The organism is Aeoliella fuhlenseeensis (genome assembly GCF_052161615.1).
Taxonomy (GTDB): domain Bacteria; phylum Planctomycetota; class Planctomycetia; order Pirellulales; family Lacipirellulaceae; genus Aeoliella.
The window spans coordinates 2825469-2883139 of the sequence record NZ_CP197417.1 but is presented as its reverse complement, the minus strand read 5'-3'; the positions used below and the strand labels follow the sequence as shown (position 1 = coordinate 2883139).

Annotated in this window: 45 protein-coding genes (2 of these 45 cut by a window edge); 14 read left to right on the top strand and 31 right to left on the bottom strand. The window is 59.7% G+C overall.

Going from position 1 to position 57671, the window contains the following annotated elements; genetic code table 11:
- Nucleotides 1–370, bottom strand: the start of a protein-coding gene (locus SH292x_RS11270; protein ID WP_442485713.1) for an EamA family transporter. It extends 524 nt beyond the left edge of the window; only the first 370 of its 894 coding nucleotides appear in the window; the start codon lies at nucleotides 368–370; the stop codon falls past the left edge of the window.
- Nucleotides 371–408: 38 nt separating this feature from the next.
- The gene (locus SH292x_RS11265) at nucleotides 409–1626 is read right to left on the bottom strand and encodes a GNAT family N-acetyltransferase (protein ID WP_442485712.1); all 1218 of its coding nucleotides are present in this window, start codon (nucleotides 1624–1626) and stop codon (nucleotides 409–411) included.
- A gap of 244 nt (nucleotides 1627–1870) precedes the next feature.
- Here SH292x_RS11265 and SH292x_RS11260 point away from each other — a divergent pair, with 244 nt between their 5' ends.
- Entirely contained in the window at nucleotides 1871–3946 is a 2076-nt protein-coding gene (locus SH292x_RS11260; RefSeq protein ID WP_442485711.1) for a DUF2961 domain-containing protein, read from the top strand.
- Nucleotides 3947–4041: 95 nt separating this feature from the next.
- On the opposite strand, the gene SH292x_RS11255 is transcribed toward SH292x_RS11260, so the two are convergent.
- The 11 genes from SH292x_RS11255 to SH292x_RS11205 all read right to left on the bottom strand — a co-directional run bounded on the left by SH292x_RS11255 (nucleotide 4042) and on the right by SH292x_RS11205 (nucleotide 20753).
- Nucleotides 4042–5799 (bottom strand): amidohydrolase family protein, encoded by a 1758-nt coding sequence (locus tag SH292x_RS11255; RefSeq protein ID WP_442485710.1) that lies wholly within the window; start codon nucleotides 5797–5799, stop codon nucleotides 4042–4044.
- 93 nt (nucleotides 5800–5892) lie between these two features.
- Entirely contained in the window at nucleotides 5893–7254 is a 1362-nt protein-coding gene (fucP, locus tag SH292x_RS11250; protein ID WP_442485709.1) for an L-fucose:H+ symporter permease, read from the bottom strand.
- Nucleotides 7255–7325: 71 nt separating this feature from the next.
- Nucleotides 7326–8594 carry a DUF6786 family protein gene (locus SH292x_RS11245; RefSeq protein WP_442485708.1) on the bottom strand — a complete coding sequence of 423 codons (1269 nt, stop codon included), beginning with the start codon at nucleotides 8592–8594 and terminating at the stop codon, nucleotides 7326–7328.
- Nucleotides 8595–9000: 406 nt separating this feature from the next.
- Nucleotides 9001–10098: a peptidase gene (locus SH292x_RS11240; protein ID WP_442485707.1), complete on the bottom strand. Its 1098-nt coding sequence runs from the start codon at nucleotides 10096–10098 to the stop codon at nucleotides 9001–9003.
- Between the two features lie 72 nt (nucleotides 10099–10170).
- Nucleotides 10171–11505: a transcription termination factor Rho gene (gene rho / locus SH292x_RS11235; RefSeq protein WP_442485706.1), complete on the bottom strand. Its 1335-nt coding sequence runs from the start codon at nucleotides 11503–11505 to the stop codon at nucleotides 10171–10173.
- Between the two features lie 856 nt (nucleotides 11506–12361).
- Nucleotides 12362–14590, bottom strand: a complete 2229-nt coding sequence (locus SH292x_RS11230; RefSeq protein ID WP_442485705.1) for an ABC transporter permease — start codon at nucleotides 14588–14590, stop codon at nucleotides 12362–12364.
- Nucleotides 14591–14617: 27 nt separating this feature from the next.
- Nucleotides 14618–15943, bottom strand: a complete 1326-nt coding sequence (locus tag SH292x_RS11225) for an efflux RND transporter periplasmic adaptor subunit (protein ID WP_442485704.1) — start codon at nucleotides 15941–15943, stop codon at nucleotides 14618–14620.
- The gene (locus SH292x_RS11220; RefSeq protein ID WP_442485703.1) at nucleotides 15940–16413 is read right to left on the bottom strand and encodes a MarR family winged helix-turn-helix transcriptional regulator; all 474 of its coding nucleotides are present in this window, start codon (nucleotides 16411–16413) and stop codon (nucleotides 15940–15942) included. The genes SH292x_RS11225 and SH292x_RS11220 overlap by 4 nt, the downstream gene beginning before the upstream one ends.
- Before the next feature lie 91 nt (nucleotides 16414–16504).
- Complete coding sequence (locus tag SH292x_RS11215) at nucleotides 16505–18088, bottom strand: efflux transporter outer membrane subunit (RefSeq protein WP_442485702.1); 1584 nt, start codon at nucleotides 18086–18088, stop codon at nucleotides 16505–16507.
- Between the two features lie 346 nt (nucleotides 18089–18434).
- The gene (locus tag SH292x_RS11210) at nucleotides 18435–19133 is read right to left on the bottom strand and encodes a PEP-CTERM sorting domain-containing protein (protein ID WP_442485701.1); all 699 of its coding nucleotides are present in this window, start codon (nucleotides 19131–19133) and stop codon (nucleotides 18435–18437) included.
- Between the two features lie 114 nt (nucleotides 19134–19247).
- Nucleotides 19248–20753 carry an endonuclease/exonuclease/phosphatase family protein gene (locus tag SH292x_RS11205; protein WP_442485700.1) on the bottom strand — a complete coding sequence of 502 codons (1506 nt, stop codon included), beginning with the start codon at nucleotides 20751–20753 and terminating at the stop codon, nucleotides 19248–19250.
- 869 nt (nucleotides 20754–21622) lie between these two features.
- Between SH292x_RS11205 and SH292x_RS11200 the strand changes: the two genes are divergently transcribed.
- Nucleotides 21623–22030: a four-helix bundle copper-binding protein gene (locus SH292x_RS11200; RefSeq protein WP_442485699.1), complete on the top strand. Its 408-nt coding sequence runs from the start codon at nucleotides 21623–21625 to the stop codon at nucleotides 22028–22030.
- Between the two features lie 192 nt (nucleotides 22031–22222).
- On the opposite strand, the gene SH292x_RS11195 is transcribed toward SH292x_RS11200, so the two are convergent.
- On the bottom strand, nucleotides 22223–23428 hold the full coding sequence (locus tag SH292x_RS11195; RefSeq protein WP_442485698.1) for an FAD-dependent monooxygenase: 1206 nt from the start codon (nucleotides 23426–23428) through the stop codon (nucleotides 22223–22225).
- 556 nt (nucleotides 23429–23984) lie between these two features.
- Here SH292x_RS11195 and SH292x_RS11190 point away from each other — a divergent pair.
- From SH292x_RS11190 to SH292x_RS11175, 4 genes are all read left to right on the top strand, one after another.
- Complete coding sequence (locus tag SH292x_RS11190) at nucleotides 23985–25268, top strand: YncE family protein (RefSeq protein ID WP_442485697.1); 1284 nt, start codon at nucleotides 23985–23987, stop codon at nucleotides 25266–25268.
- A 352-nt stretch (nucleotides 25269–25620) separates the two neighbouring features.
- Nucleotides 25621–26070 carry a zinc-ribbon domain containing protein gene (locus SH292x_RS11185; protein ID WP_442485696.1) on the top strand — a complete coding sequence of 150 codons (450 nt, stop codon included), beginning with the start codon at nucleotides 25621–25623 and terminating at the stop codon, nucleotides 26068–26070.
- A 57-nt stretch (nucleotides 26071–26127) separates the two neighbouring features.
- Complete coding sequence (locus tag SH292x_RS11180) at nucleotides 26128–26565, top strand: hypothetical protein (RefSeq protein ID WP_442485695.1); 438 nt, start codon at nucleotides 26128–26130, stop codon at nucleotides 26563–26565.
- Nucleotides 26566–27579: 1014 nt separating this feature from the next.
- Nucleotides 27580–28791, top strand: a complete 1212-nt coding sequence (locus SH292x_RS11175) for a thioredoxin family protein (RefSeq protein WP_442485694.1) — start codon at nucleotides 27580–27582, stop codon at nucleotides 28789–28791.
- Nucleotides 28792–28813: 22 nt separating this feature from the next.
- Here the strand turns inward: SH292x_RS11175 and SH292x_RS11170 are convergent, their stop codons facing one another.
- Entirely contained in the window at nucleotides 28814–29479 is a 666-nt protein-coding gene (locus tag SH292x_RS11170) for a tetratricopeptide repeat protein (protein ID WP_442485693.1), read from the bottom strand.
- Between the two features lie 425 nt (nucleotides 29480–29904).
- Between SH292x_RS11170 and SH292x_RS11165 the strand changes: the two genes are divergently transcribed.
- Nucleotides 29905–30984 carry a hypothetical protein gene (locus SH292x_RS11165; RefSeq protein ID WP_442485692.1) on the top strand — a complete coding sequence of 360 codons (1080 nt, stop codon included), beginning with the start codon at nucleotides 29905–29907 and terminating at the stop codon, nucleotides 30982–30984.
- A gap of 20 nt (nucleotides 30985–31004) precedes the next feature.
- On the opposite strand, the gene SH292x_RS11160 is transcribed toward SH292x_RS11165, so the two are convergent.
- The 3 genes from SH292x_RS11160 to SH292x_RS11150 all read right to left on the bottom strand — a co-directional run bounded on the left by SH292x_RS11160 (nucleotide 31005) and on the right by SH292x_RS11150 (nucleotide 32734).
- A complete protein-coding gene (locus SH292x_RS11160; RefSeq protein WP_442485691.1) occupies nucleotides 31005–31319 on the bottom strand; it encodes a polyhydroxyalkanoic acid system family protein in 315 nt (104 codons plus the stop codon).
- A gap of 139 nt (nucleotides 31320–31458) precedes the next feature.
- A complete protein-coding gene (locus SH292x_RS11155) occupies nucleotides 31459–31680 on the bottom strand; it encodes a hypothetical protein (RefSeq protein ID WP_442485690.1) in 222 nt (73 codons plus the stop codon).
- 337 nt (nucleotides 31681–32017) lie between these two features.
- Nucleotides 32018–32734: a (5-formylfuran-3-yl)methyl phosphate synthase gene (locus SH292x_RS11150; RefSeq protein ID WP_442485689.1), complete on the bottom strand. Its 717-nt coding sequence runs from the start codon at nucleotides 32732–32734 to the stop codon at nucleotides 32018–32020.
- A 285-nt stretch (nucleotides 32735–33019) separates the two neighbouring features.
- Between SH292x_RS11150 and SH292x_RS11145 the strand changes: the two genes are divergently transcribed.
- A complete protein-coding gene (locus tag SH292x_RS11145; RefSeq protein WP_442485688.1) occupies nucleotides 33020–34654 on the top strand; it encodes a sodium:proton antiporter in 1635 nt (544 codons plus the stop codon).
- An 80-nt stretch (nucleotides 34655–34734) separates the two neighbouring features.
- Complete coding sequence (locus tag SH292x_RS11140) at nucleotides 34735–35922, top strand: ribonuclease D (protein WP_442485687.1); 1188 nt, start codon at nucleotides 34735–34737, stop codon at nucleotides 35920–35922.
- Nucleotides 35923–35931: 9 nt separating this feature from the next.
- On the opposite strand, the gene SH292x_RS11135 is transcribed toward SH292x_RS11140, so the two are convergent.
- The 3 genes from SH292x_RS11135 to bioB form a co-directional block, all read right to left on the bottom strand.
- Complete coding sequence (locus tag SH292x_RS11135; protein ID WP_442485686.1) at nucleotides 35932–36738, bottom strand: DUF6655 family protein; 807 nt, start codon at nucleotides 36736–36738, stop codon at nucleotides 35932–35934.
- Nucleotides 36739–36908: 170 nt separating this feature from the next.
- A complete protein-coding gene (locus SH292x_RS11130; protein ID WP_442485685.1) occupies nucleotides 36909–39353 on the bottom strand; it encodes a CARDB domain-containing protein in 2445 nt (814 codons plus the stop codon).
- Nucleotides 39354–39637: 284 nt separating this feature from the next.
- Nucleotides 39638–40669 (bottom strand): biotin synthase BioB, encoded by a 1032-nt coding sequence (bioB, locus tag SH292x_RS11125; RefSeq protein ID WP_442485684.1) that lies wholly within the window; start codon nucleotides 40667–40669, stop codon nucleotides 39638–39640.
- A gap of 187 nt (nucleotides 40670–40856) precedes the next feature.
- Here bioB and SH292x_RS11120 point away from each other — a divergent pair, with 187 nt between their 5' ends.
- A complete protein-coding gene (locus SH292x_RS11120; RefSeq protein WP_442485683.1) occupies nucleotides 40857–41402 on the top strand; it encodes a PSP1 family protein in 546 nt (181 codons plus the stop codon).
- Nucleotides 41403–41496: 94 nt separating this feature from the next.
- Nucleotides 41497–41919 carry a protein-tyrosine phosphatase family protein gene (locus SH292x_RS11115; protein WP_442485682.1) on the top strand — a complete coding sequence of 141 codons (423 nt, stop codon included), beginning with the start codon at nucleotides 41497–41499 and terminating at the stop codon, nucleotides 41917–41919.
- Nucleotides 41920–42067: 148 nt separating this feature from the next.
- Here the strand turns inward: SH292x_RS11115 and SH292x_RS11110 are convergent, their stop codons facing one another.
- The 6 genes from SH292x_RS11110 to SH292x_RS11085 all read right to left on the bottom strand — a co-directional run bounded on the left by SH292x_RS11110 (nucleotide 42068) and on the right by SH292x_RS11085 (nucleotide 48153).
- Nucleotides 42068–42391: a hypothetical protein gene (locus SH292x_RS11110; protein WP_442485681.1), complete on the bottom strand. Its 324-nt coding sequence runs from the start codon at nucleotides 42389–42391 to the stop codon at nucleotides 42068–42070.
- 12 nt (nucleotides 42392–42403) lie between these two features.
- Nucleotides 42404–43459 carry a hypothetical protein gene (locus SH292x_RS11105; protein WP_442485680.1) on the bottom strand — a complete coding sequence of 352 codons (1056 nt, stop codon included), beginning with the start codon at nucleotides 43457–43459 and terminating at the stop codon, nucleotides 42404–42406.
- Nucleotides 43452–44039, bottom strand: a complete 588-nt coding sequence (gene leuD, locus SH292x_RS11100; protein WP_442485679.1) for a 3-isopropylmalate dehydratase small subunit — start codon at nucleotides 44037–44039, stop codon at nucleotides 43452–43454. The genes SH292x_RS11105 and leuD overlap by 8 nt, the downstream gene beginning before the upstream one ends.
- Nucleotides 44040–44051: 12 nt before the next feature.
- Nucleotides 44052–44855 carry a hypothetical protein gene (locus SH292x_RS11095; RefSeq protein WP_442485678.1) on the bottom strand — a complete coding sequence of 268 codons (804 nt, stop codon included), beginning with the start codon at nucleotides 44853–44855 and terminating at the stop codon, nucleotides 44052–44054.
- Nucleotides 44856–44861: 6 nt separating this feature from the next.
- Nucleotides 44862–46262 (bottom strand): 3-isopropylmalate dehydratase large subunit, encoded by a 1401-nt coding sequence (gene leuC, locus SH292x_RS11090; protein WP_442485677.1) that lies wholly within the window; start codon nucleotides 46260–46262, stop codon nucleotides 44862–44864.
- A gap of 220 nt (nucleotides 46263–46482) precedes the next feature.
- Nucleotides 46483–48153, bottom strand: coding sequence for a serine/threonine protein kinase (locus SH292x_RS11085; protein ID WP_442485676.1), 1671 nt, complete (start codon nucleotides 48151–48153; stop codon nucleotides 46483–46485).
- 247 nt (nucleotides 48154–48400) lie between these two features.
- On the opposite strand from SH292x_RS11085, the gene SH292x_RS11080 reads away from it, so the two are divergent.
- Complete coding sequence (locus SH292x_RS11080; protein ID WP_442485675.1) at nucleotides 48401–49390, top strand: bile acid:sodium symporter family protein; 990 nt, start codon at nucleotides 48401–48403, stop codon at nucleotides 49388–49390.
- Here SH292x_RS11080 and SH292x_RS11075 read toward each other — a convergent pair.
- From SH292x_RS11075 to SH292x_RS11065, 3 genes are all read right to left on the bottom strand, one after another.
- Entirely contained in the window at nucleotides 49387–49935 is a 549-nt protein-coding gene (locus SH292x_RS11075) for a hypothetical protein (protein ID WP_442485674.1), read from the bottom strand. The genes SH292x_RS11080 and SH292x_RS11075 overlap by 4 nt on opposite strands.
- Nucleotides 49936–50306: 371 nt before the next feature.
- A complete protein-coding gene (locus tag SH292x_RS11070) occupies nucleotides 50307–51158 on the bottom strand; it encodes a DUF1570 domain-containing protein (RefSeq protein ID WP_442485673.1) in 852 nt (283 codons plus the stop codon).
- On the bottom strand, nucleotides 51131–51922 hold the full coding sequence (locus SH292x_RS11065) for a tyrosine-protein phosphatase (RefSeq protein WP_442485672.1): 792 nt from the start codon (nucleotides 51920–51922) through the stop codon (nucleotides 51131–51133). The genes SH292x_RS11070 and SH292x_RS11065 overlap by 28 nt, the downstream gene beginning before the upstream one ends.
- Nucleotides 51923–53102: 1180 nt before the next feature.
- Between SH292x_RS11065 and SH292x_RS11060 the strand changes: the two genes are divergently transcribed.
- Nucleotides 53103–53495, top strand: coding sequence for a hypothetical protein (locus SH292x_RS11060; RefSeq protein WP_442485671.1), 393 nt, complete (start codon nucleotides 53103–53105; stop codon nucleotides 53493–53495).
- Between the two features lie 78 nt (nucleotides 53496–53573).
- On the top strand, nucleotides 53574–55553 hold the full coding sequence (locus SH292x_RS11055; RefSeq protein WP_442485670.1) for a rhamnogalacturonan lyase: 1980 nt from the start codon (nucleotides 53574–53576) through the stop codon (nucleotides 55551–55553).
- A 16-nt stretch (nucleotides 55554–55569) separates the two neighbouring features.
- Here the strand turns inward: SH292x_RS11055 and ligD are convergent, their stop codons facing one another.
- A protein-coding gene (gene ligD, locus SH292x_RS11050) for a DNA ligase D (protein WP_442485669.1) crosses the window boundary here: on the bottom strand, nucleotides 55570–57671 show its 3' portion. The gene runs 490 nt beyond the window's last position; the window shows 2102 of its 2592 coding nt (coding positions 491–2592); its start codon lies beyond the right edge, outside the window; the stop codon is at nucleotides 55570–55572.

The following is a 57671-nucleotide window of genomic DNA, read 5'->3' as shown; positions in this document are numbered from 1 at the left end:
GCGGGTGCACTCGCTCGCGGGAGATCACCGCGGCGAGCAGAATGGTCACCACCGGGTTGATGGCCGTGAACGGGTAAACCAGATAGCCGGGTGCCAAGCTCGGTACCGTCTTGAACAACAGGAGTTGCCCGCCCGCGCCCAGAAGCCCCGCCAAACAGCCAAGCGTGATGGACCTGGCATCGATCTCAAGCCGCCATCCCGCAAGCCAGAGCGCGACCAGGGCTGGCGGAATCATGGTCAACGACCACGCGACGTAACCCATAGTCTCGGGGAAGCCATTCTCCACCGGCTTGTTCAACAGCGCCATCCACACGCCCCAAAAGACGGTGGTCACGATGGCAAACAGCAATCCCAGCCGGCGTTGGGGCATGATAAGTGATTCCAGAGCGAGGCTCGTACTGGGACTAGTTATTGGAGATGCAACACGTACTCGCGGGCACGGATCGCTTCGCCCGTCGACGAATCGTAGTACGACGTGGCCGCGCCGCCGGGTGCGAAGCCAAGGGACTGAAACACATCGATCTTCGCCTCATCGATACCAACAAACGAAACAGCGCAGGGCCGCGAGGCCAAGGGCGACTCGAGAATGCGATCGAGCGTCGAACGCACTAGCCTGCTTATCTCCCCGGGATTCTTCTGTACGAACTCCGGGACGGCGTAGAAATCAATGGCGTAAGTTCGCCGCGTAAACGGAGCAATTAACGGGGCACCGCACACGGCAACCAATCGCCCCTGGCGATCGCGGAGCACTTGGCTTGCGTCTTGCAAACGGTCCTGGTCGACGATGGCTTGCCGAAGGAGGGTGATGTACGTCCGCTCCAGTTCCGGACCGTAATGGATTTGCCACGACGTGAGCTTCAGGCGAAAGTCGTTCTTGGGGCACAAGTTGAGCAGTAAGAACAAGCCCGCGAGATCCCCGGCCGTGACGGGCTCCGTGCGAAGTTCTCTTGTAGTTATTGCGAATTGATGACGCGTCGTCGCGATAAACTCTCCCTTCGTCGCTAAAACGTTTTCCGCATCGCTGGCATTTCGCGGAGCGGTAAGCAATGGCTTGCTGATTGCCATTAGCCAATCGATGGTGTCCGCGAGTCGGGTCTCGCCGAGAATGGCGTACCCCAGCCGCGAGTACATCGAGTGCGCGGCACGCTCGCCTTGGCTGATGCGGTGAATCTTGTCGTCGGTCGCCAGGACGACCACGCCCGCCCCGTGCTCGAACGCCGCCGCGGTCAATTGTTCGGTAACGAGTGTCCCAAGCCCCAGCCCTTTAAACCCCTCCAGCGTACGAATGTGGGCCAGTAGGCCGGTCCACGGATTCGATGCCGATTGGAACACGGAGCCGTGCGCCACGAGTTGCCGGGTGATGTCGTCCCAAACCAACGAGAACAGCCCACGCGAATCGGGGTAGAGCCCCATGTACTCGCTCAAGATCACCGCCGTCCAGTCGGCTCCCTTCGGCACCAGCAAACTGTTGACGATGGCCGAAAGCAGTTCGAGCGGATCGACTCCGGCTTGCTTGGCGACAGCTCGAACGACTTCCTGCCCCGTGCCGGTAAAGACGTGCCCGTCGATCTCCGCGCCCAACTTCTCGTTGGCGGCTACCACGGATTGTGTTGAGACATTCGGCACGGGCACGAACCTCGATGAAGAAACAGCCTCACATCGCGAGCCAGCATAGCAGAACGCCGTGGGCGAGAGAATCTGCAACTTGCCCCCACCCTCTTCAAGCGTTCCGAGGATCTTTATTGGTATTCCGAAAACCAAGCATGGGCGGTCGATTCCGGGTTTTGATTGGCGGCAGCCTTCGCAGTCGGTTTACAATCGAAGCACGCCACCTCGCGACGTCCTTCCCCCCGTGAATCGGAAACCTTGTATGCGACACCTCACGCCAATCGCTCTTGCCTGGACGCTATTCGTCTCCATCTGTTCCGCCGCACCGGTGACCACAGGCACGATGGCGCTGGAGATGGTCGACTTCGACCGCCTGTGCGAACTGCCGGCAGACAACTACAAGACATTGCAGTTCACCTCCTACGACCGCCGGAGCGATATGCCCGGTGGCCCGGCGTGGTTTTCGAACTCCGACGGGTTCGGCGGCGCGCCGATACCGGCGTTCGAGAAAGTGCTCAAAGAACCTCAAGGTGATGCGCCTGGCGAGTATCTGATGCTTGATGTCGAGGGGCCCGGCGTGGTGGTGCGAACCTGGACAGCGCAGATATTTGGCGACATCCGCGTCTACCTCGATGGCAGTGACGAACCGATCTACGATGGACCCGCCGAGGCGTTTCTCAAGAGGCCGTACGACACTTTTATAGAAGGCTCCAACGTCGTGCCCGAAGAACTCGATGGCACCTTCTACCAACGCGACGCCGGCTACTGCCCCATGCCGTTCGCCAAGCGTTGCCGCATGGTGTGGGTGGGCAATCCGCGTGGCACCCATTTTTACTACGTCCAGGTTCGTAAGTACGACTCGCCCGACGTCGAGGTGAAGACGTTCGCGAAGGATGACCTCAAGACTTACGCGAACGAAATCAAGTCGGCCGCCGCGATTCTCGCCAATCCCGATCGCAAACATCCAATCGTCGAGAAGGAGAAAGAATCGGTCACCGTAACTCTTGATCCTGGTGAACGATCCAAGGCCATGGAGTTCACGGGACCTGGCGCGCTGGAGCAGCTCAAGACCACAGTACTTGCCAAGGACGAAGTTGCTGCGCTTCGACAGACGGTAATGCACATCACGTGCGACGACTGGAGCGTGCCGCAGGTGCAATCGCCGGTGGGCGACTTTTATGCCGCCGCGCCTGGTGTAAACCCGTATGTTTCACTCCCCTTTTCGGTGTTCGAGGACGGGCGAATGGTCAGCCGGTACGTGATGCCGTTCCGCAAGTCGATCCGGATCGAATTCGAGAACTTGGGGGACCAGCAGGTAAAAGTTCGCTGCTCTGCCAGCACGAAGCCTCGCGAATGGGACGCCGATCGCACGATGTACTTCTTCGCCCGCTGGCGAGTGACGCACGATATGGTGACCGCGCCCGCCGTGGATATTCCGTTCCTCGTCGCCAACGGGGCAGGGCGGTACATCGGCACCGCTTCGCTGATGATGAACCCCGCCCGCGGCACGCACCCCAGCGGTAGCTGGTGGGGCGAAGGGGACGAAAAAGTGTTCGTCGACGACGACCAGCAGCCCTCTTGGTTTGGCACCGGCTCCGAGGACTACTACAACTATTCCTGGAGTGCCTTCGACATCTTCTACTATCCCTATTGCGGCCAGCCTCGCAACGACGGTCCCGCCAACCGTGGTTTTGTCACCAACTATCGATTCCATTTCATCGACGATCAACCCTTCGATACTCGGTGCAGCTTCTACATGGAACTGCTCGCTCATACGCGCGTCGAGGGCTTTAGCTACGCCTGTCAGGCTTACCACTACGGCCGGCCAGGGATGATGGACGACCATCGTGCAATCACTCGAGAGGACGTTCGCAAGCCAGTGCTTCCCGGTCCCTGGACGCCACTCGCAGTGCGGGGTTCGGGTGGCGCCACGTTCTTCGAGCCGGAGAAGCTGATCGATGGCGAAGTGGCCAATGAGTTGGGAGACTTTTGGTCCGAGGGCAAGCTAACGGTCTGGAAGCCAAAAGCCGCGGGCGAGACCCTTAAGATCACTGTGCCCGTCGAAAAGGCCGGCAACTACGAAGTAAGCCTCGCCCTCGCACTCGATCATCGCTCCGGAAAAGTGAGCGCAACGCTCGATGGCAAGCCATTTGGCTTCGGCGGAAAATCGGGGGTGATGAACCTGTTCGACAAACGCCGCACGATGATCAACTGCTCGACCAGCGACAAGGTTGAACTTACCGCCGGCGATCACGTGCTGGAACTGAAACTCGAAGAGCCTGCACCGAACAGTGAGCCCTTCGTAGGCATCGACTTCCTGTGGCTCCAACCGCGATAGGGATCCTTTTGGGGGAGGGGGCTCCGACCCTGATTATCGGGCTCGGGAGAGCCATCGCACAATTGTGCACGGTGGGCTCGGTGACTTACCCCACGTTAGTTGCTCGGCTCATCGACGAGCTCAAGCCAGCCGAACCGCTCGGGAACGTGCGCGGTGGCCTTCAGCGTCGGCCGCCACGCGAGGAAGACGTCGTTCGCCGCGTCATTCCGGTAGAGTGCCGCACGCCATCGAGTACCGACCTTCGGCGTCGATTCGGTGAACGTCGATATCGGAATGCGGGCCTCGACGCGGTAGAGCTTGTTCTCGCGATCGATCAAGGCCTTCGACTCCATGCCGCTTGACCAAGGAAAGTCTTTCTCCGGAAGGTTCAGCCGCACGTCGAGTTGCTCGCCGCTGGGTGCCCATTCGAACTCGTCGTAGGCGTTAATATTCTCAAGGTCGGTGCCGACGAATAGCTCCACTACATCGTCGTTCCACAGCCCAAGGCGCTCGTCGCTGGGCACGGGATCCTTCATAGTAAGTTCGGTGAAAGGGGCCTCGTACGCCAAGTACAAATAGTCGTCGTCCCACGCCGCCCGGACTGCCGTGCTGAGGTCGGGTCGCGGGTCGCTCTCTTCGAGCGTGTACTCAATGCGGGCGAAGGGCGCCTTGCTCCACACCGCATCGTCCAGCTTGCCATCGAGCTTCACCGGTTCGGCGGCTCGCACAGCTTGGAGTGTCGGGGCGGGCAGGCTGCGGGCAAGCAACTTGTTCGCGTTGTCGAAGTACACCTTCCGCTGCACTTCGGCGGGCAGGTTGATGCTGCTGATGGTCCAACTGCCTTGAATCGGCGTCATGTGAGCCCAATCGCGGTCGTCGGTTTCCATGAACCGGAAACACTTCTGAAAGAACACCAGTGCGTCGTAGTCGGTCGGCCGTTCGTCGTCGCCGGCCGAGCCCAGGATCATCCGGTCCCAGACTTGAAAATCGGTGCCAAACAGCAAGCGGTCCTGGTGCTTGATGAACATGGCTCGCAGCTTCTCGGGATCGCCACGACCGATTTCGGGGATGCGCGCGGCGATGTCCCCCATCATGTTGGGGTACTTGTCGAAGTTCCGCGATACCCAGTCGATGTCTTCCGGGTTGTTGGCGAAATGAACGCCGACGAACGTCGTCTCCGGGTGCTTGGCGATGATGTTCAGAAACTGCTCGAGGATTACTTCGCGCGTCGGGTACTTCTTGGGGTCACCAAACCACCAGCTCGGATGGTCTTTGAGTTCCTCCCAACGCTCGTTCGACTCGTTGTAGGGCTCCCAAAACGCCTTGGGATCGCCAACGTGGATCGAGATTGGCATGCACAGCTCCCCGCAGCGTTTCCACACGGGATCGAGCTTCGGATCGTCCACCGGGATGAGCCGGCCGTTGGCGTCACGCACGGTGAGGCCAAGCCGCTTGAACTCTTTCACGCCGGCGACCCCCAGGGCGTGGGCCTTCTCAATCTGGGCGACCGCCCGGTCACCCCAATCGTCTTTCTCGAAGCCGGAGTAGTCGAGAATCATGTAATTGAGAAATCGGCCCGGCGCGACTTCGCGAGCAATCTCCATGTTCTTCTCGATACCCGAGTTTTCGCCTTCGGGTGCGACGACAGTTCCCGAGCCGAGCTCAACGCCGAGTCCCACCCCCGCGGCGTTCATAATGCCGACCGCCCGCTCGAACCGCTCGGGCTTCGACTCGATGTGCATGTGCATGTCGACCAGCCGGCGTTCCTTCCGCCAAACATCGGCCGAGAGGGCGTCGGTACGCGGGTCGGTCTCATGCGAGAGAGCAGGGGAAGCGATCACAGTAGCTACACACGCGATTACCAGAAAACGCATCGGGCGGGTTCCTCGAAGTCGATCGTCAGTTGGGAGTCACGCCAAGGGCATGACCCAATATCATACCGCACGGCTCCGCCGGGCCGAGCGTGTTTAGGCAGCAATATCCGCCAGTTGGGCCGTCGCCTCAGGGCGTTCGAAACGGCGGCCATAGATCGCATAGGTACCGATCACTACGAAGCAAGCGAGAGGCAGCAAGTAGGAGGTACTAACACCCCAGCGGTCAATCATATACCCTTGTGCCGGAGTAATAACGGCACCGCCCACTATCGCCATGATCTGGCCGGACGAGGCAAGCTTGGTGTCCGAACCAAGATTCGCACATCCGAGTCCGAAAATTGTGGGAAACATCAGGGACATGAAGCCTGAGATGAACACCAAGGCGATGACTCCCGCCATCCCACCGACGAAGATCACTATCGAAGTAACGACACAAGCCATCACTGCCGCGAACAGTAGCAACGTCGAAGGGCGAAAGAAAGTCATCAGATAAGTGAACACCCAACGCGCAGATCCGAACAGAACCAGCGCACCGGTGTGCCACATCATGGCAACTTGCTGCGTGACACCCAATTGCTCGGGAATGTAGTAGTTAGTGTAGGTCCAGACGGAAATCTGCGTGCCGACATACGCAAACTGCGCAACTACAGAGAATACATAGTTGGGATTCTTGAGCAATCGCTCTGCGGTGCTGAAGAAATGCATTTCTTCCCCAGCGTCCGAAGCCTTCGGCATTTTGCTGAACAGAATTAGCAGCCAGACGACCACCAGAACTGCCGCAACGGACAGGTAGGGAACGATAAGCGTGTTCAGCGCATCCGATTTTTCCGCGGCTGAGATAGAGAGCTTACCGGCTTCGTTATGGGGTAAGTTGGCCATGATCATGACCTGGCACATGACGATACCGATGACCGAGCCAATAGGATTGAACGACTGTGCGAAGTTTAGCCGTCGGGTTGCGGATTCGACCGAACCCAGCACCATCACGTAGGGGTTAGCATTCGTCTCCAGGATGCCTAGTCCGCAAGCCAGCACGTAGTACGCAAAACAAAAGAAAGCAAATTGCTCGGCGACCATGGCGGGATAGAGCAAAAAGCACCCCACTGCATACATCCCGAGGCCGACAAGTACACCGGTCTTATACGAGAAGCGTCGCGCGATGATGGCGCCCGGCAGCGCCATACAGAAATAGCCGAAGTAGAACGCGAACTGAATCATCGACGCCTGAAACGTCGTCATTGTGAAGACTTCTTCGAACACCTTCACCAACGGATCGGTGATGTTGTTCGCAATCGCCCACCACAAAAAGCAGCTGGACAAGAGCGCAAAGGGCCAAATTCGCCCCTTAGGAATCACGCTATGGTGATCGTGATGCGACACGTTATCGTCACCATGTGCTGCAGTGCGTGGACTTTCGTAAGGACTCGCCGCGGCATCTGAAGTGGAACCTGCCATCGCGTGTTACCGACCTGTGTTTAGAGCAAAGAACGTCGCACTGGTTACAAGCTAAGAACGCACATCGCCTCCTACTTCAGCCCCGCTTCAATCTCATCCAGCGACACCCCTAATGTCTCTTTCGCGACGCGGTCGAGTTCCGCGCGGTCACCCTGGAAGTGATACGTCTCCGAGATGTGCTCGCCCGACTTGCCAGGCTCGAGTGCCAGGGCGGGGCTCGAAGTTTCGATTTCGTAGAACGGCCCCAGGGGCTTCTCACCCGGGGCGGGCGAGCCATCGTTGTAGGCGTTCACGGTGTCGCCAGCGAACGGCTCGTCCTGAATCTCCCACATCGAGTTGACGTAGTCGGTCACCCCCTCGGGCTTGTTGTACTTCACGAGGGTCAAAACGCCTCGCTCGGCATCGTAGCTGCCGGCGATCTCCTTGGCACGCTTTGGCGGGACACCGATCTTCGAGCGGAAGTTGCCATCGCCCGATAGGTACATCACCCCTTCGGCGACCTTCAGGCGATCGGCAGGAACTTTTCCGAAGTAGGTGTCGTTCACAACGACGCCGAGTTCTTCTTCCGAACCTTCGACGAAAGGCACCACAATCGTGGTCTTAGGTCCGGGCTTATACATTCCGAGAAGCCAAATCGACAGCAGGCCGGTGTCCTTGGTCCACGCCGCTTCGCCCGTGTTCGTCAGCTTGTTGGTGGTCCGATAGCCTACGAACTTCAGCTCGCCCGGCTTCACCCCCAGCGAATTCTCGACCGCCCCGGGGTCGAGTACTTCGACGGCGCGATCGATTCGCAGCTTGAACTCGTTGTTCGAGTAGTTCTTGATGGTCGCCTCTTTGACAAAGGAGACCTTGCTCTCGCTCTTCTCGGCGACGTCGTAGGCTTCGGTGTCGATCAGTGGCGGGGTTTGCCAGTCGGCGAACTCAAACTTCGCGCCGGGAGCAAAGTAAATGCTGAACTGTCCCCCTTCGGGCCCGAGCCAGAAGCGTTCCTCGCCACCGTAGGCATTGATATGCTCGGCAACTTTACCCGACGCGATGTGGTCGTAATTGAGCCAGCCAAAACTGACGCCATCGCCGCCGGTCGCGGAGGAGGTCATCACGCGCCCTTGGTACGCGGGCGTCACCGCCACCAAAGCGTCGCCGCCATCGCCACGCAAGACAATCGTCTCTACGTGCTCGTTCAAGAAATCGACGTCCTGCTGAAAGGTCTTATCGCTGTTCATGCTGTCGCCCGACTGCGTCGTAGTACTGGAGTCTTTAGATTCGCCCTCGGCGGCGGGCTTGCTGCACCCGGTGACGCCAATCGCGAATAGGCTAAGCGCCAACATAGTCCAACGCATAGAACACACCTTTCGAACTCGCTTGATAAGAAACCTTGGCGTTTTGAGAGTTGGCATCGCACTTCTCACCCAAAGCTAAAGTTAGCCGCCAGCACGCTGCGAGTCAGCAGGAGAGAATACTCTCCAGCACCGGCCATGCAACGTTTGTGGAACTGGCGCAAGCGAAAAGCCGAATAGCGACTCTCGACTTCGACACCCAACAACGCGATAGAAACACAAGCTCACGCCATTCGCGACAAAACTTGATCAGGGATCGCTCCGAACAGAGGCAACCCAACTGCACGGCACCCGCCCGTCAAGGTCGGGGGAAAGTATACCTGCGGGACGTACCGCCTGCAAACTTTGCAGAAGAATCGAAGCCATGCCGCGCATCGATGGGATGCTCGTAGTACGTCACGGCCTCTGCTTACAAACGCGTAAGCTTCGTTACCCGCCCGGTCGCCACCCATTCGGCGACGTAGATGTTGCCATTGGCATCGAAGCAGGCGTCGTGCGGGTGCACAAACTTGCCAGGCTGCCACTTCGACTCGTCGCCACGAATGCCGCGACTCGAATCGGCGGCCATCAACTTCGAGTTGTCGCCGAGGTGCGAGATGACGTTATTGTCGCCATCAAGCAGCGTGACTCGGCCCACCAAGTCGGGGACCAGCATCAACTCGCCGAACGTGTCGATGTTCGCCGGCAGCAGGAACTCGTCCTGCGTGCGCAGGTGCTTGCCATCAAGCGTGAACCATTGCAAACGGGCGTTCGCGCGGTCGGCGACGACGATCGTCGGCGTTTCGCCGCGCGAGTCGATCCACACACCGTGCGGCGTGTTGAACGTGCCATCGGCTAGCTGGTCGTCGCTCGGCGTGCCGAACGAGCTTTGATACTTGCCGTCGGCGTCGTAGCGATGAATCCGAAAACCACCGTAGCCATCGGCGACGAAGAAACCGCCGTCAGGATGAAATGCAATATTCGTCGGCAAGAACCGGTCGCGGCCCCAGGGGTTGTCGCGGCGCGAACGAGGGAACTCGTCTTCGCCCTCCGCATAGAAGCCCGACTCCATTGGTGCACCTTGCCGCCAAAGCTCCGTACCGTCGGTAGTCAGCTTGGCGAACGACCGCTGCTGTTGGTACGCGCAGACGTAGAGTTGGTCTTTGCCATTCTCGGGATGCACTTCAATGCCGTGCCCGCCACCCTGGAACTGCTCGCCGAACGCGCGAACAAACTTCCCATCGGCGTCGAACACAAAGATCGCCGGGTGATCCTTCTGGCTGAGCCGCCCCTCGTGAATCACATACACGAGCCCATCGCTATCGACCGCCACATTATGGGTCGTCTGCCAGCGGTACTTGTCCGGCAGCTTCGCCCACTGGTGGTCGACGCGGTACTGATGGCCCTCCACGCCCACGATCGGATTCGGCGAATCCGTTTTGGCGAGCGTGTGAAGGGCCGGCAGGGCAATCGTAGCCACTGCGCCAACTGCGGCGGCCTTGCAAAACTCACGACGGGATACATGCATCGCAGCGCCACTCCATCAATGGAAAGTTACACTTGCAGCAATCGCTTCATTCGTCGCGGAGTCGCACAACCGCTAGTTCGACGAAGCACCCTTAATCAACGCAATGAACTCTTCGTTTGACTTGTACTTCGCTAGGCGCGAAGTCAGTTGCTCCATCGCATCGATGTGATGCATGCTCGACAGCGTGCGACGCAGCGCGGTGGCGGCGTGCAGCGTTTCGGGCGGGAGCAGTTTCTCTTCGCGGCGAGTACCGGATTGGTCGAGGTCGATCGATGGCCAGACACGGCGGTCGGCCAGCTTGCGATCGAGCACTAGTTCCATGTTGCCGGTGCCCTTGAACTCCTGGAAGATCAGGTCGTCCATGCGGCTGCCGGTGTCGATGAGCGCGGTGCCGACGATGGTCAGCGAGCCACCCTCTTCGAACGCACGGGCCGTGGCGAACAGCTTCTTCGGAATGTCCATCGCTTTGATGTCGACACCGCCCGACATGGTGCGGCCGGTGTTGCCGACCCACTTGTTGAACGCACGAGCCAAACGAGTGATGGAGTCCATGAGCAGGAAGGTGTCCTTGCCCATTTCGGTGAGGCGTTTGCACCGTTCGATGGTGAGCTGCGACAGGCGAACGTGGCTTTCGACATCTTGATCGAGGCTGCTGGCGAATACTTCGCCAATCACACTGCGCTTCATGTCGGTCACTTCTTCCGGACGTTCGTCGATCAGCAGGACCATCATCGCCACCTTCGGGTAGTTGGTGGAGATAGCCTGGCTGAGTTGCTGCATCAGCACGGTCTTGCCGGTGCGAGGCGGCGCGACGATCAGGGCACGCTGTCCCTTGCCAAGCGGTGCGAGCAAGTCGATGACTCGCGTGCTGATCGGCTCGGGGCCGGTTTCGAGCTGGAACCATTCTTCGGGCGTGATGGGGGTCAGCTCGTCGAAGTTCTTCGTGCCGACGTAGTCGTCGGGCGAGATGCCATCGACGTCCAGTAATTCCTTGAGCCTAGGCCCCTGGCCTTTGCGATGACGCTGGACCATGCCCTGCAGCAACAGACCTTCACGGAGACCGTACTTCTCGATCATCGTGCCAGGCACAAACGGATCGGAGCGCTCGCGGGTGAAGTTAGTCGTCGGATCTCGCAAAAAGCCGTAGCCGTTAGGGTGCATTTCGAGCACGCCCGAACCCGGCGTCAGCGGTAATGGATTGCCATCTTCGGGATACGCCTGATCGAGATTCTCGACCACGGCGGTGCCGCGACGGCCGCGATTGCGGTTGTTTCGCTGGCCCCCTTGGCCTCCGCCACCACCCTGGCCACCACCGCCGCCGCCACGCGCGTTGGGGTTGTTGTTATTGTTATTGTTGTTGTTCCGTCCACGGTAGCGGCCTCCGCCACTCTTATTCCTCTTACCCATCGCGATCTAAATCCTCAAACAGAGAGACACCAGTCGGGGGCGACACCTTTGGTCGCAACCCACCGCGGGACAACTAAGCATCCCAACGACTGGCGAGGCGGAAAGCCCGCCCAGCTAACTTCCAAAAAACCTCGGCCGCTGAAAAAAACGGTTGGCGTACCGAGTGACTTCGAGCGGCGAACCGCTCCCGCAATCGAATGTTGAAACGCGGCGTTGCCAGTCGAGTTGTCGATCGGGGCAAAAACGTAAGCGCCCACAAACGACCGGCTGCGAATCGATAAATGCCCGGTGCTTCCTAGCGGGGCTTCTGAGTCCGTGGCGACGAGGTGCGCGAAAGAAACGCGACTCGAACTCGCCGTCACTTGACTACGACAGTGTGTTCCTAAGTGTTAGGAGATTGGCCATCCAAGCTACCCGGCCACCGAATTGGCCGTGTTTTACTGTGGTAAGCGAACTCTACTGAGGCCACTCAGGCGCTGCGGCACCGCGCAACATCCAGCCCCCAAGTTCGACCGGCTTTTACCGCGTAAGTGGCAAACGATGCGGCGGACTGTCCGCCAACAACCCACACGTGCCACGCCTTCGGCAAAAGGCCTTGCAAGTCGGAAACGCCTCAGCGCTATGGGAGCGATTTCGATAGAGAACGAAAGTCCCGAGCGAAAGTGGCCCAACCGACGGTCGAAATGGCCTGTAGAACCTACCCGTAAATACGAGCAGGACGCTCAACTCACCAGCAGTATTGGCCATGATCGTGGTGCTGTCAAGCGGGAATCGCAAAACCTGAGAAATCCCTGCCGACCCCACAACTAGCTGGAATCCCTTCTCCCGGACACTCTCGCGGCGGCTCGAATTGCCCCTATTCGTACCTCAGGGCTTCAATCGGGTCGAGCCGCGACGCTTTCCAGGCCGGATAGAATCCGAACGCGATACCGATCGACGCCGATACGAAGAACGCTGCCAGGATAGCCGGGATCGAAGCCTGAACCGGCCACCGCATCACGTACCACACGCCAATCGAAGCGGCACGCCCAACCAGCACCCCAACGAGTCCCCCGAACAGGCACAGTACAATAGCCTCGATCAGGAACTGCCGGAGGATATGAAACGATCGAGCTCCCACCGCCATCCGCAAGCCAATCTCCCGCGTGCGCTCCGTGACCGACACCAGCATGATGTTCATGATGCCCACGCCACCTACGGCCAGCGAGATGAAGGCAACAATCATCAGCAATCCCCCCATCATGTCCGACATCGAACTCATGGCTTTCACCATTTCGCTCATGTCGCGAAGGTTAAAGTCGTCAGGCTGGCCATCGCGGATGCGGTGGCGTTCGCGCAGGACCACTTCAATGTCGTCCATCGCTTGTGGAATCGCGTCGGCCGATTGCGCAACCGCCATGATCTGGTCGACATTGGTGAAGCGAACCGGCTGTGGATTGTTGGCGGCCTGGGTCGCGGATCGCTCTGCGTAAAGAGAAGTAGAACCGGGGTACAGATTGCTGAGTGTGTTCACCTCGCTAGACGTTGCACTCGATGACTCGGAGGTCGTTGTCGCCGCGGCCGCGTTATCGGAGACGCGGTATTTGATGGTCGTCCAGGGTGCCAGGATCACATCGTCCTGGTCCATCCCCATCATGTTTGCACCCTTTCGACTCAACACGCCCACCACGCGGAGCGTTACGTTCTTGACACGCAGGTCCTGACCAATCGGCGACTCGTTGACGAACAACTCCTTGGCAATCGTTTGACCGATGACACATACCTTGTTCGTGTTGCGGACATCGCGATCCGTGAACATCTCCCCCTGATCGAGCATTTCCCAATCTCGAATCTTCAGATACTCGGGTGTCGTACCGTAGATGGTCATTGGCACCCAGTTTCGGTTGCCACGGACCACCTGCGCTTGCACCTGGACGATGGGAGCCACGGCGGTAAGAGCGTTGGAGCGCTCGCCGATCGCCTCGGCATCGCCCGGCGTTAATGTGAGCACCGAGCCCGCGCCGAAACTAATGCCACCGCTCGCCGCGGCGCCCGAGCGAATCATGATGTTGTTGGTGCCCATCGACGACATGGTCTTTACCAGCGACGCCCGCGAGCCCTGGCTGATCTCGACCATCGCAATCACGGCCGCGACACCGATGATCACACCGAGCGCCGTAAGCATCGATCGCATTTTGTTACGCCGCAGCGCGGTAATGGCCGTACGCAGTGTCGGGGGAAGCATTGCCGACAGGCGACGTTGATGGCTCACCCGCGCGGGCTTCTGAAGGGCCGGCGCGACAGCGGTGATTGTTGCAGGTGCCTCCGCCACGGCGGTCGCGGACGATCCGCTATCTCCCGTGTAGATATGCAGCGGCGGGGCATTGTCATGTGCTGCCCCAAACTCTCCACTAGCATCGGCAGTCCGTTCGTCATCGACGATCAGTCCGTCCACAATGCGAATGGTTCGATGAACGTACTCGCACACTTTGGGGTCGTGCGTGACGAGAATCACCGTGATCCCGATAGTGTTCAGTTCCTGGAACATCCGCAGGATCTCGACACTCGTTTTCGAGTCGAGATTACCGGTCGGTTCGTCAGCGAGCAGCAGTTTCGGCTGATTAATCAGCGACCGAGCGATGGCCACGCGCTGTTGCTGACCACCCGACATCTGCGATGGCACGTGATCGAGCCGGTCGTGGAGACCCACTCGGGTCAGCAGTTCAACCGCCCGATCGTGCGTTTCATACGCTGGCTGCCGCTTGGGGGAATAGTCGACTGGCATCAACACGTTGTCGACCGACGACGTGCGCGTTAGCAAGTTGAAGCTCTGAAAAACGAAACCAAGTTTCTCGGTCCGAACGATCGCCCGCTCGTTGCTCGATAGTTGGCTGATCTCGACGCCATCCAGCCAGTACTCGCCCGAAGTGGGACGATCCAGACAGCCCAGGATGTTCATCAGCGTGCTCTTGCCCGAGCCCGAGGCACCCATCAACGCGACCAGCTCTCCACGGCGAATGGTCATCGACACGCCCTTGAGGACGGGCACGTCGATCTCACCAAGATGATACGTCTTGGTGATGTTGTTGAGGCGAATTAGATCCATAACAGGCTCTTCCCGGCGACTGGTCGACTAACGCGCTCGCGTACGCCCGAACTGTGGCGGCCCAAAGGGATTCTTCACGTCGGCAATCTCGTCCACGCTCAGTTCGCCTTCGACGATTTGCATTCCCTCGGCGAGCTCAGGGGCAGAAATCTCCGTACGAGCCCCGTCGGTCGTCCCCAACTGCACCTCAATTGGCTTAAGCGTCTCACCCTGCTGCACCCACACGGTGCCGGTTGGCTTCGTGGCTCCGTTGTCCTCCTCTTGCGGTCGACTAGCGTTCTGCGGAGCCATCGTGTTCTTTGAAGGTTGGTAGCGGAGCGCAGCGTTCGAGATATTCAACACGTCCGCAGCTTTCGAAACTTCGAACTGCACGTTGGCCGTCAGGTATGGCAGCAATCGCATGTTCGAATTATCAACCGCCACCACCACGGTGTAGGTAACCACGTTCTGGGTCATCGACGCATTGAGACGAACCTGCTCAACAGCGCCGCGAAAAACCTCGTCGGGAAACGCATCGACAGTGAAGGATACGGGCAGGCCCACCTTTAGAACGCCAATATCCGCTTCATTCACCGATGCCCACACCTGCATCCGCGTTAGATCTTTGGCGATCAAGAACAGGCTTGGTGCATTCAAACTCGACACCACAGTCTGGCCAATGTTTACACGGCGGTCGATGATTGTCCCTTTGACCGGCGACTTAATGATGGTGAACCCCAAGTTCGTTTCGGCGAGATCCAGCGACGATTGCGCCTGTGCCACGGCCGCTTCGCCCACCGCCACGTTGGCCACTGCGACTTCGAAGTTCGACTTGGCAAGCACGTAGTCGCTATCCGAAATGCCTCGAATCTTGATGGCCGGCCCACCCGAGCGGGCCTTGGCCGTCGGCGAGATGCTATCCACCGACAACTCGCGTAATCGCTGAGCACGCTTCCACTCGGCATCGGCTTGTTCGCGGCGGGCCTGTAACTGAATCAGATCGGCGTTGGCTCTTGCAAGTGCCGCCTTAGCTTGGTTCCGCTGGGCCACGTAGACCATGTCGTCGATTCGCGCAAGTACGGTTCCCTCCTCAACCATCGAGCCGTAGTCAATTCGTTTCTCTCGCGACGTTGATTCCGGCGTGTTCGGATCGAGACCAAATTCCTTCACCCGCCCGACAACCTGGGCACCTACGTCGACCACTTCTTCGGGCTGAAGCGTCCCCGTTGCGCTCACGCCAACGATCAGGTCGCCACGCTCTACCGGTGTCGTCCGATAGTGAACCTGCGGCGTGCTCGCGCCGTACTGTTGCCAGGCCAGGGCACCGCCGGCGGCTGTGGCAACGATTGCCGTAAGGATTAGGAACGTCTTCATCGTGACTTCACCGCGGAAGAATCGTGGGTGTGGAGCGCTTGGTGCAAGAATTCAAAGGCCTGGATCACCTGCTGCCGTTCGGCGTTCGAGAGCCTTTTGCAGACCGCGGCCAGCCGAGCCTCGCGAACCGCTTCCCGCGACTTCATCGCCCGCGTGCCTTCGGCTGTGAGTTTTAAACACCGGACGCGTCGATCCCGCTCGTCGGCAATCCGCATGACGAGCCCAGCCCGCTCCAGCCGATCGGCGATCTGGGTAGTCGCGCTCGGCGAAATCTTCAGCTCCACCGCAAGATCGGTCATGCTGCGGGGGCCCGACAGCAGGGTATGGCAGACGTGCAACTGCCGCAGAGGAAGCTCGGCCGTGGGGTCTTCGACGTAAAGCAGGTTACGGACGAAGTCCCCCAGCATCGAGCTAATCGCCGCCGTTTGCTGTTGGATCGGCGGTTTCGTGACGGTCTTGGTCGCTGGCATTCCGGCATTCGCCTCGCAGAGAGGTGTTTAATGCCAGCATAATATTCATGCCACTAAACTAAATCAAGCAACATCGCGCCTGCTTTGTAAGCTACGGGAGTGGCTGGGGGGGTACACCATCTTCGGGAAGCGCTTCGACATCGCCTTCACCCGCTGGTACCACCTCGCCGGGCACGACCGCCTCGGGCTGCACCGGCACCGCCGGCGACAGAATGCCCTGCTTGTCGGGAACATCGCCCAGCTTGATTTGCCAGCCGCCACCAAGGGCGCGATAGACCTCGATCAAACTCAGCGCGATCTGCCCGCGCGACTGCGCCCACAGGTCCTGCTGCTGAATGAGCGTCTGCTGAATCACCGCGTACTGATTGAACTCCACTGTAGGGAGCCCCGCCTCGTACTGAGCCACCACGATCTCCAGCGCAAGGTACGAATCGTCGACACTCGCCTGCAGGTTCTCCGTCCGTTCTTGATTCTGGAGGAACGAAACGATGCCGTTCTCCACCTCGAGTGCCGCTTGCAACACCGTCTGCTGGTACGCCGCCACAAGCTCGCGGAACAGCGCTTCCTGAAAACGCGTGTTGTTGAGGATGCGGCCGTAGTTGAGGATGTTCCAGTTAAAGCCGAAGCCCACGTTGCTGGCGAGCGACTCGCTGCTGAACAGGTCCGAGAGGTTCGACGCCTGCCAGCCAAGCCGCCCGGTGATGGCGAACGACGGATACATGTCGGCTTCGGCGATGCCGACCATCTCTCCCTGAGCCATCGCGTCCAGCTCCGCGCGACGAACGTCCGGCCGGCGACGCAAGAGGTCGGCGGGAATGCCCACCATGACAAAGTCGGGCGGAACAGGGATATCGCGTTTGGGACCTGATGCCAGTAGCGCCGTCAAGTCGGTGGGTGGCATGCCGAGCAAGATGCAGAGTTGGTTCTGCGATTGCCGCAGTTCGATCTCCAGTTGATCAAGCTGCGCGAGGCTCTGGTTCAGATTACTGCTCCCCTGCGCCCGGTCGACATCGGTACTCGCCCCCTGTTCGACTTGCTCGTTGAGGAACACCAGCACGTCTTCCTGGATCTGGATCGTTCCCTTCAGTAGTCGAATTCGCTCTTCGGTGGTGCGGTAGCGAACGTAGTTCGACGCCACGTCGCTGAGTAGCGTGACCAGGATCGAATCGTAATCGGCCACCGACGAATTGAGGATGTCGTCGGCCGCCGCGATGGCACGGCGGTATCGACCCCAGAAATCGAGCTCCCACGCCAGGTTGAAGCCCGACGACCATTGGTCGGTGAATGTGTCGCCGAAGCCCAGGCGCTGATAGTCGCCGTCGAGCGTCTGCAACTGCGGGAACGCATTGCCAACGGCAATAGCCAGTTGAGCGCGGGCCGCCAGAATGCGGTAGCCGGCTTGGCGGAGCGTTAGGTTTTCGTCGTTCGCCTGCGCGATAAGATCGTTGAGCAAGGGGTCGCCGAACACCGTCCACCAGCCGGCCAGGTCGTCTTCCCCTTCGTCCACGCGCTTATCCGCGGCGTCGATGTACCGGTCGGCCACCGGCGCACCAGGACGGCAATAGTTGGGACCTACTTTGAAGCCGTTGCGGACGTACTCACGCGGCCCCGTACATCCGGCGGTGGCCGCCAGCCCGATTAGCAACATTAGAATTAGAGTGGTGTGCAGCTTCATCGTTCGCTCGACGTCCAGCCAGCCGATTCGCGGCGCAACCGCTGCCACCCGAATAATCCATCTTCGCTACAATCGGCGTCTTCGCTGCAACCGGGTGAAGAGTCGGCCTCGCGGCGCGATAACCGTTGTTACCGGCAGAGTCCGGCATAAGTGCTAGCAGGTCCACCCACTGTCCCGCAAGCGTGATGGGCCCGAAGGATTTTGAAGACAACCCGCTAGGCTGGCGAGTAGGATTGGCACGCCCGGGAGAGTTGGGCGATAAGAAGGTTCCGGCATCAGCGGCGGCACACTCAAAGTGCACCGCCGCTGTCCGAAAACTGAGGCGCCTGTCAACTGCGTTATGCAACTAGGCCCAGCGACGCCGACCGGCAATCACCAAGGCACCGCCGGCAATCGCCAGCAGGGCAACCGTAGCGGGTTCGGGGATCGCGGTAACCTGACCGAACGCAATATTGTCGGTGGCAAGGTAGGTTCCGTCGCCGCTATTCAAAGTGTAACGCAGAGTGAGCGGGGTCGAGATAGCGTCGGCTTCTGTCATCCCGGTGATGATAGCAGTACGATTCCCACCCGACTGCACGGGCAGGCTGTACACGCCGCTGTAGAGCACGCCGGGTCCGCTCAGTAGTTCCCAACCGACGTTCATTCCGTTCGGTGCGATCGAGCCACCCGCCCAGGTGTCGAGATCAAAGCTCGTGAGGTAAACACCATAACCGGCTTCGGGGGTGAGAACCACGTTGATCGGCGCGCCATTGGAAGGGGGCTGAATGACACCCCCAATGGTGCTCCCCGAGTGATCACCAAAATCGAGCTGGCCCGAAGCGCCTCGTCCGTTCCAGTTGTTGTAGTGTTGCAAGCCGACTCCCCACTCAAGGGTCACGTTGGGCGTTTCCGGCAAGTTATTGCCGTAGCCCGAGCCAGCGAAGTTCTGGTTCTCAACCACGTCATTTTGCGAGAAGTCCAGTATCGATGCCGCATTCACATTCGACATGCCTACGACAATCGCCATCGCCAGAAACACTTTGTGCATCGTTTTTCCCATCATCATTAGTCGCCTTCTAGAGTCAAAAACAGATATTGGTATAAGTCTCAACCTGGTCCCCGGCGAGGTCGCCGGAAACAGAATCTACCCGGTCAGCGAATCACGCTACCGCGGCAACTTCTAAGACCGCTTCGAACGCAGCCCCAGCAGTGCCAACGAGCCCAACAACGCGAGGGCAACTGTCCCTGGCTCGGGCACCTGTTGGAAGGCGATGTTATCAATCGCTAGGTCCGTCCCGTTGCCGGCGACGTGCCGCAGCCTCAGCGTCACCACACCGAACATGGTTTCGTCGTAGTTGGTGAGCACCGATTTCACTTGGTTGGCGGCGACAATCTCGCTGCCGGCGACGAGCAGGTTGCCACTCGATGGAAGGCCATTCCACAACTCCCATTCCACGGTGTGCCCCGCAGCGAAGTTCGCGTAGTCCACCAAATCGAACGAGCTGAGCACAACACCGAAGCCAGGGTCAGAGTTGAGAGCCAAATCGAACGTGGCTTGCGAGTTGCTGCCATTGGACTGAAGCTGAGCCACGCCCCACTCCCAGTTGTTATTCGGCGAAGAGCCCGAATCGACGTTTCCGTTGTAGGCATCCCAGTGAGCGTTGGCCGATGCCGCGAAGCTCACCTCGACGTTCGGCGAAGTCACCAAACGGTTGCCGTAATTGGCTTCAGTGATGGCCGTCGCATTGCCGCGGTTGTGTGGCAAACCCGCAAATGTCAGAGTCGACCCCTGAAGACCGCTGATCGTGAAACCACTTGTCACCGCTCGATGGTCGGTCGGATAGCCGGTAACTCCAAGATCGGAGTGATACTCAGCGCGAAACGCTCCGCCGTACACCGAATTGTGCGGACCTACCGTGTTGGAGCTTGTAGCCGTCACGCCCGGGCCCCGATGGTAGACGAAGTCGATGCGATCGTGCACCTCGTTGTTTCCCGAGCTGAAATTCGGCGCAGGCTGTCCCGGCGTCCAAGTGTAGCCTCGGTCGTTCACCTCGTCTGGACGGACGGTGCGGAACGAATCGCTGAAGCCCGCGCTCGTCACTCGCTGTGACGTAGGCCATGAAACCGCTTTGTCGTACGTGCGCGTGGTCGCCGCCGCGGCGGCCGCGGTCCAGTCCAAATGCGAGGGTTCGTTGAAGTCGCCAGTGAAGAACACGCGGTCATTGGCCGTGGTATTGCTGGCGATCGAAGTCATGAATGCGTTCGCCTCGGCACCACGCGTGCTATTCGAGGCCGAGATCAGCTGGGCTTCGGTGAGCGAAGGATTATCTCGCAAGTCGTAAGGACCGTACGGATACGCGGTTAAATGGGCATTGAAGACCCACGCGTTGTGCCCAGGAGTCAGCTCGACTTCGACTCCACGATTGGGAGCCACTCCAACAATCGGGTACCGGCTGAGAATGAGATTGGTGCCGTACAAATGCTGATGAAAACCGAGCGCGCCAGCTAAGGCCGTGGCGTTAGTTGCTCCGTTCATTTCCTGGATGCCAACGATATCGCCGCCGCCAGTTTGAATCACTTCAGCAAGTTTCGCCGTCTGCGAATCGGTCGTCCACACATTGAGCGACATCACGTTGATGTCCATGGACTGACTGTAAGCCGAGGCACCACCTAGAGCGAGCAGCACGCCGGCAGCCCCGAGAAGAATGCGAGACCCGATACCCAGTGCCTTCGGGCAACAAGTAAGTGGCGAGTTACGCCGAGAAGATCCAGGAGACATTCCTGATACGCTTCTATGAAGAGAATCTTTCATGAGGCCGCTCTGTGAAATGGTAGGAGAGTTGCGATGACCAATGCTTCGGTCACGATACAGAAGGCCCTCCGAATCACAAAGCTGGCGCCGCCGGGAGGGCTCGAAGCTGCCAGTGTAGCTGCGGGCGACTTCCTAGCCAAGGGTTTTTTGACACATCACTTCAACAGTGGAAACTCAAACTAAACACATAGATGTACTTGCGTCCCTGCGCACCCTTTCCCACAGGCCACTAATCTACCACCTTCAAACGATAGGCTGCGGCGATCACTACGGTCCATGCGCGCACACCTCGTGAATATCACCTTACGACGATGGCTGTCGATCTTGCTAAAAACGATTTGGTTACATTCCTAATTCCAATTCCGCCCCTTTTTTCTCCGGTTTTCACGGCAGATTGGGATGCATGCTTTTACCTGAGTAGCAGTCGAACGCGTCGACCTGTGGTGTCATCTGCCTACTCAACGGCCTCCAGATTATCGCTACGAAAGCGGGTCACGTCGTGCATGTCGACGAACCGGAAATCGTGACCGGGTCGGTTCGCGAAGTGCTGGAGATCGCGGAAGCAGGAGCGAATGACTGACTCTTGCAGGGGACGTCCCTGCTTAACGATGTTTCGCTCTTCTCAACATTCCCCCATCTGGGTGGATAATTCGCAATGGAATGCGATTTGCCCGTTGCATTGTGACATCATCGGCCGTTTGCAGAGCGCAGGCCGAAACTCACCAAGTCTAAGGAGGAATGCCATGTTAGCCACTCTCGCTGTACTCGCACTGGCGCTGCAAGCGACCACCCAGGACGGCTCGCAACCAGAAGGCATGAGCAAGTGCGCCACCGTGTGCGCGGGCTGCCAGTTGGCGTGCGACTCGTGCTTCGATCACTGCCTGAAGATGGCTGGCGACGGCAAGAAGGAGCACGCCGAGACGGCACGCATGTGTGCCGACTGCGCCGAGTGCTGCAAAGCGTGCGCAACGCTCTGTGCCCGCAACAGCCCCCTCGCCGGCCCCATGCTGGAGTGCTGCGCGGAGTGTTGCGACAAGTGCGCCGAGTCGTGCGAGCAGTACCCCGACGACAAGCACATGGCCGAATGCGCGAAGAAATGCCGCGACTGCGCCAAAGAGTGCCGCACGATGGCCGAGTCGCACGCGAGCTAGCAGTCAGCCTGTTGACTAGCGATCCCTAGGCATTCCCACCACGGAATCTGTGGAAAGTACGGTGGCCAGCCCGCCGCCCGATGGACGATCCCATCTAATAGTTTCCCATGCACCAGGGAACCTCAGCGAGGGGCGACCATAGCTGCCCTATGGGTCGCCCCTCGTGTTTTTACGTAGCGCACTTTGGGCGCGTTACACCTCGTAATCGCGATACGATGGCAGTTCGAAACCGTCCGTTTTAGCACCTTCGCTTCCGGCGAAGGCGGCGAGAGTGCCCTGCATCACGCGGCTCGCAATAAGCGACGTGGCCTTGTTGAACACGGCAACTCCGAGTCGCGACTGCGGGTACGCCAATCGCGGAACCCCCGGCGGTAACTTCTGAGCTCGTTCGACGTAGGGCCTGAACAACGTCTCATAAGCTCGCAGCGCACTGCTGACGTTGTCGTTCTTCGCAATCTCACCCGCTAGCAGGTAGGCACCTAGAATGGCTAGTGAAGTCCCCATGCCGGTGATGGGAGAGGGGCAATGGGCGGCGTCGCCGACCAGAGCGAAGCGGCCTGACGACCAAGTCCTCGCCTTCACTTGCCCCAGCGGGCCAAAATAGAAATCCGAGTCGAAATCGATGTTCGCGACAATGCGAGGGCATAACCACCCCAGGTCCGCCACCACGTTTTTGACTTTGTTCCTTTGCTCGGTAGCGCTCCGAGTTTCAATGTCGGCACGTTCCGACCAGAAACAGATGGAGACGGACAAAGTATCTTCCGTTCCGGGACGCACCAACACCACACGTCCCTTCGGTGCTGTCATCCAGTAGGCCCAATTGTCATCCGTGGGCAATCGCGGAATCCGGAAATAGGAGATGTAAACCTTCAAGAACTCGACATCCACTTGGTCCGCCATCACCATCCGCCGTGTCGACGAGCCGATCCCTTCCGCGGAAACAACGAGATCGAAATCGTCCGACGAATCATCGTCGAAGTGAACCTTCACCGAATCGGCGCTTTGTTCCAACTGCTTGATGCAGGTGCCAAACCGATACTCAGCCGTCTCCGCCGTCGCGTCATAGAAAACGCGAGCGAGGTCGCCGCGAAGGATCTCGATATCGCGGGTGAACGATGCGCTTCCCCCCTTTGGAAACACGCCAGCCGGCTTGCCATCCGAGTAAACGAACTTCAGACCTTCCTCCTGAGTATTACGAGACCTCACCGCCTCAATTAATCCCATCCGCTCCACCACCTTCTCGGCGGAGCCGGTGATATCAATATTCTGCCCGCCATCTCGAAACGCCGTAGCCCGCTCGACCACCAGCGGACGAATACCGTATCGCTGCAACCAAAACGCCAAACACGTCCCGGCAATACTAGCACCGCTGATCAACACTCGACGTTGTGAACCCAATGTTGCTTCCCTGTCTGTTTCCATAGCCGTACAACCACTGCAAAGGCGGCGTTTGAGACTCGCCCAATACTCGTTCAAGTCCGAAGTTTGCGTCAATGTCGTAGCTTAGGCGGTTCGGCCGACGTGGGTAGGGCGGAGGGTTGAGTTATGCCAGTCCGCCGGCGGGTTCACCACCATTGACCAACATCCCGCGTAACAACCGGCAATCCCCGGGGCGTTTCCACTCGGCAAACTGCGGAACCTACGTTGGCCAGCCCGACGTCACGGTGGACGATCACATCTAATTGTTTCCCATGCACCCGGGAACAAGGAGGGGACGTGCTACTCTATAACAAAAGCAGAAGGCTTCTTTCTTACTCTTTGATCTCCCCCTACCCGTACTGGAGTGAAAACCAAATTGGTTTAGACTGCAATAGCCGATGGCACCCACGACTTCAATTCTACTCAGCCGCAAACTTTTAGGACTTAACGGACGGTAAGACCGCAAAGCCAGTGGGGGCTGCGATATTCTAGCCGTCCATAAACCACAACACGCCCTCCCTCCTTGGCTGCCTCGATGTACCAATTAGAGATCCGTTTCAGGTTTATTGCTCTGGCGATGCTAGCCCTTACCTTGATGACTCCAACACAGTCGTTAGCACAATCGCCGCTCGGTTTCGAGCTAGTGGCCGCACTTGATAATCCCAGGCCTGACGTACTTGGTGGCTTCGGCAATCAGGTGGCCATTGGAGACGGCTTCTTTGTTACTCGCTCTGGCCATTCAGGCGAGCCAGATCGAGAACAAGTACATATTTACTCCACGGCGGACGGCTCGTATCTACACTCATTCGAAGTGAAGGTCGCTTGCACCGCGGTTCGAGCCGAATCTCTCGCGATCGATGAAAGCCGCTTACTCGTTGGATCGTCGGGCTCAGGTAACGCGGTCGCTTGGGGCGGCGAGGCAACTGAACTATTTGATATTACCAATGGCAATTTGCTTCAGACTTTTGCTAAGCCTAGTGACGCTAGGCGTTTCGGCTATTCGGTGGATATCGCCGGCGATATAGTTCTGATTGGAGACCCTTTCCTTGACCGGGTGCACGTGTTTAGCGCTAGCAGCGGCCAAGAAATCACCGTTTTGCATCCACCGGATTTGCCACCACTTTCCACAGAACACAAGTTCGGAAGTGACATCTCGATCTCCGGCGATCTGGTGGCTATTGCCGATCAAAGTCGCAATTCAGTTTTTTTATACAATACCGTCAGCTGGGAACTAGAACACTCTGTGCATAGACCAAGCGACACAACTACCCAACGACCGTGGTTTGGATCCGCGATAGATCTGGAAGGGCACAAGTTAGTGGTTGGAGCGTTACGATCAAACGTCCTAGGTCCATTAGACGGCGGAGCATATCTCTACGACCTGCACACTGGAGCATCGACGGAATTGATTCCGTCGGCAGCCGGCATTAACGGACTCGGCCAACTCGGATTTGACGCAGAGATCAGTGATGAATGGATTGCGATTGGTTCTGCGGCAAGGAACTCTTACGATTACCTTACGGGACAAGTCTTGATCTTCAGCGCGGAAACAGGAGATTTTCTCGGCCACATTCCGCACCCCGCGCCGCAACTGTTTAAGCGATGGGGATGGGCTATAGGATTTGAAGATGGTGTTCTCGCATCAGGCGACTACATCCAAGATCTCCATAACGAGACGGGGTTTCACGATCGCGCAGGTCGCGCGTACATTTTTCATGTCGTACCAGAACCACCGTCCGCTCTATTAGCTGGAACTTCGATACTGGCGATACTCGTGATCTCGTGGCGTGGGGTTGTTGGTGTGCGAAAGTCCGACTGACAGAGGATGGGTGCTTCCACCCATCTAGTGCCATACGGTGGGAGGTACTGCCGGCGTGGACAAGTTGGATGGTGATGTTCGCGCAGTCCGCCGGCAGGTTCCCCTGCCTTTGGCCGTGGCTGAGGGGGTGAACCCCCTGGCGGGACGGCATCCCGGGGCCTTCCAATCTCACCGATGCCAGTGGAAGCAACTACCCTGCGTAGCCTAGGAACTATTAGAAGGTGGCCTATCGGGTCCAGCGACTTGCGCAGAGGCCGGCGAACGGAACGGTTACAATCGGGTAAACCGTTTGTCCCAACCCTAATCCGAGGCCCACGTGTGCGACCACTTCGGAGAAAGCAACCCTCGCCAGATGCCCATTCACCTCTTTTGGGGAGTCAAACACCTCGACTACAGCACTGCCGTTCGCGCTGCCACCTCGAAGCAGAACTTTACAGTCTGCCCTCGGCACTGGTATATCGATGCAGCGTTTCACTGCTCGCGCTGTGGGGAGTCGTTCGTGTTTACGGCCGAGGAGCAGAAGTTTTGGTACGAAGAGCTCAGGTTTTGGGTCGACTCACTCCCCAAGGAATGCATTAATTGCCGGAGGGAGCTACGCGAGCTAAAGGCTTTGCAACAAGAGTATGACCGAGGCATTGCTGCGGCACTGCTCAAGAGCACGGATATCGTGGAGAAGAGGCGACTGGTCTTGGTCATCGAGGCGATGGAGGCCGGTGGACTCGCGCTTGCGGACGGGGTGCGGGAGAACCACCGTGTATTGCTGTCGCAGATTGCGAAGAATTGGGGACCCGAGGCATGCTAACACTACCATAATTTGGGGTCGCATCCACCCCGAGCCGTGTCTGGAGGCATGGACTGCATGTTCGAAGTCAGCGAAACAGTGAAGCAGATGCCAACGAACGAGTTGTTCAAACTACTACGTTACGAAGATTGGCACCTCGACAAGTACGGGCTTCTTATCGAACTTGCAAGCCGCGCCCTGGTCGATGAGAATCTGTTGCCCACAGTATGGGATTTGATTGGCCGAGAGATAGCTGTTAAGTCTAGACTCGGAACCCCCTTGGGAGCACCGGCAGCAGCCCTATTGATAGACAGCGATTCCGACGCCGTGCTCACCGCTTTAGGGCTGTCGATGTCTCGCTGGTCGGAAGAGCAGCAGGCGGACTTCTTATTGTTACTTTTCAGGAAACCAGATCGAAGAAAGGTCTTTGACCGGTTGGTCCGCGATTATGGACTGAGGGCCAAAACTTCAGTTAACGACGAGGGAGAGCTTTCTACGTACACCGCTCCTAAGTAGACCATTGCGGGCCAAGCCGTGGACCCATCGCGCGGATGGCATCCCTTCCTCGCACTCGACATGGTTCCGGACCAGAACAATGACCCACGCCGAGATCCGAGACCATATTGAAGCTGCATGCGAGGAGCGCGATCTGCTCGACATGAAGTGCTCCGTTTGCGGCAACGCGCTCCGATTTCGTGTCCATCCCAGAGGGCAAACCTTCTTTGTATCCTGCTCGACATTCAGCCTCCATCTGGGAATGCACCGCCAAGCGATCAATCCTCCAGATTGGTGGAAGTTGTACGTGACCGCGAACGGCTGGTGTTGATCTAAGGGGCTTGGCGACTTGCACCATGACCACCGCCTACCCCTGCCCACACCCTTTCACCCCAATTTGACCATTCCCTGCCACCTGAACTATTTTCCACTTTTTTGCTTCCAGGCACTTGAAAATGCGCTCACATTGTGTTCCAATGAACACCTGCCACTCTCGTAGTGGTCCGCGGGCGACAGCGCGGTGGTCTTTGACAATTCGATGCATCACAAATGGCGACCAACGCTGGTTTGGCGGAGGCCGGTGCTTGCGCTGTTGGCGTACTTGCTAGCGCCGGGTCGGCGCTCCGCTTGATCCGGCCTGCGTTGTTCAGCCAAGGCGTACTTCCCCCTTCCGAATTCCCCCTTCCGAATTCGAAATGTCGCACCTGCGGTTACCCCCTGCGACATTACTCTTGCGGCTCCTTGAACAGCGGTCGGCGCAAAGGGTTGGGGCGACGAGAGTTAAGTCGAAACCTCCACAGGGCGGGAAAATAATAAAGTCGCACCCAATGAAATATCGCGGAGCTGCGACTTTACTCCGCTGCTAGCGCGATGGTCCTCTCCTCAAAACCGGCACATTTTCCTACAAGCTCTTCGTGGGGCGCGGTCGATACCAAACGATGGACGCGCGGGCTGGGCTGGCATGGATTGCTAGCACGCTTTGCAATCGTCCGAGCGACTCGAACCGAACTTCCCCCGATGTCAAGGAAGACAGCGATGCGGATCTGCAAACAGTTTCTCGTGGTAACCCTGTTCGTACTCCAAGCCGGCGTGGCGATGGGGAATAACGGAATGGGGGTGCCGTGGCAGACCGACCTCGACAAGGCTCGAGCCCAAGCGGAGAAGGAGCAGAAGCTGCTGCTGATTCACTTCTACAGCGACTCGTGCGGACCGTGCCGCGTGCTCGACGCCACGGTGTTCAACCAGCCGACCGTCGCGGGTGCCGTGCAGACGCACTATGTTCCTGTGAAGCTGAATACGAATGAGTTCCCCGCCACCGCCGAGCGGTTTGGCATCACGCGGGTGCCGACCGACGTGGTGATCACGCCGCAGGGACGGATGGTCGAGCGACTCACCTCGCCGCAGACTCCGATGGCCTACGTTGCCCAGATGTCCGGCATTGCCGAACAGCACCGGGCGAAGACCGCTCGCGACTTCAAAGTCGCGAGTCACGGCAGCGGTACGAGCGTGCCAGTGAATCCGAACCTCTCGAAGCTCCCTGCCTCGGGCGACATGAACTCGTTCACGGGTTTGCCCCAAAGCGGTTTGGTGAGCAATCCTTATGCCCAGGCAGTGGAAGCCGCCCAGCAGCACACGGCTGCGATGAATGCAACCACTCCTTCGCAGCCCGCAGCGACTCAAGAGACCACGGTGAGCTCCGTGTCGATTGCGAATCCCTACACCAACCAGCCGGTCACGACGATGGAGTCAGCTGCCCCGCCAGTCGCGGGCGAACGCTACGCCACCGCAGCCTTGGCTCCCGTAACTCCCGAGCCAACAGCAACTACACCGACAGGTCCGGTCGCCCAAGCTGCACCGCAACTGCCACCAAACTCGCCGCCGCTCGGTTTCTTCGGATACTGCCCGGTGACGATGAAGCAAGAGAATCGCTGGCAGCAAGGTGACGCCCGATTTGGTTGCTACCACCGCGGTCGCACTTACCTTTTCACTTCGGCGGAGAAGCGGGACGCGTTCCTGGCGAACGGCGATGAGTTCGCACCGGCACTTTCGGGCATCGACCCTGTGTTAGCGATCGACTCGAACAAGGTCGAAGCTGGCAAGCAAGAGTTCGGCATCGAGTACGAGGGCCGGTTCTACTTGTTCAGCAGCGAAGACAACCTGCGGAAGTTCTACAACCAACCGCAGGTCTACGCCGCCGGAGTTCGCCAAGCGATGAACGCCGGGGCGGAAGGTCGCACGATTCGCTAACGATTCGCGGCGAAACGGAAGCTCAACCTTCGTCCTTGATCGAACGCTGTAGCTGAATGACCTGAGCACGGACTTCTTCCATGCCAGGGTTCAGACGCAGGGCTCGGCGGAACGAATCGAGAGCTGCGACAGGATTGTCGAGCAGCAGATAACACTGCCCCATGCCGGCAGCCGAGGTGAAGTGGTAGGGATTGATCTCGAGGGATTGATGCGAGTCGCGAATCGCGGCATCGTACTGGCCCAAGTGATAATAAGCTGTGCCACGCTGACACCATGCTTCGGCGATCCAGGGCGACTCGTGGATCAACTCGGTCGCCAAGTCGATGGCTCGCTGGTAGTTCTTGGTTTGGTTCAAGCGAATGATGGTTCGCAGGGTGAGTCGCTGCTCGCGACTTCCGACGCGGCACCAGAGATCGCGGATGCCGTTCTCGGCAATGGTTCGCACGCCACGGTCACGGTCGACCAGCGCCCGCCCCATCACGGCGTTCGAGCTGTAATCGCCCATGAAGCCGAGCGCAAGCACAGCGCCACGCCGAGCGATACGATCACCCGTCTCCGCCACTCGTTCGAGAGTGGCGCAAGTGTAGCGACGCGCAACGCGCTGAATGAAGTTCGCAGAGTCCTGCTGGTCCAAATACTCGTGGTAGAACTTGACGAGAATCGGGGCACGGGACGAATCGATATCCACGCTGATACTCCTACCTGAACTTGCCTCGTACGTCTGCTCCGACGCCTGAATCACCGCCGCGTCCTACGGCAGTTGTTCCTCCGCTGAACGTCCCGCGGGCCGCGGGACGACAACTCCTGAAATTGAAAAGTGTTCGCACAAGTGAGTCACCGGCGCCACGAAGCCGTTTATGGCTTAGCAGTAGCCGCAGTGGACTGCATGCGATCAGTCCCTGTAACCGAGTGTAATCACGGTTACAAAGCACACAAGCAAAAGTTTTGGCGGACGCGAAGAGACCAGTTCGATTTCCTTGCCGCGACGCCGCTCGGCTCATTAAAATGGACGTTTGTACGTTTGTCACGGGCCACGGCGAGAAACTTGCGAAGCCACCCCTTTCCGAATGTACCGGTGATAGTGTCCCTCCTTCCACCGCCCGCGATTTCGACATGCCACGCGACCCCAAGCGAAGCTCGTTCTGGCGGCTGATTCACGCCGTTTTTTGGGCGTGCGCGATGGGGTGCCACGGGGCTGGGGCCTTCGCCGAAACCACGGTCACCGCCACCTGGCAGGGGATCGATCTTCGGCAAGCCGCGGACCGATTGGCGCAGTCGCAACGATTATGCGTGTGGCTCGATCGCCGAGTCGATCCATCGACTTCCATCGAAATCACTGCCACCAACTCGACGCTGGGCGAGGTGCTGGATCAGCTCACTGAGCAAGCCGATGCGGGGTGGGTTCGCGAGGGCGACCTTATCTACGTCGGGCCCGCGGAGAGCGTTCGCGAGTTTCGCACGCTGCTAGCAATTGCTCGCGAGCAAAACAAGCAAGTCGCCCCTGGTGTGCGAAGGCAAATGGAGCGGCGAGTGGTGATGGACATTCCAAGACTCGCCGAACCGCGAAGGCTCGTCGAGCAACTGGCGGAGCAGGGGGGCGTTCGCGTCGAGAACCTGGATGCCGTGCCGCACGACCTGTGGCCTCGAAAGGAACTGCCGGCGATGACCGTCGGCGAGCACCTAGCGCTGGTGCTAGTGGGATTCGATCTCGCTTGGCAGTCAGGCAAGCAAGCCAAGTCAATCCGCATCGTGCCGATTGAACGGCCGGTTGTGCTGGAGAAGTCGTACGACCGCCGGCAACTCGCGGCGGCTCCCGACAGCGAAGCAAAGTCTGCCGCACTAGCGAAGGCCGGTTCGGCACCGCGGGTGACGATCGCGGCCACGACCGAAGAGCATGAGGCACTTCGCGGACGGACCTCATCACCGCGTCCCCCACGGTCCAAGCCCGTGGCGGGTAAGCAGGTTTACTCGCTACGCGCTCAGGACCAACCAGCGGGGGCCGTGCTCGAGCAACTGGCGAAGCAGCTCGGCAGGAAACTCGACGTCTCGGACGAAGTTCGCCAGTCCGATCGCTGGACCGCTCGGGTGAGCTTCGAAGTTCACGAGGCGGAACTCGCGGAACTCATCGAAGCCATTGCCAAGCCCGCCGGACTTTCAGCTCAGGTGACGGCCGACACGATTCAGGTGGAATAGAGCCGAGCAGCGAGCGCGAGCTAGGCAGGCTTGGGGCCCATCATTCGGACGAGCGAATCGCGGAGGGTCGACTCGATCTTGCCCTTGAACATCATTGCGGCGAACGGGATGTTGCCTTTGATATTCACGTTTTGGTCGTCGACAGTTCCCTCGCCACTCACGGTGATGCCAAGCGTCTTGAAGCTGAAGATCAGCTTGTCACCTTCGAAGTGCTGGTCCAGATTCTTGATCTGATCGGCGTACTTCTCGGCCACGTGGTCGAGCATCTTCTTCACCTTCTCGGTGGCGACGTCTTTCGTGGTGTTGTGCGGAACCGAGACGCTGAACTGGGGCATGACTCGAAGCCTCCGAGCAAATGGGCGTGAGAATCCTGAGGACAGCACCGCACGGGGCGCGCGGCCTGCCAGAACACCCAGATTAACGGATCGCTACGTTTTCGCCCAGGCTGGTCGCCGACGGAACGCAGAAATCCGTTCAGACAATCGCAGGAGGCAAGTCCTTGCCATCGTCGTAGTCCATGCGGTCTTCGTTGTGCCACAGCGGAAGTCCCTGCTCGGCCCGCAACGCCAGCACGTCGAGCTTCGCCCGAGTTCCGGGCATGGCGCGGGTGGACGGATACTGATCGACGCGAACATTCTCCGGCTCGTAATCCCACATCCCGTCCCGGATTGCATCAAGCACAGAAACTTGCCGCACTTGGACCTCCCTTTACCTATGCCGTTGCGAATGGCCGTTACGTATGTCGATGAGAAGCGGATAAGGTGGCCGGCTTTACGGGTCCGCGGTTCTTTGTATCGCTTGCCCTCCCTTAGGAGCGTCTGAAGCGAACAGTTCACCCACGAGCGTCCGCGACGATCGATCGCCATCGATGCCGAGACACTTCCTACCGCAACTCAGTTTAGCCTGTTTCCACACGGCGGGATGCCAGAAAGCCGACCACCGTCGACCAACTTTTCGCACAACCACGCATCACGAAGTTTCGCGATGGAACCCACGCCGATAGGTTCGGATTATCTCGATCCCGCAAGCAAAGTCAAGAAATTTTGGCGAATCGGTGCGAAAGGAAATCGCGCAGCTCTCGCACTTGGTGCCTCGTGATTGCGCTCGTTCGCACGTTTTGTTCGCATGCCGCACCTCGAACCGCGAGCACATCCGCACCTGCACGAGCGGTTCTTTCGAATTGGGCGGTGGTCAGGCTTCCAGCCGCGACGCAGGTAAGTCCAAGGTCGTGTGCCCTTCCGAATAGCTCCGCGAGTTCCTCATCGCCGATCCAATCAAACAGCTTTCCCGATCGTTTGTCGAAAGTGTCGATCAACATAGCGGCGCAGGGGACAACACGGGCGAAGTCTACTAGTTCTCGGGGCGATGGAGCGTCGCATGTCCGCCAGTCGGCGTACTGCACGGCCACCATAGACGCATGCGAAGGCAAAACAGTAATCAGTCGAGAGAGTTCTTCTTGCCAACCCCCATGCGTTCGACACCCACTGAGCCCTACCTTCACGCGGTCCACTCCTGCGAGGGGCAGTTTCGCCACCTCGTCGCGCATGCCGAGTTCTCGTAGTTCGCCTAAAGCCACGCTAACGGGCGCACGTTTGGCCACGACTTCGACCACTTCGGCTAACGCGCACGCGCTCGGGCGACCTAGTGAGCCAGCGGCGGGCTCTTTGACATCGATCCAGTCGGCACCGCCCGCGAGCGCGTCTTCCGCCTCGGTTGCATTTCGTACACTTACTAGTAATTCAGGACTCAATGGCGAAACTGCTATTAATGTTCAATCAGGCGAAACACGAAAATGCAGGCATTCGGAAGGCATCCTGTTAAACCGGTGGTATCGATTCTACGCAACTGCACTTCGAATCGTGACTCCCCTCAGGACCGCCTGGCCTCAATGGCAATTGCGATGATCTAGGTTTGAGAAATAAATCGTGGTCCGTAGCGAATCCTTTTGGAAGGTTCGCTCGCCGCGCTCTTCCAACCCTACATGCAATGTCCATTGATGGGGTCGAACCGTCGTTCGACCACGGAGCCTCGAACGATGTCCGCCACCGCAACCTCCCTGGTAACTATGCCGCACTCTACCGGAAACGGTACAAGTGGACGAGTCGTCGCCAGCATCGTGGCTGTGGTGGGCGTGTATGCCGTGGCTTTGGCCTTAGGCCTGCCTCAGGCGGGGACCGAATCGATCCTCGACCACGCAGCACACGATCTGCCGGCCGTGGTTCATGAGACCGACGCCAATACCGAACACGTAACCGAGGTCCATGCATCGGTCGCGCCTCCTTTTTGGGCCGTAATCCCGTTTGCCATTCTGCTCGGGGCGGTGGCGATATTTCCGCTGATTCCTCGCGTCGAACATTGGTGGGAAAGCAACGCCAACCGCTTCAAGGTGGCGGCGTCGCTGGCCATCGTCACGCTGTTGTATTACGTGTTCCTGCACACTACAGCGGTTGAAGGACACTGGCCCTATCATTACGTCGCGCAGCCCGCCACTCACGGTGCCAATTGGGGATTTGCAGCCGCGATTGCTGGCAATGCGATACTCAGCGAGTTCATCCCGTTCATTGTGCTGCTCTTTAGCCTTTACACCATTAGCGGTGGCATTCGCATCTCGGGCGACTTGCGTGCCACTCCGCTTACGAATTCCGCCTTCATCGCGGTGGGGGCCTTGCTCGCCAGCTTCATCGGAACGACTGGCGCTGCGATGGTGCTAATTCGCCCGCTGCTGGAAACAAATCGCGAGCGAGCTCATGTGGTGCACACCATCGTCTTTTTCATCTTCGTGGTCTGCAATTGCGGCGGCTGCTTGCTGCCGATTGGCGACCCACCCTTGTTTCTTGGCTACCTGCAGGGCGTTCCCTTCTTGTGGACCATGTCCGCGCTGTGGGCACCGTGGGTACTCGCAAATGGAATGCTGCTTATCTGGTATCTGGTAATAGACCGATTCTTCTACTATCGGCGGGAGTCGATCGTCGATCTCTACCGCGACACGAAACACGTGACCAAGCTGCGTTTCGAAGGCTTGGGTCTGAATGTTCCGTTGCTAGTCGGCGTCGTGCTGGCCGTGGCGCTGCTCGATCCCACCAAAGCGATCCCAGGCACCGACATTCATCCCTGGATGTTCTCGCGGGAAGTCGTTCAACTCGCGTTGGTGGGACTATCGCTCGCGCTGGGATCGGCGAGTGTCCGGCAGCGGAACGGATTCAACTACCACGCGATCCTGGAAGTGGCCGCGCTGTTCAGCGGCATTTTCATCTGCATGCAACCCGCGCTCCAGATACTGGATGTCTATGGGGGCGATCTTGGGACGCTGATCGGTGCCAAAGACGGCATTATGACGCCAATGCATTACTATTGGATCACTGGAGGGCTTTCGAGCGTGCTCGACAATGCCCCCACGTACCTCGTATTCTTCAATGCCGCCGAGGCCTCGCCCGCAACGTTCGGCGAAATCGTTCCCGGTACGAATGTGTCGCACAAGGTGCTGGTCGCCATTAGCCTGGGTGCCGTGTTCATGGGGGCGCTGACCTACATCGGCAACGGGCCGAATTTCATGGTGCGGGCGATCGCCGAAACGTCGGGGGTCCGGATGCCTAGTTTCTTCGGCTACGTAGGCTATAGCGTAGTTTTGCTGCTGCCGATACTGGCCTTGGTGGGTTGGCTCACCCTTTAAGGGAGGGCATATCGCACCGGGCGGCGAACCTGATACAATCGTTCGAAAATTGCCTCCTGCCCTCTTTTCAGACCTAGCCTGTGGACTATCAGCGGATCACCACGCCCGCCCAGCTCGAGAAGCTGTGCGGCGAGATTGCCAGTTCGTCGAGAGTCGGATTCGATACCGAATTCGTGTCCGAAGATACGTTCCGGCCCGAGTTGTGTTTAGTTCAAGTCGTCACCGAGCATGGGATGTCGGTGATCGACCCGCAAGAAGTCAAAGACCTCAAGCCATTCTGGCAGGCGATGGCCGATGGCGACCACGTGACCATCGCTCACGCGGCTCGCGAAGAGATCAACTTCTCGCTCGCAGCCGTCGATCGCGTGCCGGCAAATTTGTTCGACACGCAGCTGGCCGCGGCCTTCTGTTCGCAAGAGTATCCGGCCGCCTACGCTTCGGTAGTCACGCGCATTCTTGGCAAGAAGGCCGAGAAGGGCGAACAGCGTACCGACTGGCGACGACGACCACTGAGCACGGCTCAAATTAACTACGCACTCGAAGACGTTCGCTATCTGTTCGAACTGCACGAACGGATCATGCTGAAGATCAATAAGCTCGAACGAGCTGAGTGGCTCGACGAAGAGACCGCGGCATTCATCGAAGAAGTAGTTACAGCCCGCACCCGCCAACGATGGAAGCGCGTATCGGGCATCGGCAACTTGGGGCCGCGTAACTTAGCGATCGTCCGCGAACTGTGGCTTTGGCGACAAGCAGAAGCCGAGAAGCGCGACATTCCGCCCCGGCGTGTGCTGCGCGACGACTTGATCGTCGAACTCGCGAAACGAAAGACTTCGACGCCCGACAAAATTCGCGCGGTGCGCGGCATGAACCATCGCCCAGTGAAGAATGCCATTGAGGAGATCGCGGAGTGCGTCGAGCGCGGACTAGCCGCGCCGATGGATGAGGTACGTGCGCCGCGTGGCAAGCCCATGCCCTCGCAACTCAATTTGCTCGGCCAAGTTCTCGTACCCGCCATCACCAGCATTTGTCGCAAGGCCAACGTTGCGGCGAGCCTCGCGTGTACCGCGACAGATATTCGCGAGATGATCGCCTATCAGTTGGGATTTGCGCTGGAAGACGAGGTCGAGAACGAAAACGACCTGCCGGTGCTCGCCCGCGGTTGGCGGAAGGAGCTAATTGGCTCGCTGATCGACGACGTGCTGACCGGCCGCAAGAGCATCCGCATTGACGACCCCCACAGCGAGCACCCGCTCGCGGTGGAATAGCCCGCACCGTTATTTGTTGGCACCCGCAGGCTCGCTCGCCATTTGCGGTGCGGGAATGGCTCGGCCAGGCTGCTGGGCTTTCTCTTCGTCGTCCACCGCGGCGAACAACAGCGGCGACGCGAACGAGGCTTCCTGACCCAGCGCCACGGGCTCGGGCTCGCCTTCGGCCGGTCCACCAGTGAAGGGAATGGCACCCTTCAGCTCGCCACCGGCGAAGTTCGTGCCGTTGAAGATCGTCCCCTTCTGGAATGGTCCGGCACCCAGCACCCAGAAGTTCTTCGCCGTACTGTCGCTGACGGCGAGACCCGACTGCCAGACCGGCATGCCGGTGTTGCGATGGTAGGCAAACACGGCGACCTTCGCCAAGCCGCGTTGCTCTTGCCGTTTCGCGAACGCCACTTCGGGAATCGCCGCGGGGGCTACACCCGAAAACGCCCCAAGCTGCGGGACCTGCATCGCGGGAATACCGAACAGCAGGTCATGGCTATCGGTGCCCACCACGCCGGCACGCGCCTCGACCACGAAGTCGGCGTCTTCGCGTTTCTCGCGCAGGATGCAACCACTTGCTAGCAAGTGCTGACGCAAACTACTTGAAAGGTATTGCTTATCGACCACAGTTCCGAGCGCATCGTCGGCGAGAAAGACCGACTGACCCGCGAGGGCCCGGAAGTTGACTTGGCCGACCGCTCGATCAATCGCATCGGAGACCAGCAACTGCTCCGTAGCGGTTCTTGCGGTCGAGGTGGTTCGTGTGGTGCCACAGCCCGAGGCCAGCATCAAAATACACAGGCCGCTCGCCACCAGCGCGTGCCGCACCGACGGTCGCCTTGGGGCGTGTCGTCTGTTGGCGGGGTGGAATAGCAGCATGGGCAGGTAGGTCGCTGGGGTGGGCAATTCGCCGCGGATTATAGCAATCTCGCGGTCTCACCCAACCCCAATCGCCACCGCTGCTAGCATTCGCCAACTGCGGCTTTTCCCGTCCCCCGCTACTCGAACCGCGACTGACGCGAGGTCGAACCAAGCGGCGAGCCGTTCGAGGCACCGCTCGCTTCGTCCTGGAAGAATCGCGTGGTTTCTTCGGCTGCTAGCTTGATGTCGAGATCCCGGCACACCACTTCGGCACGGAACAAGTGCGTGCCCGCCGACAGGGCCTTCGCCCGAATCTTCAGCTTCACTTGCTGGCCGGCTGGTAACGTGCTGATAGCATGGAAGCCAACGCGTCCATCGCCAATCGACGCCTCGCCACCCTCGGCCGACAGCGGTTCGATGCCTTCGGAGAACAAGCCTACCACGGCAACTTCCTCGGCCGCACTACGACCCCGGTTCGTCACGGTGATGTCGTACACCACCTCGGTACCCACGGGCACGGGGCCCTTGGGATCCACAATGTCGAGCTTCAGGTCAGCCAGCGCAACCACTTCGGTCGTTGCGGCCTTGGCGTCGCGGACATCGCCCTCGGAGTTCTCGGCCGACATGCGGAACTCGTTGGCACCAGCTTGGTTCAACACGCCGCGGAGTTCCAGATAGCAGTCGTCGCCGGGACGCAGGGTGCCGATCTTCCACAGCACGCGCTGGGTGGCAGCATCAAACTGATGGCCGTCGCTAGCCGTACGGAACTCGAAGCCCGCGGGCAGCGCGACATCGAACGCCACTTGATCGGCCGACGCGGTGCCAGGGTTACGCACGCGGAAGTAGTAGGTCGCCTCGGTACCCGCGTACTTGCGATCAGGACCACGCCAATCGACGTTCAGTTGTGGCTGGCGGCAGAACACTTGCTGCGACGTTTCGCTGCGCAGATCGCCATCGGCCGAAGCAATTGCCTTGATCGCGAGCTCGCCCGGATCGCGGGCGGTGATTTCAATCTCCACCGACTTCGACTCGCCCGCCGCAAGGCGTGGCACGCGGTAGCTGCTCACAGCTTGGTTGCCACCAGGAGGCATCAGCTGGACGACGATGTTCTCGGCGGGACCGGTGCCGGGGTTGCTGAGCGACAGGCGATACTTCTGGGGACGACCAAAGAACACTTCGTTGGGTCCGCTGAGTGCCATCGACAACTTCGGTTCCTGCACTTCGACCATGGTGGTCGTGGCCACCGGCGCGTGGTGGCAGCTCACGGCGAGACTCAAGGGTTGACTGGTCTTGGGAACCAATACCAGGTCGAGCGTCTGGCTGCGGCCCGAGGCGAGGCTCGGCACGTCCCAACGCAACTTGGTGCCACCCATATCGGTAGCCGGGCGCTGGACGGTGCCCGACGAAGCGCTAGCGTGAATCACTTCAGCCCACTCGGGAGCGACGATTTCGGTGGCGAGTTGATCGGCGGATGCCGAGCCGCGATTCTCGATGGTGACTTGATAACGTGCTTCGCGGCCGACCAGAATCGTCTTGGGACCGGCGACACGCGAGACAAGCTGCGGAAGCTGCCCCGACGAGAGCACCGTGCTGTTTTGCGACGGGCCGGCAATCGTCGCACCACTTGGAGCTGGCGCCGAAGTTGCCAATGAGCTGTCCGATTCTTCCGAATAGCGATCGCTCACCACCGCCGAGCCACCGAACGCACGCTCCGCCGTGGGCGAGTTGGTAACGGCAGGGCTGGTGCCGGTCGCATCGGTGGGGGGCTGGACCTCGATAGTCTCGCTGGCCGTGGCACTCGGCGAGGTGTTCCAGTTCGACGCATTCTCGCTGGCGTTATTGCCGGGCATAGCGAACGCGTCGAGTTCCTTCACTTTCTCGGTGCTAAACGACTCGGGTTCCGTGCTCGACGAATCGTTAGGCATTGCGGCCGAAGCAGCGGCGTCAGCGGCCGATGTGAAGCCACCCTGCGCCGAGTCGCCCGAAGGAGCCTGCGAGAAGCTATCGACATCGAGTTCGTCGGAAGGAATTGGGGCAATCGGCACCTTAGTAGCTTGGGTGCCAACTCCCGCCGTGTTTTGCGAAGATGAAGTGGTGCCAATCAGGTCGAGCGCAAGATCGCCCGAGGCGATACGCCGCGGGGCCCCCGTCGGACGCGACGCAACTTTTACTGGGGCCGCTGGGGCGTTTTGAGCAGTCTTCTGCGAGGCCACAGGACGACCGAGCGGGCCACCAAGGGCCTCGCCAATGTCGAACGCCGCGGGCTGTTCCTGCATCGGAGTGAGCGCGCTGCCGGCACGGGGCAGAGGAGCGGGCGGAACCAGCTCTTCGGGGCGGCTCGCCACGCGAACGGCTTCGCCTTGCTTGCCGCTGAGCATGTCGAACAGATCGCCGGCCATGCTTCGCTTGGTAGGCTCGGTATGAGCCACTTGCTCGACCTTTGCCTCACCCGACCAACTGCGACGCAGCTCGGCCAATCGGCCGCTGAGCGTGCGCTCGTCGCTAGCAGTCGCGGGCAACGTCGAAGTCGTCACCAGCGTGGCAGCAACAAACGAGCGGATAAAAAAGTTCGGGCGGTGCATGTTCGCTTCCTTGCGTAGCTTGCCGGGGGGCCAAACTAGCAGCCAAACCGCGCGGCTCCGCCGCAACAATTCACCTGCTATCGGTGGGGTATCGGCAATTGCTCGAATGCGAGTTGAGCCAATCGCAACGGATTTTCCGGATAGCGAAAGACTGCGGGCAAGGGCAGCACTGCTGGCACCCAATATCCGCGATACTTCATGCTTGCTTATTCGCGGGCAAACACGAGCCCAACCACGATAGCAGCTTCAGCGTGCCAGCTCTCTACAAGCGATGAAGCACAACGCTACCGCAGCGCCTCCGCCGCTTCGACGATCTCGAATCCCAGGTCGCGGATCATCGCGTAGTCGGCGTCGGGAGCCTGGCCCTTGGTCGTCAGGTAGTCGCCGACGAAGATCGAGTTCGCAGGATAGAGCCCGAGTGGTTGCAGGCTGCGGAGGTGGATCTCGCGGCCGCCCGCGATGCGAAGTTCGCGGTCGGGGCACACCAGGCGGAACATCGCCAAGACCTTCAGGCAGTACTGCGGGGTCAGCTCGCTCTTGCCCGCGAGCGGAGTGCCGTCGATGGGGTTCAGGAAGTTCACGGGGATCGAATGGACGCCCAGGTCACGCAGTTCGATGGCCATCTGCACCACGTCGCTCGGCTCTTCGCCCATGCCGATGATGCCGCCGCTGCACATTTCCATGCCGGCATTGCGTACCGCCTTCAGCGTGTCGACACGATCGGCGTACCCATGCGTGGTGCAGATCTCGCTGTAGTAGGCTTCGCCCGTGTTGAGATTGTGGTTCACGCGATCGACACCGCACGCCGCGAGCCGCTCGGCTTGGTCGGGCGTCAGCAGACCCAGGCACGCGCAGATCTTCAGGTTGTACTGCTCCTTGATTTCCGGCACGATCGTCTCGACCGCCTTCATCTCGCGCTCGTTCGGACCGCGGGCGGAGATCACGATGCAGTACGTCTTCGCCTGCCTCTCGGCCGCCACGCGGGCACCGTCGAGCAGCTTCTCGCGGCTCAGGATGTTGTACTTGGGAATCTCGGCCTCGGACACCTTCGACTGCGAGCAGTAGTGGCAGTCCTCGGGGCACAATCCGCTCTTGGCGTTCATCAGCAGGTAGAGCTGCACTTGGTTGCCAAAGTGTCGATGCCGCACCCGATACGCCGCATCGAGCAGAGCGAGCAACTCGATGTCCGGCGCTGCCAGGATGCTTTCGGCCTCGGCCGCCGTGAGCTGTTCGCCATCGAGCACTCGCTCGGCCATTTCGTGCCAGCGGCTGGAAGTTGCGGAGAGCGTGAGGGGAGCGGAAGCGGTGCGAGTCATGCGAAGGGATCCTCGAAAAGCGGGAAAAATCGTCCCGCCAGTATCGTTTGGCGGCCCCAGCGAGGCAAGGGTGACGCCGTTCTGCCCTTGCCCGCAGGCGGATGGGCGGCTCACAATGGATATATCCGTTCAACGACAAAAGTCCGGGGTCGGCGACGACCCGGCTCACCTATTCTTCTGAGACTGCATGTCGAATCACTTGATACGCGTTGGTGCCATGGGGCTCGTTGGGCAGTTTCGTTCGCCCGAAGGGACCATCTACCCCCGGGGCCGCCGCGTGGTGGTCCGCACCGTCCGTGGCCTCGAATCGGGCGAAGTGCTCACCGAGCCCGACGGCTGGCAAGACCCACGCGAAGCCGATGGCGAGCTCCTCCGGGCCATGACGGTCGAGGACGAAATGCTCGCCGAACGGATGGACCGCCGCCGCGACGAAGCCTTCGAGGCTTGCCGCGAGTTGCTCGCGGACCGCGGGCTCTCGGCAACGCTCGTCGATGTCGAGCATCTGCTTGATGGCCAAGGTCTCTATTTCTACTTCTTAGGTGAAGTCACTCCGGCCGTGGACGCCTGCACCGCCGAACTCGCCGAAGCCTACGAAGCGACCGTGAAGTTCCGCCAGTTCACCGACACCCTGCTCGAAGGCTGCGGCCCCGGTTGCGGCACCGAAGATGCGAAAGGCCAGGGGGGATGCAGCTCGTGCGTGAGTTGTGCAGTGGCGACCGCGTGCAAGAAGTAGCGACCGCGAATGACGCGTCGGGTGCCTGGGGACGTGTCTTACGAGCCCCCAGTTCTTAGCATTGCGGTGACGATACTAGCGACCCAACGTCATTATGCGACCACTACTCGACCGCAAACTCTGGATCGGTAACGCGCATGATATCCGACCGTGGACGTCCGAGCTGCAACAAACAATTTCGGCCGTGGTCGATCTCTCGCTCAGCGACCCACCGGCTGTTCTGCCGCGCGAGGTAACCTACTTGCGAATCCCCATCGCCGACTCTGCGGACAACGCTTCATCGAGGCTTCGCCTCGCACTTCAATCGACAGCGCAACTACTGAGGTATGACGTATCGACGCTGGTCTGTTGCAGCGCGGGCATGAGTCGCTCGCCGGCAATCGCTTGCGGAGCGATTGCGATCGTTCAAAACGTCGATCCCGATGAAGTTGTGAAGTCACTTCTCCAAGGTGTGCCACACGACCTGTCGCCTGGGCTATGGGAGAGCGTCCGAAACGCGGTAAATAGCGAATTCTAGCGGAGAAACTTGCCCGTAAATCGCGCTAATCATCGCGAATGAAAGAATTTCCTTAAACGCCCGGAACAGGCAAAACATGTCAGCCCAGGGCAAGTGCAGGCGAGGAACGAGCCGCAACGCCGCGCTGGGTAAACTGACGGATCGCCGCTTACTCCCCCGCCGACCCCAGCGAAGCCAAAAACTCGCTCATCTCCCCCGCCGCGTGGGCGTTGCCTTGCTCGCGGGCCATTTCGATGCCGACGCGGAGGACATCGCGGGCTTTGCTCACGCGGTCGATTCTTGCGAGTTGCTGGCCCGCCATGAAGAACGCCGGGATGTAGGGGGGCGATTCTTCGATTAGTTCGGTTAGCAGATCGAGGCTGCGGTCGTGGTCGCCCTCTTTGTCGAGCTCCATCGCCAGGCTATAGCGCAGGAACACATCTTTCGGCTCGTCCACGAGCATGGCTTCGATTTTTTCGCGGCGAGTCGCCATGCATTCCTCGGGCTAAAGTCCGCCTGTCAACTTCAGCAACTTGCCGCTAGCGTCCTGGCTCTCTTCCATGTCGACGACGGTCACGTACAGCGTGCCATCTTCGGCGAACGCCATCGCGGTCGGCAGGGCTGTCTCGGTAATCAGCACCGTGTTACACGACTGCTGCTTGGTATCGGGATCGATTGCCGAATCGATGCGGAAGATGCCCGAGCGTTCGGTGAGTGCTTCCGCCGCTGCCGCGTACAGACAACCGGTCGTCGGGCTGTAGGCTAGCGCGCGGATGCCATCGAGATTGAATGGCAGCGCCAAGAGCGGCTTGGTGGTCGAGTCGCTGGGGTGATAGAACACGAGCATCGAATCCCCCTTGTCGTTGTCCTTCCCGGTCTCGGCGACGACCACGTAACCCTTGTCGTTGTACGCCACGGCTTGGGGCGTGCCGACCTTGGTCATGCTCAGTGTGTCGATGTACTTGGTGAGCGCCTCGGCGGGCCCGCTCTTCAGCTTTCCCGTCAGGAGCCACTGATGGTCGTTCGTCGCGACGATCAGCGAGTCGACATCCCGCGCCATGCTCGCGAGCTTCACTTGGCCAGACTCAGGCTTGTAGGTAAACAGCACGGTGCGGTCGCTGGGCTTCATCGGCAACTTTTCGTCGTCGATATCGAACTCAACAATCGACGCCGACGAATGGTCAGCGGCCGTCGAGCCCAGCAGCAGCCGGTTTCGCGAGCGAAACAGTGCGGGGCCCACCTTCTCGGTGCCGTCCGCGCTGACCGACGGCAGAACTTCCACCGGCTCCGCATCCGGCTTTGCTGTGGAGAGACCAAGCACCCGGCCCGTTGGCGACTCGACCACCAGCAAATCGGGCCCCGAACGGCTCCCGCCAGGCCGCACCACCACCGCGATCGGGTCGACCAGTCCGTCCGCAATTTCCTCGACGTTCAGGTCGTCGGCCGTCGTGTCGGCCTTTTGGGCCACCGCCAAGGGGGCGAGCAGGACGGCAAGGGCTGTGAGAACCATGCCGCTGAGGAGAGCGGCGGAAATGCGGACGCGAGTTTTCGTTTTAGGCATGACTGGCTTCGTACGCGGAGATTTTGGCTTCGTGCTCCAGCGTCAGACCGATGTCGTCCAGGCCATTCAGCAAACAATGCCGGCGGAAGGGGTCGACTTCGATCTTCGCTACGAAACCATGATCGTCGCTTAGCGTAAGTTTTTCCAGATCAGCTTTCAGTTGGTAACCTGGGTGCTTCGCGGCACGCTGGAACAGTTCCTCGACCTGGTCCTCGCTGAGGATGATCGGCAGCATGCCATTCTTGAAGCAGTTGTTGTAGAAAATGTCGGCGAAGCTGGGTGCCACGATCACGCGGAAGCCGTAGTCGTCGAGCGCCCACGGGGCGTGTTCGCGACTCGATCCCGAGCCAAAATTCCGCCTCGCGAGGAGGATGCTCGCCCCCTTCGCCTCGGGGCGATTGAGCTCGAAGTCAGGGTCTTCCGTCCCATCTTCCTTTTTCCGCCAGTCCCAAAACAGGAACTCACCAAACCCGGTCCGCTCAATTCGCTTGAGGAACTGCTTGGGAATGATCTGATCGGTATCGACATTCGCCCGGTCCATAGCAACAACAAGACCGGTGAGGGTAGTGAAAGGTTTCATGAAAAATCTCGCTCAATTCGCAAACGACTTTACAAAGTCTTCGGTGTAGGTGCCTTCAAAGTCGACTTGGACGCAGACACCTCCAGCTCCGTCCTGGCATAGGCTGACGGGGTAGCATCCATCGCCATATCCGCTCTGAACAACCGCCATTCTAGCAGAACCAGTACTATCTATCGGCATCATGCCATACGGTTGGCTGAAACTATTGACCCGATCGAATGTATTCGCGGTCACCACGTGGAAGTAAATGAAGGAATTGCGACTGAACTCCGGAATGCGCTCCACATCTTCGAGGATAGACCGCTCGAGCTCTTTCGAAATCGGCCTTTCAATTCGTGCATACCGGCTAGGAAGGCGTGCTTTTGCGACGGCAAGTCCATACTTATCCTTCAGCAGCCGTTTTAGGATATTCTCACCGTCGGCTGGCTCCTTTGGGTTGCATAAAACGTATCCAACCCGTTCTTTCCCTTCGTACTCGATGTAGTCGCTTAGATCTTGTGCGTCGGAGACGGTGATCCTCGCCATGTCGACCCCTACTTCTCTTACGACATGGAATGTTCCGGCCGCATCGGGTCGGTTCATGATCTGCACGCGCTGAACGATACTGCCGGTAAACGGTGCAGGAGCGTCTGTGGGGCCAAAGAAGGCTCGGACCAAGTACTTCCCCGCTGGCACTACGATTTCGGCATCGTCCCCCCAGCCATACATGATGTCGTGGATTAGTAATCTACCTGAATGGATCGAGAGTTCGCCCACTTCATACCAGGCACCTGACGGTCGCTGCCACCATCGTGCGAGCGTGGATCGGATTCCCATCCTGCTCTAGCTCCAATCCCGCACATCCACAAAGTGCCCTTCAATCGCCGCTGCGGCGGCCATCGCGGGGGACACCAAATGCGTCCGGCCGCCGCGGCCTTGGCGGCCTTCGAAGTTGCGGTTGGAGGTCGAGGCACAGCGTTCGCCTGGCTCCAGTTTGTCGGGATTCATTGCCAGGCACATGCTGCAGCCCGCCTCGCGCCAGTCGAAGCCAGCTTCGCGGAAAATCTTATCGAGGCCTTCTTTCTCGGCCTGCTGCTTCACCAGCCCGCTGCCAGGGACAACCATCGCCTGGACGCGGTCTGACACTTTGCGGCCCTTGGCAATTTCGGCCGCGGCACGCAGGTCCTCGATGCGGCCGTTGGTGCAACTGCCGATGAACACGCGGTCGAGTGCGAGGTCGACGATCGGCTGCCCCGCCGCAATGCCCATGTACTCCAGGGCCTGGGCGGTGGTCTTCTGATCGGTGGGATCCGAGAAGTCGCTGGGGTTCGGCACGCGGGAAAGCACGCTGGCGACCTGCCCCGGATTCGTGCCCCACGAGACTTGCGGCTCGATGTCGGCTCCGTTGAATACGAGCGACTTGTCGTACTTCGCACCCGCATCGGTCGGCAGCTTACGCCACTCGGCGACCGCGGCGTCCCATGCCGCACCTTGCGGGCAGAAAGGACGACCCTTGAGGTACTCGAACGTCACGTCGTCGGGGGCGATCATGCCTGCACGAGCGCCTGCTTCGATCGACATGTTGCAGACGGTCATCCGTTCTTCCATGGTCAAATTGCGGACCACGTCGCCGGTGTACTCGATGCAGTAGCCCGTGCCGCCGCTGGTGGTGAGCTGGCCGATAAGGAACAGGATCATGTCCTTGGCCGTCACCCCGCGGCCAAGTTTGCCATCGACGCGCAGCTCAAGCGTTTTGGCTTTCGATTGCAGCAACGTCTGCGTGGCGAGCACGTGCTCGACCTCGCTGGTGCCGATGCCGAACGCCAGCGCGCCGAACGCACCATGCGTCGAGGTGTGACTGTCGCCACACACGATGGTCATGCCGGGCTGCGTGTAGCCAAGCTCGGGACCGATCACGTGCACGATACCCTGATGGATGTCTCCCAAGTCGTAGTGCTTGATGCCGAACTCGGCGCAGTTGTTTCGCAGCGTGTCGATCTGCTGTTTGCTAATCGGATCGGCGATCGGCAGGCTGCGATCAGTGGTCGGCACGTTGTGGTCGGCGGTCGCGATGGTCCGCTCGGGACGTCGCACCTTACGGCCCGCGAGGCGAAGTCCCTCGAACGCCTGCGCGCTGGTCACTTCGTGAACCAGGTGCAGATCGATGTACAGAATGGTCTGCCGCCCCTCTTCCGCGTGGACAACGTGATTATCCCAAATCTTTTCAAACAACGTGCGGGGCATTTTCGGCAGCAGAACAAGGGGTGGATGGGGAGGACACAAGCACGAACAAGGCTCGCTAGAAAGCGAGACCCCTAGTTTAAGCCAACGGTTCGCAATCGGCTAGCCGCAAACGCGGGGGGAACGCCTGAAGGAGGAGTATCTGAGGCCCATTTTCGGCAGTTTGGAAGGCCTCCCGAGCCCGAGTTCCGCGCGTCGTAATTCATTCTCCTCTAATGCCCGATTAAACCGCCGCCTCTTCCACAGCCGCGGCCGCCATGGCCTTGCGCTGCGGGCAGGCTTTGCAGTTCCACCACTCCGAGGCGAGGGCCGAGGTCCAGTCGTCGGCTAGCGGAACGTCGTTCAGCGCCGCACGCAGCGACGCCACGTCCTGGAAGCGGTCGTCCGCGTCCTTTTCCAGGCACCGCATGACGATCTCTTCGAGCTCCAACGGAATATCGACGGCGAACTCGCGGACCAGCGGGGCGTCCTCGGAGACGTGGGCGACAATCACCCGCATGGCGTTGTCGTACATAAAAGGAGGTCGACCGGTGAGCATGAAGAACAGCACGGCACCCAGCGAGTAAATGTCGCTACGCGCGTCGGCGTCGCGCTCACCAGTCGCTTGCTCGGGAGCCATGAACAGCGGCGAGCCCGTGATCGAGCCTTCTTGAGTAAGCTGCGTTTCGTCGCTCTTCACGGTGGGCTTTGCGAGGCCGAAGTCGAGCAGCTTCGCCACGTCGAACTCGCCACCGCGATACGCACAGAAAATGTTCGCAGGCTTGATGTCGCGATGCACCAGACCAATGCCATGCGCCTCGGCGAGCGCCGCACAGACCTGCTTCATCAAGTAGACCGCACGTGCCGGAGGCAGCGCACCCCCTTGATCGACCAGCTCGCCAATGTTGTGGCCAGGCAGGTACTCCATGACGTAGTAGAACGTCCCGTCCGCCGTATTGCCGTAGTCGAAGATGTCGATGGAGTTCCAGTGCGAAAGCTTGGCGGTCATGCGAACTTCGCGCTCGAATCGGGCCATGACTTTCGGATCCCCGGCCTTCTCGGGCTTGATGAGCTTGATGGCGCAGGGCCGCTTCATCATTTGATGCTCGGCCAGATAGACTTCGCCCATGCCGCCGCTGCCGAGTTTTTGCTTTAGGCGATACTGGCCTAATTGCTTGGCCGCAAACGCTTGCCGCCGCATCAAGTTGATCAGATGGACGCCGACGACCGCGATCGCGACGTTCAAGATCATGATCATCGCTTGCTCGCTGGTGTAGCTATCGAACTCTGGGGTGGCCGCACATTCCTGAAAGCCGGAGCATTGAAAGTGCTGCAACAGGATCACGCCAATTGGCGCGAGGCCCATCGGCACCAGCACCGCTGCGGCACGCTGCCAGTTGTTGGGAATGAATAGCGCGTAAGTGAAGATCAGCATCATCCACGGCGCGACGATCACCGGAAGATGCGCACCCTCGTCCAGGTTCGCCGCACGTTGAAGGGCTTGCTGCGACAACACTAGGAAGTAAATTGCCGGGTCGGCGAAGATCACCAGTTCCGCGAGACGCAGTTTCGCAAGAGAGATGTCCTTCGCCCGCCACATCAGCAGGGCCATCAGTGCCATCACCAATGTCACCGTGCCATGCACCCAGAACAACCAATTCGACACAAGGTTGTCGGTCACAAAGATCCAGCGAATCTCGAACGCGAAAAAGCCAAGAAAGAACAACACGCTCGCCGCAAACAGCCGCACGCGAAGTACATCGCGAGTCTCGTTGCTTAGGTGGGGCGTTGAGCCTTCGACCACGTTCACCAGCTTCCGCGCTGCGTCACGCAGGCGGTCCGTGCTGCCACCCAACGGCACCGGCGTCGGGGCCTCGATGGTTTCTTGATTCGCGTCGAAATGCTTGTCGGCCATGGGAGCTCGGCTGACGGGGTGGGAATCGTCGGCAGCCGCGGGGACTCTCCCGCCGGAGCGACGACTTGTTATCTTACGCACGGAATGCCGAATTGGGCAGATCTCCTGACCAGTATTCGGTAGCGTTTTCTATCCATTGGCCTATTTTTCGTCCGGCAATCAAACCCGCGTAGAAACTTACGGGCTCGCGGGATATGCTGCCGTTCTTAGCTCTTTTTCGGCGAACCGAATAACAGGTAGACCACCGTTGGACAAATTGGTTCGCACGCTCTCGCTCCTGACCAACCTGTTCCCCGTGTGGGTTGTGGCCTTCGCGGTGGCAGCGCTGTGGGACCCTTCGCTGTTCCACTGGTTTGGGCCGCTGACGATCTACGCCCTTGGCGTCATCATGCTGGGCATGGGGGTCACGCTCACAGCGGGCGATTTTCTCGAGGTGCTCCGCGCTCCCAAACCAATTGCGATAGGGTTCGTTGCCCAATTTACCATCATGCCGTTCATGGGCTGGCTGATCGCCGCAACGTTCGACCTTCCGACTGAGCTTGCCGTCGGAATCATCCTGGTGGCCTGCTGCCCCGGCGGCACGGCGTCGAACGTCGTCACCTACCTGGCGCGTGGACACTTGGCGCTTTCGGTGCTGATGACCACCTGCTCGACGTTCGGAGCCATCGTGATAACGCCGCTGCTCACCAAGTGGCTTGTCGGCGAACGGCTGCCCGTAGACGCGGCGGGGCTGCTGCTTTCCACCGTGAAGGTGGTGCTGCTCCCCGTGATCGCAGGTGTGCTCCTCAATCGCTACCTGCCGCGAACCGTTGAGCGCATCACCACGTTCTCGCCCCTCGTAAGCGTCATTGCCATCGCGATGATCTGCGCCAGCGCCGTGGGCGACAATCGCGATCTGATTCTCACCTACTTCGTGCAGTTGGGCGCGGCGGTCGTCACGTTGCACGCAGGCGGATTCGCGCTGGGATACGCGTTCGCCTGGCTGCTGGGTTACGACTCGAGGATCTCGCGTACCATTTCCATCGAAGTCGGCATGCAGAACTCCGGACTCGGCGTGGTTCTCGCCCGCGAGCACTTCGCCAATCCCGTGACCCACGTCGCCATCGCCGCCGCACCTTGCGCGCTGTCGTCGGTCGCTCACTCCGTGATTGGCAGCCTGCTGGCGGTCTACTGGCGCCGTAAGAGTGTCAACTCTTCGAACGACAACTCGCTCCGCGAAGCCAGCACGATCGACTAAGCAGCCCGGCGCGATTCGCGCTGTGCCGCGCGGCGTTCGAGTTCGGCGACCGGAATCACTTCCAGGCGATGCTCCGAACCGTTCTTCACTTCGCGAAGCACCATGGTCGTCGGCGTGCACATCCGCGGCATGTAGAACCACGCCTTCTCGAGCGACGCATCGTCCACCGCCGCCGAGATCAGCAGCAGGTCGGTCCGCTGTAGCGCGTTGGCCACTTGCGGAAGTGTCATCGAGGGAGTGCCGGGCACTAGGCGGATCTTCGCGCCCGTCAATTGGAGCTGACGATGCGCGTGAATCAAAGGCAGCGGAGCCGCGGGAGCCTGACGCTCTTCGAACCAGTCGAGTCCCGTATAGGAGACCGACCCATCGCGAGTGAATCGCTGAGCGGTGGAGATCAAGCGAATCGCTCGCTCCGCCGATCCGATGCCCACTTCCACGATACGACGATGGCTGTGATGGCAGATTGCCTTGTACAGTTGCCGCTCGTGCTTTGGTTGCGAGAAGTATGCCAGTCGCGCGTAGCCAAACCAACCCAACGCCGCCATTGCCAGTTCCCTCCCCGGAATCGAGCGATCGCGGAGTCCTTCGCGTCGCCGGTGCTTGTTGGCGCGACAGCCAGAGCGCGCCTGCCATACACATCGACTGACCCGAGCCCAAAGTCGAGTCGCTAAACCGCAGCCCGCAAAGTCCCCCGCGATCTTGGCGAGCGAACGGACGAACTCGTAATTTATCGGGGCGAACCATCGTTGTCTCGGACGTTAACTCGCGGGCGAATGCGAGCTTGGACTACACGTCCACTTCGCTAGCCAACGAGTAGTTGTGGCTCGTCCTTGAACAGAAGGCTCTCTACGTCCTCGTAGAGAACGGTGCTAGCTGCGAAGTTGTAGTGGTGAGGCAAACTTTGCGGGCTAACGGGTTACAGATTCGCGAAGTGAGCTCGCATGCGGTTGGCGAGCTCGGCTTGCTTGGCGATCGATGTCGCGCCGGGAGTCGTGGCGATTGACTCCGCCAAACGATCGGACAGATGTCCGGGCGACACGCGATTGCGGATGTCGTTCAGGAAAGTTACCAACTCTGCGTGCGCGGCCACGGGGCCGTGCAGCATGTAATGCACCCACGCCCAACTGAAGCGGTAGTCGGTCGAGGTCATCACCTCAAGCCGCTGCTTGCTCTCCAGCGCAGGCATGTCGACGAATCGCTGGTTCTCCAAGTCCCACTTGAGCTTCTTCAAGTGCGAATGGTGCCGTGCCCGCATGCTCTTCTCGACCTCGAAGTACTCCGCAAGTCCTTCGTCGAGCCATAACGGAACCACCGGCAGGTCGCCGTGCAGCAGGGCGTGCGTGCACTCGTGGCGAACGTCGTCCGGAAGTTCGGTATTGAGGTACGCAAACACGCTCGAACGTCCATCTTGCTTGATGAACAGCGCTCGGCGGTACGGAATCTCGGAATAACGTTCGGCGAGGTACGCTCGGTGCTGCCGTTCGTTCGCCATCAAATGGAGGTACACCGGCGAGTTACACGGCCGCACGGCGAGCACTCGCGACAGCTCGCGTTCCAGCGGTGACAGCTCCGCCAGCAGTTTCTCGTGCTCCGCGAGCGGAAACGCCGCTTGGCAGATGAAAGGCCCCACTTGCCGCTGATCGATCCACTCGGGCGCAGCATGTGCCAGGCGCGGAAGGCCCAGCGCAATCGCACTGGCCGCCAAGGCTCGCCTGCCGAATTCCCGCCGCGAGAGCTGCATCAACCCGCCATCCTCCAGTACGGCCACGCGCGCCTAGGAGGAGCGACAGCTATCGGACCGGCGGCGACATCGCGACCCAGCGCAACCTGCCGCGGATTCTCGCGGCACATTAGGTAAGTGGCTTCCTCGCCGACGAGTTCCATCGCCCGCGACACGGCGGGGCCGAACAACGGTCGGCGAGCTTTCGATCCATGGGCGTCGGTCGCGAGAAAGTGGACTAGGCCTCGCGAGACGAAACGCTCCGCCACGCGTTGGCACTCGGCACCGAACGAACCTGCCAGGCTTCCGCAGGTTACCTGCATCAAGCAACCCGCCTCGACCAGCGGTGCGACCAACTCCGGCTGGCGGAGGATGCCGCGATTGCGTTCGGGATGCGACAGAATGCCGACCATGCCCAGACCGCGTAATGTTTCGAGGACTGGCTCAATCGGCGAGTAGAACTCGTGCGGCAACTCCAGCAGCACGTGCTTGCCGTGATCGCCCAGCGTGAGCACTTCGCCTGACTCCAGCAGCTTCGCCATCTTGTCTTCGATTCGCACGTCGGCTCCGGGAAGCACGACCAGCGGAATACGGTTGGTGTTGAGCAGCTCCTGCACTGCTTGCACCCGCTTCCGTATCTCGTCGCCGCGGTTGTGGCGGAAACCTCCCAACTGATGCGGCGTAGCGATCACCGTCTCGACCCCTTCGACCACCGCAATGCGAGCCATCGCCAGCAACTCGGCGTCGTCCTGCGCCCCGTCGTCGATACCGGGCACCAAATGGCAGTGAATGTCGACCCAACCTTGGGACATGTTCGAGGCTCCTCGCGGGGCAGAGCGGCGGAAGTTTGGCGTGGGGAATAAAGGATAGTGAGGAGTGCTGTCAACGCCGATTGCCGCCATCCGTGCTTGCACCCCCAGCGAGCGCGAGTTTTGTCCCACTTTCGCCCCTATTTCATTGGGTGCGACTTTATTCTTTTGGCGTAAACTGGCGGGCATCAAAAAGTCTCGTGTTTTATCGAGCGAAGTCATCGTTCGTTCGTTCAAGCGAAAAGAGTAATGTCGCAGGGGTAACCCGCAGGTGCGACATTACGAAGGGGGAAGGGGGAGGGCTGAAGTGGGAGTCGATGCAGTTGTGTCATCCTGAAGGAGCCTTAGCGACTGAAGGATCTCGTCTGCCAATGGTTTCGATGTTTTTGTTTTCTCACGCAAAGACGCGGAGCGAGTAGGCCGGGTCAAGCTCCGCGCCGACCCGGCACTTACCAGGTTGCTATTGTTGAAGCGTGCCGGTTTTCATTTCCCACGCAAAGGCGCTAAGACGCAAAGAGCGTGAACGACGCGCGCAGCGGGAGTGTCCGTGTCATTCCGAACGGAGTTACACGACGGAGGAATCTGCGGTGCCAAGGGAGCCGCGCAGTCACTTTGGGGGTCAGTGGTGCGTGCTTCTTGAAGTGATAGAGCGTGTTCTACTGGAGACAAGATTTCTCGGTCTCCCATTTGCCTAGGAAAAGGGCCTGTCGAAATGACACATCTTGGGTCCTCAAATAGTTGTGCTTCTCCTTTCTTTCCAGCGTTACTTGCCGTATCGGCGCTCCGCTTGATACGGCCTACTTAACTGTACATTCATCAACCTACCACAGGCGCGAGTACTTTCTAGCCCCTTTTTGGAACATTTGTACATTTTCTCGAAAATAGTTTCCGGACCGAGAAATCTTGAAAAAAGGGTGAAAAACCGTTGCCCCTGTGTCATCCTGAGGGAGCCTCAGCGACTGAAGGATCTCGCCGGTCATTTTGCGAGGCCTGGGCCTTCATTTATCTCACGCAAAGGCGCCAAGACGCGGAGAGAAATGAGCGGAACTCCGACTGTCTTGGGATCGTCTTGATTACTAGAGACTTAGTACAGAAGACTGTTAGTCTTGGGCGAGGATTGGCAGCCTAAATCGACTTTCGTCATTTGCCTCTACCCATTCTCCACCGCAACGCAGCAACTTTTATGAATCGAGCTATCTACGCAGTGTCAGTGCTACTGGCCGGGGCCTTCAGTGGATGTAATGCGCCTCAGCAGTCCAGCCCAACTGCCGAGCCCACTTCCAAAATCCAATTCGACCTCACCACCATCGATTCCGATGGCCTCCGTGGTCCCGCGGATGGCAAGGTTGCCGTGGCTTATGAGTTTGTGATTCCCGATACGCCCCAGCATCGTGAGGAAGTGCGCGCGATCGATCCCAGCGTGCAGTTCATGCCGGGGTCGCGGGGGCGGGTGGGGGCAGGGGAGGGGGAGGGTTTATGCGTGGGGTCGACGCATCAGGCCGAGTGGCGCGAGGTGCTGACGAAGCTGGCGGCGCTACCGTACGTCGAGCGGATCGAGCAGTGCTGGTTTGAGTGACTTCGCGGCGAGACTCGTGGACCAGAGCCTCGCAAGTTGCGATCGGCTGGACGATGCGCCACAATCAAACAAGCGGAAATGACTGCGTTAACGAATCCAGCTTGTGAGTGGCGACTGATGAAGGATGGGAATCGAATCGTGAAGGGTCTCGCTGCGATGCTGGCCACGATGCTGTGGCTGGCTGCTAGCCAGGCGAGTGCTTCGCAGCTCGAAGCGCTCGATCGCGGGTTAGTCGCCATTTTTCAAGGCGACGACCGGGGGGTGTTCTTGAGCTGGCGACTGCTTGGCCACGAGTCGCCCGACATGGGGTTCAACGTCTACCGTCAAACGGCGGATGGCTCGCCGGTGAAGCTGAACGAGGTGCCGCTGGCCGAGGGGACGACCTACCAGGATGAAGATCCGCCCCTGGGAAAGGAGTTCTCCTACCATGTTCGCGCTGTGGTGGATGGCGAGGAAGCGGAGCCTTCCAGGCAATTTCGTTTCTCGGCCAATCCAGTGCCACAAGACTACCTGGCGATCCCGCTACAAACACCACTGGGCTACACCGCGGGGGATGCATCGGTCGGGGATCTCGATGGGGATGGTGAGTACGAGTTCGTCGTCCACATGACCGGTCGCGGCCGCGACAATTCGCAAAGCGGAATGACCGACGAGCCGATCCTGCATGCGTACAAACTCGACGGCACGCTGCTGTGGTCGATTCAGCTAGGCAAGAACATCCGCGAGGGAGCCCACTACACGCAGTTCCTGGTCTACGACCTCGATGGCGATGGCAAAGCGGAAGTGGTGATGAAAACGGCCGATGGGACGATCGATGGATTGGGACAGGCGATCGGCGACCCGGCCGCTGATCATCGTCAGCAGCCCCCACAAGAAGAGGCGAACTCGCGGGGCGATAGGCGCGGACCAACACGAGGGGGACGGGCCGGTGCACGCTTCGGCTACGTGCTTCAAGGCCCCGAATACCTGACGGTGTTCGACGGACAGAGCGGCGCTGCGATCTCGACCGTCGACTATATTCCTGCTCGCCATCCCGAGACGGTGAACCCCACGCCCCAGCAGCTGAAGCAGGTTTGGGGCGACGACTATGGCAACCGCGTCGATCGCTTCCTCGCGTGCGTCGCTTATCTCGATGGCGAGCACCCTAGTGTGGTGATGTGTCGCGGTTACTACACCCGCACCGTGTGCGCCGCGTGGGACTGGCGGGACGGAAAGTTGACTCAGCGATGGGTGTTTGACAGCGATCAACAAGGCCGCGCCGATTCATCGAACCCGTGGCGAGGGCAGGGGAACCATAGTGTCGTCGCGGCCGATGTCGATCAGGATGGCAAGGACGAAATCGTCTACGGCTCGATGGTGATCGACCACGACGGCACAGGGCTTTACTCCACCGAACTAGGGCATGGTGACGCGCAGCATGTGACGGACTTGGATCCAACGCGCCCCGGCCTCGAGATCTGGAGCATTCACGAGCACCCGCGAAAAGAAAGCCCGGGCGTCGAGCTACGGAATGCTCGCACTGGCGAACTCTACTTCAAGGCAGCGCACGGACGGGACGTCGGGCGCGGAATGGCGGCGGACATCGACCCTCGCTACCCCGGCTGCGAGCTGTGGGGCGGGACGCGAAACTTGTTCGACGCCCGCGGCAACGACATTGGTCCCTGCCCCCGTTTGCAAAACATGGCCATTTGGTGGGACGGCGACTTATTGAGAGAGCTGCTCGATGGGGTGACCATTTCGAAGTGGGACTATCGGCAAGGCAAAGAAGACGTTTTGCTTGATGGTCGACAGCTGGGACTGGCCTCGAACAACGGTAGCAAATCGAATCCTAGCCTAGTGGCAGACGTGCTGGGAGACTGGCGGGAAGAACTGATCGCGCGAACGGCGGACAATAGCGAACTGCGGATCTACACGAGCACCATTCCCACCGACCATCGGCTCCCGACCTTGATGCACGATCGTCAGTACCGACTGTCGATCGCTTGGCAGAATGTTGGCTACAACCAACCGCCGCATCCCAGCTTTTTCCTCGGGCATCCCACGGCGGAGTCCGAATAGCGAGAGGAAATGAAACTCATTCGCTTTCAACCAACTTTTTTAGCACAGACTTGGTGAGTGATTGTTTGGTGCTGAAGAAGTCTTTCCAGGGATCGACCTTCAGTTTGGCTAAACGGTCGAGGACGTTCCGCACGTTGTACTGGTCGGGGCGGAGTCGTGCGGTGAGTTCTTCCCAGGCGAGCGGCGTCGCGACCGGAGCGCCGGCGCGGGCCCGGGTCGAGTAGCTGGCGATCGACGTGGCCCCTTCGGCGTTGCGGAGGTAGTCGACGTAAACTTTGCCGTGCCGTTTGGCTTTGCTCGAGGTGGCGATGTAGTCATCCGGACTATCGGCGGCCATGCGGTCGGCGATCAGGTGCGAGAACTCTTTGATGTCGTCCCACGATTGACGGCGTGTGAGTGGGACCACCACGTGCAGACCTTTGCCACCCGTGGTGCGAAGAAACATCTCGAACTCGAGACTGGCGAGCCGCGTGCGAAGCTCTTTGGCACCGGCGACGACCTGCTTCCATTCGGCCCCTTCGCCCGGGTCGAGATCGAACACCATCCAGTCGGGTCGATCGAGCCGATCGGTGCGGCAGCCCCACGGGTGGAATTCGAGCGTGCCGAACTGCACCAGGGCCACGAGTCCCTGGGCGGAATCGACGGTGAGGTACTCGGCGGTGCCGTTGTCTTCTTGGATTTCCACACGGCCGATCGTATCGGGTAGTCCCTCGCCCGCGTGCTTCTGGTAGAAGCATTGTTTGCCGCGGCCCTGAGGACAGCGCACCACCGTGAGTGGGCGGTCGGCGACGTAGGGAAGCATCCAATCGGCGATGGCCGCGTAGTACTCGGCGAGTTCGAGCTTAGTGATGTCAGCGTCGGGATACACAACGCGATCGCCACTGCTGATTCGCACGCCGGCCACCAAGGAGTCGCCGCTATGTTTCTTGGTCTTCATGGAACTCTTCTTTGCCCCGTCGGTCGGTGAGCTACTGGGTTGCTCGCGAATGACGGAAGTTGCGACCTTGTCCTCGCGGAGCCCTTTGAACGAAGGATGCCTCAAGGCTCCGTCGTTGGTCCACTCGGTGAATTCGACTTCGCATACTAACGTCGGCTCCACCCAGTGCACGCCGCGTGCCATGGTGCCCTTGGGTGGATTGGTGAAGGGAGCCTTGCGAGTTGCTAGGGCCTGCAGTTTGTCGTGAACTTCCTCCAGCGACTCGCGCGTGAATCCCGTGCCAACGCGGCCACTGTAAACGAGTTCGCCGTCGTCGTAATGCCCCAGCAGCAAGGCCCCGAAGCCGATCCGCGAACCGCTGGGCTTGGTCCAGCCACCGATCACCATCTCCTGGCGTTTGAGGCATTTGTACTTCACCCAGCTTTTCGAACGTCGCTGTTCGTAGGGGGCGCTGGCTCGCTTCGAGATGATGCCTTCGAGCGAATGCTGGCAGGCGTGCTGGATTACCCCGGAGCCGTCGCCGCGGATGTGATCGCTATAGCGGAGCACTCCATCGGCAGGAGCGGTGCTGAGTAGTTGCTGAAGGATCTCCTTGCGATCGATGAGCGCGGCACCGGTGAGGTTGTAGCCGTCGGCGTAAGGGACGTCGAAGGCGTAGTAGTGCACCGCTTTGCTTTCGCCAGAGCGGAGGACATTTTGCAAGGCTTGAAAGTCGCTCGCCCCTTGGGCGTCGAGCACCACGGCTTCGCCATCGAGCAGCGTCGCGTGCAATTGAAGTTTGGCGAGCGCGTCGCGAATGGTCGGGAACCGATGCGTCCAGTCCTCGCCACGGCGGGTAAACAGGGTAACGCGATCGCCCTCGCAGGCGGCCAGCAGACGATAACCATCGAATTTCAGCTCGTGGAACCAGTCGTCGCCCGAAGGGGCGGTGGTGACGAGCGTGGCCAATTGCGGCTTGAACGACTTGGGCAGCCGACCTTTCTTCACGCCTTGGATCGTTGAGAGCTCAAGCTCATTCGGCTGCGTCTTCGTGGTCTCCGCTGGTTTGCGGCTCGTGGGTTTGCGCTTCGCTTTCGACACTTTGCTATTCCGCACCTTGTCTTTGCTACCAGCGATCTGCTCAAGCGAGCGGCGGCTGACGACGCTCTTGGTGTGCTTCTCAACGAAACCGTACGCATCGC

What these genes read in the sequence shown, in the direction of transcription:
- SH292x_RS11260 (WP_442485711.1), top strand. Translation starts at nt 1,871, where the DNA reads ATGCGACACCTCACGCCAATCGCTCTTGCCTGGACGCTATTCGTCTCC.
- SH292x_RS11255 (WP_442485710.1), bottom strand. Translation starts at nt 5,799, where the DNA reads ATGCGTTTTCTGGTAATCGCGTGTGTAGCTACTGTGATCGCTTCCCCT.
- fucP (WP_442485709.1), bottom strand. Translation starts at nt 7,254, where the DNA reads ATGGCAGGTTCCACTTCAGATGCCGCGGCGAGTCCTTACGAAAGTCCA.
- SH292x_RS11245 (WP_442485708.1), bottom strand. Translation starts at nt 8,594, where the DNA reads ATGCGTTGGACTATGTTGGCGCTTAGCCTATTCGCGATTGGCGTCACC.
- SH292x_RS11240 (WP_442485707.1), bottom strand. Translation starts at nt 10,098, where the DNA reads ATGCATGTATCCCGTCGTGAGTTTTGCAAGGCCGCCGCAGTTGGCGCA.
- rho (WP_442485706.1), bottom strand. Translation starts at nt 11,505, where the DNA reads ATGGGTAAGAGGAATAAGAGTGGCGGAGGCCGCTACCGTGGACGGAAC.
- SH292x_RS11230 (WP_442485705.1), bottom strand. Translation starts at nt 14,590, where the DNA reads ATGGATCTAATTCGCCTCAACAACATCACCAAGACGTATCATCTTGGT.
- SH292x_RS11225 (WP_442485704.1), bottom strand. Translation starts at nt 15,943, where the DNA reads ATGAAGACGTTCCTAATCCTTACGGCAATCGTTGCCACAGCCGCCGGC.
- SH292x_RS11220 (WP_442485703.1), bottom strand. Translation starts at nt 16,413, where the DNA reads ATGCCAGCGACCAAGACCGTCACGAAACCGCCGATCCAACAGCAAACG.
- SH292x_RS11215 (WP_442485702.1), bottom strand. Translation starts at nt 18,088, where the DNA reads ATGAAGCTGCACACCACTCTAATTCTAATGTTGCTAATCGGGCTGGCG.
- SH292x_RS11210 (WP_442485701.1), bottom strand. Translation starts at nt 19,133, where the DNA reads ATGATGATGGGAAAAACGATGCACAAAGTGTTTCTGGCGATGGCGATT.
- SH292x_RS11200 (WP_442485699.1), top strand. Translation starts at nt 21,623, where the DNA reads ATGTTAGCCACTCTCGCTGTACTCGCACTGGCGCTGCAAGCGACCACC.
- SH292x_RS11190 (WP_442485697.1), top strand. Translation starts at nt 23,985, where the DNA reads ATGTACCAATTAGAGATCCGTTTCAGGTTTATTGCTCTGGCGATGCTA.
- SH292x_RS11185 (WP_442485696.1), top strand. Translation starts at nt 25,621, where the DNA reads ATGCCCATTCACCTCTTTTGGGGAGTCAAACACCTCGACTACAGCACT.
- SH292x_RS11180 (WP_442485695.1), top strand. Translation starts at nt 26,128, where the DNA reads ATGTTCGAAGTCAGCGAAACAGTGAAGCAGATGCCAACGAACGAGTTG.
- SH292x_RS11175 (WP_442485694.1), top strand. Translation starts at nt 27,580, where the DNA reads ATGCGGATCTGCAAACAGTTTCTCGTGGTAACCCTGTTCGTACTCCAA.
- SH292x_RS11165 (WP_442485692.1), top strand. Translation starts at nt 29,905, where the DNA reads ATGCCACGCGACCCCAAGCGAAGCTCGTTCTGGCGGCTGATTCACGCC.
- SH292x_RS11160 (WP_442485691.1), bottom strand. Translation starts at nt 31,319, where the DNA reads ATGCCCCAGTTCAGCGTCTCGGTTCCGCACAACACCACGAAAGACGTC.
- SH292x_RS11145 (WP_442485688.1), top strand. Translation starts at nt 33,020, where the DNA reads ATGTCCGCCACCGCAACCTCCCTGGTAACTATGCCGCACTCTACCGGA.
- SH292x_RS11130 (WP_442485685.1), bottom strand. Translation starts at nt 39,353, where the DNA reads ATGCACCGCCCGAACTTTTTTATCCGCTCGTTTGTTGCTGCCACGCTG.
- bioB (WP_442485684.1), bottom strand. Translation starts at nt 40,669, where the DNA reads ATGACTCGCACCGCTTCCGCTCCCCTCACGCTCTCCGCAACTTCCAGC.
- SH292x_RS11120 (WP_442485683.1), top strand. Translation starts at nt 40,857, where the DNA reads ATGTCGAATCACTTGATACGCGTTGGTGCCATGGGGCTCGTTGGGCAG.
- SH292x_RS11115 (WP_442485682.1), top strand. Translation starts at nt 41,497, where the DNA reads ATGCGACCACTACTCGACCGCAAACTCTGGATCGGTAACGCGCATGAT.
- SH292x_RS11110 (WP_442485681.1), bottom strand. Translation starts at nt 42,391, where the DNA reads ATGGCGACTCGCCGCGAAAAAATCGAAGCCATGCTCGTGGACGAGCCG.
- SH292x_RS11105 (WP_442485680.1), bottom strand. Translation starts at nt 43,459, where the DNA reads ATGCCTAAAACGAAAACTCGCGTCCGCATTTCCGCCGCTCTCCTCAGC.
- leuD (WP_442485679.1), bottom strand. Translation starts at nt 44,039, where the DNA reads ATGAAACCTTTCACTACCCTCACCGGTCTTGTTGTTGCTATGGACCGG.
- SH292x_RS11095 (WP_442485678.1), bottom strand. Translation starts at nt 44,855, where the DNA reads ATGGGAATCCGATCCACGCTCGCACGATGGTGGCAGCGACCGTCAGGT.
- leuC (WP_442485677.1), bottom strand. Translation starts at nt 46,262, where the DNA reads ATGCCCCGCACGTTGTTTGAAAAGATTTGGGATAATCACGTTGTCCAC.
- SH292x_RS11085 (WP_442485676.1), bottom strand. Translation starts at nt 48,153, where the DNA reads ATGGCCGACAAGCATTTCGACGCGAATCAAGAAACCATCGAGGCCCCG.
- SH292x_RS11075 (WP_442485674.1), bottom strand. Translation starts at nt 49,935, where the DNA reads ATGGCGGCGTTGGGTTGGTTTGGCTACGCGCGACTGGCATACTTCTCG.
- SH292x_RS11065 (WP_442485672.1), bottom strand. Translation starts at nt 51,922, where the DNA reads ATGTCCCAAGGTTGGGTCGACATTCACTGCCATTTGGTGCCCGGTATC.
- SH292x_RS11060 (WP_442485671.1), top strand. Translation starts at nt 53,103, where the DNA reads ATGAATCGAGCTATCTACGCAGTGTCAGTGCTACTGGCCGGGGCCTTC.
- SH292x_RS11055 (WP_442485670.1), top strand. Translation starts at nt 53,574, where the DNA reads ATGACTGCGTTAACGAATCCAGCTTGTGAGTGGCGACTGATGAAGGAT.